Raw genomic sequence first — 56724 nt, 5'->3', positions numbered from 1 at the left:
GCTCGGCGGCGTCGGCACCCCCGAGCAGGTCGACGCCTGCCTGGCGGCTGGTGCGGTCGGGGTGGCGGTGATGGGTGCGGTGATGCGCTCGGGCGACCCGGCCGGGCTGGTCCGCGACCTCTGCGCCGCCGCCGCGCGGGCCGACGCCGTCGAGGTGCGGAGTGACACTGTCGAGGCGCGGGCCGGCGTCGTCGAGGTGCGGAGCGGCGTCGTCGAGGCGCGGGCCGGCGGCTGTGCACTGCCGGCCAGCTCGGGGTGGGCGCGGTGACGCCGCCGGTGGTGCTGACCGTGGCCGGCTCGGACTCCGGGGCGGGCGCCGGCATCCAGGCCGACCTGAAGGTCTTCGCCGCGCTCGGGGCCTACGGCACCTCGGTGCTGACCGCGGTCACGGCGCAGAACACCCATCAGGTACGGGCGGTCTTCCCGGTCTCCGCCGAGATGGTGACCGCACAGTTGCACGCGGTGGTCGAGGACATGCCTCCGCTGGCGGTGAAGACGGGGATGCTCGGCGACCCGGAGGTCGCCGCTGCGGTGGCCGGGGCGGCCCGGGACGGCCTGCTGCCCAACCTGGTGGTCGACCCGGTGCTCGTCTCGACCAGCGGAGCCCGGCTCGGCGTGGTCGGGGCGATCGAGCGGCTGCTGCCGTACGCCCTGGTGGCGACGCCGAACCGGGCGGAGGCGGCGGCGATCCTCGGCCGTGCGGTCTCCGGGCCGGACGAGATGGCGGAGGCGGCCCGGCAGCTCGCCGCGGGCGGCCCCCGGTACGTGGTGGTGACCGGCGGTGACGTCGACGACTCGGGGCTGGCGGCCGGCGGTGCCGAGGCGTTCGGCGGCGCGGTCGACGCGTTCTGCACCGGTACCGAGGTGCGGCTGTTGCGCCGGCCGTGGGTGCCGACCCGGAACACCCACGGCACCGGCTGTTCGTTCTCCGCCGCGATCGCCGCCCGGCTGGCGCTCGGTGACCAGGTGCCGGACGCGGTGGCCTTTGCCAAGGAGTACGTCACCCGCGCGCTGCTCGGCGCCCGCACCTGGTCGTTGGGGAGCGGTCACGGGCCGCTGGACCACTTCGGCTGGTCCGGTGCGGCGGCGGCCGGCGGCGGGTCCGGTCCATCCAGCGGGTCCGGTCCATCCAGCACGAGGAGGTAGTCATGAAGGCTCGTCGCAAGGTGTACGTGACAGGGGCGCGTCCGGACGTCCGGGTGCCGTTCGCGGAGGTCGAGCTGACCGGCGACGAACCGCCGGTCCGGCTCTACGACACGTCCGGTCCCGGGTCGGACCCGGCCGAGGGGCTGCCGCCGCTGCGCGGGGCGTGGATCGCGGAACGGGGCGACGTGGCCCCGGTACGCGGCGCCGGGACTCCACTCGCCGGTCGGGACGGTGCCCGACCCACCCAACTGGGCTACGCCCGGGCCGGGATCGTCACCCCGGAGATGGAGTTCGTGGCGGTCCGCGAGGGCATGCCGGCCGAGGTGGTCCGGGAGGAGATCGCCACCGGCCGGGCGGTGCTGCCGCTCAACGTGAACCACCCGGAGTGCGAGCCGGCGATCATCGGCAAGCGCTTCCTGGTGAAGGTCAACGCCAACATCGGCACCTCGGCGGTGACCTCCTCGATCGCCGAGGAGGTGGAGAAGCTCACCTGGGCGACCCGGTGGGGCGCGGACACCGTGATGGACCTCTCCACCGGCAAGCGGATCCACGAGACCCGGGAAGCGATCATCCGCAACTCCCCGGTGCCGATCGGCACCGTCCCGATCTACCAGGCGCTGGAGAAGGTCGGCGGCGACCCGGTGAAGCTCTCCTGGGAGATCTTCCGGGAGACCGTGATCGAGCAGGCCGAGCAGGGCGTCGACTACATGACGGTGCACGCCGGGGTACGCCTCGGCTACGTGCCGCTGGCGGTCAACCGGGTCACCGGAATCGTCTCCCGGGGCGGCTCGATCATGGCGGCCTGGTGCCTGGCGCACCACGAGGAGAACTTCCTCTACACCAACTTCGCCGAACTCTGCGAGATCCTCGCCCGGTACGACGTCACGTTCTCGCTCGGCGACGGCCTGCGGCCCGGCTCGATCGCGGACGCGAACGACGAGGCGCAGTTCGCCGAGCTGCGTACCCTCGGGGAACTGACCTCGGTGGCCTGGGAGCACGACGTACAGGTGATGATCGAGGGGCCGGGGCACGTGCCGATGCACAAGATCAAGGAGAACGTGGACCTCCAGCAGGAGCTGTGCCACGAGGCGCCGTTCTACACCCTCGGTCCACTGACCACGGACATCGCCCCGGCGTACGACCACATCACCTCGGCGATCGGTGCCGCGATGATCGGCATGTTCGGCACCGCCATGCTCTGCTACGTCACCCCCAAGGAACACCTGGGACTGCCGGACCGGGACGACGTCAAGGCGGGGGTCATCGCGTACAAGATCGCGGCGCACGCCGCAGACCTGGCCAAGGGGCACCCCGGGGCGCAGGCCTGGGACGACGCGCTGTCGAAGGCGCGGTTCGAGTTCCGCTGGGAGGACCAGTTCAACCTGTCGCTGGACCCGGAGACGGCACGGGCGTACCACGACGCCACCCTGCCGGCGACGCCCGCCAAGACGGCGCACTTCTGCTCCATGTGCGGTCCGAAGTTCTGCTCCATGAAGATCACCCAGGAACTGAAGGAGTACGCGGCGCAGGGCATGCAGGAGAAGTCGACCGAGTTCCTGGCCTCGGGCGGCAAGGTGTACCTGCCCCTGGCCTGACGGCCGCTGCCCGCCCGGTGCCCCTTCCGGCCCTCCGTCTGCCCGCGCCACCGGTAGCCCGGACCCCCGAAGGCGCACCACCTGGGCGTTGAAGAAGCTCGACCTGGACGCCGGAGGCGCTCGACCTGGACGCCGGAGACGACCGGGGCGGGGATACGCCTCGGTAGTCCAGGTCGAGCCGGGGTCGCGCCCGTCCGGAGGCGACAGCGGTCAGTCGGCGTGGTGGCGGCCGGTCGAGCGCAGTGATCGCCGTACGCTGCGGTCCAGCCCGAGGTCGTCGGCGGTCGGGTCTGGCTCGCTGAGTCCGCTCACCCAGTCGACGTACTCCTCGTCGCGGGCCGGCACCGGTTCCTCACTACGGTTGCGGCCCTTCGCCTCCCGCCGCTTCGACTCGCTCTTGTCCTGCTTCGACTCGCTCTTGTCCTGCGTCGACCCGCTCTTGCCGGTCTCCACGATGTCGGTCTGCTCGGGGTCGGCGTTGCCCCGGTTGCGCCGGAACAGGCCGCGACGGATTCGCCCGGTCGGCCGCTCGGCGTCTCCGGTCGCGGGCTCGGGCTCAGGCTCGGGGGTGACCTCGGCGGTGGTCTCCGGGACGGGGTCGGCCGGACGCGCGCCGCGTTCCGATGCCGGCCGAACCGGGGAATCACCGGAGACCACCGGAACGGGCGGGATCCGCTCGGTCCGGTCCGGGTCCGCTCCGCTCGGCTCCGTCCGGCTCCGGCCCGGTTCGGGCAGCCCGGCAGCCGCCCCGCCGGATCCGACAGAGTCCCGGCCCGGTGTCGCCCTGATCCCGCCCGGCTCCGCCGGAGTCCTGCCGGGTGTCGCTGTGGGCTCGCTCGGGTACGACCGGTTGTCCCCGGCCCGCCCGGTGCTCTCCACCGGGGGACCGGCGATGAAACCGCTGAGGTGGGAACTCCCGACACCGGAACTGCCGGGGCTGCTGGCATTGAGGCCGGTGGTACTGCGGCCGGTGGTGCCAGCAGCGCCGTCGTCGGCCGGTCGGTGGGCGGGATCGGTGGAGGGTTCACGGCGGTCGAGGCGGGGGCGGCTGACCGACGCGAAGGCGTCCCAGTCGTCGTCGCTACGGTTCGGCGTCACTGGTGATGGCGGGGGCGTTGCCGCTGATGGCGCCGGAGCCGTTGATGGCGTCGAGACCGTCGGTGGGATCGAGACCGTTGGTGGCGGTGCTGCCGGCGACTCCGGTGCTGCCGGTGTGGTCGCCGCCGGGGTCGCCGATGCCCCAGGTGCTGTCGCCGGCGGTGTCGTGGTCGGCCAGAAGTCTTCGGTACGCAGTCGACCGGCACCCGCCCAACCGGCTGAGAACCCGGCGTCCCCCGAATCGGTGGCCGGCCCGCCGCTGCCCGGGCTGACTGGTTCTGTGGCGCTTTGCTGACCGCTTTCGGGCACGGTCGGGGCCGATGCACCGAACCGCTCGGTGGGCGCGGAATCCTCCCCCGGGACGCGTGGAGTCGGGATGCCGCTGCCGATGTCGAACGACCCGATGTCGAACGACCAGTTTCCCGAACTCGGCGCCGGCTCCCGGGACGGCTCGGCCGATTCACCGGCCGTCCGCCCGCCCAGCGCCGAAGAACGCGGCCAGGTGCCGGCCGGTGCCGTGCCGGTAAGCCGGTCACCGCTGGCGCCGGTGCCGCCCGTCCGGGGTTCGCCGCTCGGGATCTCCAGTCGCCAGGTCCGGTCGGCCGAGGTACCGCCGGCAGTGGCGCCGCCGGGTGCCGCTGTGCCGGTGGTGGCGCCGCCGGCCGTCGGGTTCGCCGCCGGGATGATCACAGTCGGCGCGTCGCTGGCACCGCTGCTGGCCGGCGTCGTGCCGCTGCCGGCCGGCGTCGTGCCGGCGGTGCCGGTGTCGCCTGGCATCGTTCCGGCGGTACCGCCGGGCGTTGTTGCGGTGGCGGACGGGTCGGCTTCGGCGGACGAGCCGGCTTCGGCGGTTTCCTCGGGGGCGGTCGTGGTCAGCGGCCAGCGGGCCCAGGCCGCCAGTACCGAACCCAGCGCGCCCGCACCGACGGAGATCAGCGCTCCCCAGTACGGGGCCGCCTGGTAGGCATCGGCCGAGTCGCCTCTGCCGGCGACGACGTACGCCAGGGCGAGCATCAACGGGCCCGCCACCCCACAACTGGCGACAACGGGCACCGACAGTTCGCGCCACCGGGCCAGGGCACCGGTGAGCGCGCCCGCGACCAGGGCCAGCGCCGGCATGGTGACGACTGCCAGCCGTTGGCTGGTGCCAGCGCTCAACCAGCTCGGGTCGACACCGCCGAGCCGTACGGCGGGCAGCGGATCGGTGGGGCCGAGCGAGGGGAGCACGGACAGTACCGCCAGGAACCAGACCGTGCCGGTCACCGCCGCGATGTTCCAGACCAGCGGACGCTGGCTGAGCGCGGCCAGGGCGGCGAGGAACCCGACCCCGGCACCGAGCGCCGCGGCCACGCCGGCCAGGGTCACCGGGTCGGCCGAGGCGACCTGGGCCGCCCGGGCGGGCTGCATGGAGAGTGGTGCGACCGCGAGCGCGCCGAGGGCGGCCAGCGCGGAGATCGCCGCTCGATTGCCGAGCGTGGTGGGCAGGGTGTACCTGCGGGCGAGCCGGTCCGCCAGCGTCGCGCTGAGTACGGCCGCCACCATGGCGAACCAGCCGACCCAGACAAGCTGGGCGGGCCACTGGTTCGCCGTGGCCGCGTCGAAGCCGCGGTCGAAGCGGACGAGGCCGAGCCCGTACGCGATCCCCAGCTGGCCGGCGCCGCTGACTATCCCGACGAGGAGTGCGGCGAGCAGCACTCTGCCCCAGGTCCGGTAGGCCATGCCGGGCACGTTACGCACCCCCACCCGGGCCCGCCACCCTGGGCTGGACGCGGGTGAGACAGTAGTACGCGACAGGCTACGGAGCGTGGTTGAGCGTCGGGTCAGTGCTGTTGGTCGGCCTGGCCGCTGCGGCTCAGTGCCAGCCCGGCCTCGCCCTCGGGGTGGTCGAGCAGGAGTTCGTGCAGCTCCGCGCTGGCCCGGGCGACGTCCTCGAAGTGCGCGTTGCGGCCCAGCGAGCGGGGACGCGGGATGTCGATGCCGAGCACCTTGCGGATCCGCCCGGGCCGCGGACTGAGTACGACGACCCGGTCGGCGAGCAGCACCGCCTCGTCGATCGAGTGGGTGACGAAGAGGATCGTCGCCGAGTGCTCCATGTGGATCCGCTGGAGTTCGACCGACAACTCCTCCCGGGTCAGCGCGTCCAGGGCGGAGAACGGCTCGTCCATCAGCAGCACCTTCGGCTGCTGGATCAGGGCACGGCACAGCGACACCCGCTGTTGCATGCCGCCGGAGAGCTCGTGCGGAAGCCGCTTCTCGAACTCGCTGAGCCCGACCATCGAGAGCAGGCCGCGGGCCCGCTCGCGGTGTGCGGCCTTGCTCCAGCCGAAGATCTCGGTGGGCAGCAGCACGTTGTCGAGCACCGACCGCCAGGGCAGCAGCGCCGGCCGCTGGAAGACCATGGCGATGTCCCGCCGTGGCCGGGTGACGACCTCGTCCGCCACCCGGATCTCGCCCTCGGTCACCGGCAGCAGGCCGGCCACCAGGCGCAGCAGGGTGGACTTGCCGCAGCCGGAGCGGCCCACCACCGCGAGGAACTCGCCCTCGGCGACGTCGAGGTCGATGCCCCGCAGCGCCTCAACGGAACCGGACCGGCCGCCGAAGGTCCGGGATACTCCGGAGAGTCGGATCATGGCTGGGCCACCCCATTCGACAGGTCGACAGTGTCGACAGGCTATCCCGGACGCCTTCCGGCGGCGAGACCTGTTCCCGCCGCCGGACCGCGTTGTCGAGCGCCGGCTCAGCCGGCCAGTCGCCACCGGCCGCCCCGGGCCACCAGCAGGCTCAACGCCTGGGGCATCAGCCCCGAGTGGTTCTCCGGCGTCATCCGGATCGGGCCGGAGAGGCCGTCGGTCTCCGCGGTCTCCAGCAGGCTGCGGATGCGCCTGCGGTCCGGCTCCTCGCCGCCGCCGGCCCGGACCGCCGCGTCCACGATCAGTTGCACCGCGTCGGCGGCGAACGAGGAGTATCCGTAGTAGCCGCCGAACCGGGCGGTGTAGTCCCGGAACCACTGCTTGCTCGCCGCCTTGGCCGGGGTGGTCGCGATCACGTCGTCGATCACCATGGTCTGGGTGAAGACCATCGTGGTGTTCTCCGCCGCGCTGCCGCTGTTGCCGATGAAGAGGTCGCCGGCGGCCACCGCGTCGAAGAAGACGTGGCCCTTGTAGCCCTCGCCCTTCAGGCTCGCGATCGCCAGGTTGGCCTGGTCGGCCGGGGTCCACACGATGATCGCCTCCGGCTCTTCCGACACGAGCGCCTCCACCGCCTGGCTGACGTCGGTGTCGGTCGCCTTCACCGACCGCTTCGCCAGGATCGGGATGTCGGTCGAGTCCTCCTCGACGCCGACGAGTTCGCTCGCCAGCGTCGCCGCGCCCTCCGTGCCGTACCTGTCGGCGGTGTGCAGCAGCGCCACAGTCTTGACCTTACGGGTACGGAGTTCGGCGGCGATGGCGGCGACGTTGTCGCGGGCGTTCGGGCCGAGTTTGAACATGTATTCCCGGTCCGGCCCCGGGGCGGCCACGTCACTGGCCGGAGCGAGCGCGATCGTCGGAACCTGCTTGCTCTTCACCGTCTTCGCCGCACCGATGGCGCAGTCGTTGCAACTGCCCATGATGATGCCGCTGATTGCCGGATTAGCGGTGAAATCGCCGATATTGGTCGCCGAGATGCTGGCGTCGAACTTGTTGTCCCGGACCTCCAGGCGGACCCGGCGACCGCCCAGCGCACCGGACTCGTTCAGTTGCTCGACCTTGAGTTCCAGGGCCCGCTGGTAGGCCTTACCCACCTGTGGGGCCGCGCCGGACAGCTCCAGGTCGGCGCCGATGACGATCTCCCCGGTCTCCTCCTCCGGCGCGCCGAACTGGCAGCCGGTCAGCGAAGTTGCCAGGATGGCCGACGCGAGCAGCGCGGGTATCGCGGAGCGGATGGGCCTCAACTCAGTCCTCCAGGTATCCGGCGCGGGCGGGGGGCTTGCCCGGCCGCCGATCTAGTCGTCCACAATGGATGGGCAACGATCTGCCGTACGGTTCACGCGAAGCCTTCAAACCCGCAAAACCTTGCCAATGCCGGCCGCCTGGGTCAAGCGCTCGATACCAGGCCGGTTTCGGGATGACGGGTCTCACATAGTGATAAGAGGGGGTACGGGTGCGGGATAACTTTCCAGATACAAGCGACCACTCTAGAGATATATGTGCTGATCAGAGACCCGACGATGCGTCGATCTCTCGGCTTCGAGGGTAGTCGACGTCCCATGATGGACCTTTGCTGCCCTCCCGTCGCTTCCCAAAGCGGCCTTCTTCTGATGAAATCGCGGCCGTGCCGCGTGCGGCTCGATCCGCTGCAGCAGGCATCGGTCGACGGGTCACGTAATGAAACGACGGAGGCGATGTCGTGAGCACCGGACCTACGACCCTGCCCGCAAAAGGTTTGCGGGGGGGCGCTGCACCGCGCCGCTGGCTTCCCCGGCTACGGGACACCCGGATCCGGTCCAAGCTGGCGTTGCTGCTCGTCGTCCCCGTCGCCGCGGTCCTCGCGCTCGCCACGATCCGGCTGGTCGACATCGGTCAGGGTGCCTACCAGGCCGGTGTGCTCCGGTCGCTGACCGAGCTCTCCGCCGACATCTCGGCACTCACCCAGGACGTGCACAAGGAGCGGATCGCCGCCGCCAGGCTGCTCGCCAAGTCGCGGGAGACGACGACCGAGACGTACGACGCGTACGTGCAGCGCACCGATGCCCGGATCGCCGCGTACAACGACCGGCGGGCGCAGGTGAGTGGCGTCCCGGCCTCGGTGGAGGACCGACTGCAGGTCATCGACGACCGCCTGGCCACGCTCAACGGCACCCGGCAGGAGGTGCTGGAGCGCCCGCAGATGCCGCCCGGCGAGGCCACCCTGCGGTACGAGGTGATCATCGACGAACTCGTGGCGTACGGCGAGGCACTCGGTCAGATCTCCGGTGAGGGCGCGGTCGGCGACAGCCTGCGTACCCTCGCCTCGCTTGCCCAGGCCAAGGAGGCGGTGGCCAAGGAGGAGGCTGTGGTCTACAGCGCCCTGGCCAGCGGCAACGGGGTGCTGGACCAGGAGCAGTTCTCCGCCTACATCGCCACCCAGACCAGTAGGCAGGAGGCGCTGCTGGCCTTCCGCGCCTCTGCCAATTCCCGGCAGGAGGCGGTGGTCGAGGGTGCCGTCACCGGCGACGCGGTGATCCTCGCCGACAAGGTGGCCCGGGACCTGACCCGGTCGGTCGGGCGGCAGGCGCCGGTCTCCGCGAGCTCGGCGGCGATCGCGATCGGCTCGATCAACGACCTGGTGCGCTGGGCGGAGACCCTGCTCGAGGCCGATCTGCTGGACCAGGCCGAGTCGGCCCGGTCCGAGGTCGTCCAACAGGCGATCATCGAGTCGGTGATCGTGCTGATCACGCTGATCGTCGCGCTCGCCCTCGCCGTGGTGCTGGCCCGGTCGCTCAACCAGTCGCTGCGCCGGCTCCGTGAGGGCGCGCTCTCGGTGGCCAACCACGACCTGCCGGAGGCGGTCCGCCGGCTGCGGGACGTCGGCACCATCGGCGACGGCGGCGTCGACGAGATCGTCCGGCAGGTCCGGGACCCGATCAGACTCAACAACAAGGACGAGGTGGGCCAGGTCGCCCTGGCGTTCAACGTCGTACACAAGGAGGCGGTCCGGATCGCGGCCGAGCAGGCCGCCCTGCGGACCAGCGTCTCCGCGATGTTCCTCAGCCTGGCCCGGCGAAGCCAGACCCTGGTCGACCGGATGATCGGCGAACTCGATGCGATCGAGCGGGGTGAGGAGGACCCGAAGCGGCTGGCCCAGCTCTTCGAGCTGGACCACCTGGCCACCCGGATGCGTCGCAACGACGAGAACCTGCTCGTGCTGGCCGGCGCCGACTCGACGGCGCCCCGCCGGGAGGACGCGCTCCTGATCGACGCGCTGCGCGCTGCGCAGTCCGAGGTGGAGCTCTACAACCGGATCGAGTTCGGCACCGTCGACCCGGACATCTCGGTCGCCGCGCACGCGGTCAACGACGTGGTCCGGCTGGTCGCCGAGCTGCTCGACAACGCGACCCGTTTCTCGCCGCCGCACACCACCGTGGTCGCCGACGCCCGCCGGATCCGCGACTACGTGTTGATCCAGGTCGAGGACCGGGGTCTCGGGCTCAGTGAAGAGCAGATGGACGCCCTGAACCGCCGGCTGGCCGCGCCGCCGGCCGTCGACGTGGCGGCCTTCCGGCTGATGGGTCTCGCGGTCGTCGGTCGGCTGGCGCACCGGCACGACATCCGGGTCGACCTGCGCCGCAACGTGGAGGGCGGCACGGTCGCCCAGGTCACCCTGCCGGCCAGCACGGTGGTGCTGCCCAACCCGCGTGGCCGCGACCAGGTGCTCGGCCGGCAGCGGCAGCCGCTCGCGGTCGAGCAGGCACCGGCCGCGAGCCGGCCGTCGACCGGTGCGGCCTGGCAGGAGACGCTCTCTCCGGTCGGCGCGTCGCGTACCGGCGGCACCCTGACCGAGCAGTGGCGCAGCGCGGGCAACCAGTGGCAGACCGCCGGCGACCCGGCCGGGGCGATGCCGGCCAGCACCGGTGCCCCGGTCAACAGCCACCTGACGGCGAGCCAGTTGCCGGCCACACCCGCGCCGACGTACCAGCAGGCCGTGACGCCGACGTACCAGAGTCCGGCGTCGACGGCTCCGCCCGCCCACCCGGGCCTGGCCGGTTCGACCGGGGTCACCTCGCCGACCGTGCAGTACCCGACGGTCGCGTCGTCGCTGCCGCGGCGCGGCGCGGCGGGTTCCGGCCCGGCGGCGACGCACGCCATGACGCCCGCGGTGGCGGCACCCTCCGGCCTGCCGTCCGGCCCGGTCGCGGGTACCCCGGTCAGCGCCGCGTCCGCGGTCGCGCCCCGGGTGGAGGACACCGGCGAAGCGCCGATCTTCCGCGAGATGGAGGCGGTCTGGTTCCGTTCCCACGGATCGGACTCGACCGCGATCTTCACCGTGCCGCCGGGTGGCTACCAGTCGCCGCCGGCACCGAGCGCGCCGCCGTCGCCGAGCGGGGCAACCCCGGGCCGCGCCCCGCTGGCCGCCCGCACCCCCGGGCGTTCCGCGCCGCCGCCGGCGCCCTACACGCCGCCGACGCCGCCACCCGCCGCCTCGGCACCGCCGGCCGCCGCGCCCGCTGCCGCACCGGCGCCGGCCGCGCCGAACGGGACCGAGGGGTCCTGGCGGACGGCGGCCGACGAGGGTTGGGCCCGGGCCAGCCGGGCGGCGGAGCCGGCCAACGGGGGGACGACCCGGTCCGGCCTGCCCAAGCGGGTGCCCCAGGCGCAACTGGTGCCCGGTGGCGTCGAGCCGAAGAGCGCGCGTGAGCGGACCAGGCGTACCCCGGACGAGGTACGCGGCCTCTTGTCGGCCTACCACCGTGGCGTACAGCGCGGTCGGACGGCCGGTTCCGAGCAGAACGGCATGATCTCAACCAAGGAGACGAGCGGATGAACAGGCCAGCAGCGATGCAGGACATGGGTTGGCTGCTCAGTAACTTCGCCGACAGCGTCGCCGGCATCGCGCACGTCGTCGCGGTCTCGGCGGACGGCCTGCTTCTCGCCTCCTCCCGGGACCTGCCGCCGGACCGGGCCGACCAGCTCGCGGCGATCACCTCCGGCGTGGTCAGTTTGACCGACGGCGCCTCCCGGATGTTCAGCGCTGGCGGCGTGCTTCAGACTGTGATCGAAATGGACAGTGGGTACCTGTTCCTGATGTCCATCAGCGACGGTTCCTCGATGGCCGTACTGGCCGCGCGGAGCTGTGACGTGGGTCAGGTCGGCTACGAAATGGCGCTGCTGGTGGAACGGGTCGGTGCGGCGCTTGTGCCATTGCCGCGCGAGGCCGTCTCGCGTCCCTAACCGGGCAGACCAAGGATGGCAACGGTGCGGCCGCGACTCGACTCTGAGGAGGTGACCACGGTATGGAGGGACGACGCGATGATCCGCGTGGCGCGCTCGTCCGACCGTACGCGGTCACCCGCGGTCGTACCGAGGCTCGTCTGGAGATCGCACTTGAGGCGGTACTCGTGGCGAGCCCGGCCGCGGTCGTGGAGTCCCGGTTCGCCGGCCATGACAAGCACCGCATCGCCACGATCTGCGAGGGCCGGGCGCAGTCACTGGCGGAGATCGCCGCGTACACCCGGCTGCCGTTGGGTGTCGCCCGGGTGCTGGTCGCCGACATGGTGGCGGACAGCCTGCTGACGCTGCACAGTGCCGCTCCACCGTCTGAGGCGTACGAGGAGCGGATGGAACTGCTTGAGAGGGTGCTAAGTGGACTTCGCAGGCTATGACTCGGCCAAGCCGCGTCGCGGCGGCGGTGGCGGTGGCGGTGGTGCTGGGATCACCTCCGCGAAGATCGTTATTGCCGGCGGGTTCGGGGTCGGCAAGACGACGCTCGTGGGTGCGGTCTCGGAGATCACCCCGCTGACCACCGAGGCGGTGATGACCGCGGCCGGTGTCGGCATCGACGATCCGTCCAAGGTGCCGGGCAAGGAGACCACCACGGTCGCCATGGACTTCGGCCGGATCACGATGGCCCAGGACCTGATCCTCTATCTGTTCGGCACGCCCGGACAGACCCGGTTCTGGTTCATGTGGGACGAGATCATCCGTGGTGCGGTCGGCGCGGCGGTGCTGGTCGACACCCGGCGGATCGCCGACGCGTTCGCGCCGCTGGACTACTTCGAGAACCGCCACCTGCCGTACGTCGTGGCGTTGAACTGCTTCGACGGCGCACCGCAGTACGAGGCGGAGGAGGTACGCGAGGCGCTCGCGATCGCTCCGCACGTGCCACTGGTGATGTGCGACGCCCGACACCGCGAGTCGGTCAAGCACGTGCTGGTGAACGTGGTGCAGCACGCGATGGAGACGTTGCGTGCGGAGCACGGCCGGGGCCAACCCACCCCGGTCGGCTGACCCTCGCACTTGAACCTTTTTCAACCTGAACCGCGCGGCGCTCACGCACCGCGTACGACCTTGCGGTCCGACGAACCGCAAGGGGAGGTTGAAAGAGGTTCATTGAGCAGGCTTGCCGGGCCCGGGGAGGCTCCGCGGTTCAATCCTGCACAGCGAGAGGGACAGATATGCCACAGCACGATGGCCCCGATGGCGGCTGCGTAGTCGTCATCGGGGGTACTTCCGGCCTCGGCCGGGACGTGGCCGAGCACTACGCGAAGCGGGGGCTGGAGGTCGTCGTCACCGGGCGCGACGCGGCCCGGACCGCAACGGTCGCCGCCGAGATCGGTGGCCGGACGACGGGTGTCGCCGTCGACCTCGCCGATCCCGGGTCCATCGCCGCCGCGCTCGCCGGGATCGGCGAGGTCAGGCACCTGGTCCTCTCCGCCTTCGTCCGGGACGTCAACAAGGTCTCCGACTACCAGATCGACCGCGCGGTCAGCCTGGTCACGGTCAAGCTGGTCGGCTACACCGAGGTGGCGCACACCCTGGCGTCCAGGCTTTCGCCGAGCGGTTCCGTGCTGCTCTTCGGCGGCGGCTCCAAGGACCGGCCGTTTCCCGGTTCGGCGACGGTCTCCACGGTGAACGCCGGGGTGGTCGGCCTGGTGAACGTGCTCGCCGCCGAGCTGCGGCCGGTCCGGGTCAACGCCCTGCACCCCGGCATCGTCGGCGACAGCCCGTTCTGGGCCAAGCAGCCGGCCGAGGTGCACGAGACCTACCGGGCGCGTACCCCGACGGGCCGGCTGACGACCATGGCGGACGTCACCGACGCCGCCGTGTTCCTCCTGGAGAACCCGGCCGTCAACGCGGTCAACCTGGACCTCAACGGCGGTGCCGGGCTGGCCTGACCCGGCGGGCGGATCACCGCCGGCCACGGCCGGGGCGGTGATCCGCCCGGTCGGTCGGGCGGGGAGTGGGGCGGCTCAGGCGGAGATCTTCCGGGCCCACGGCACCGCGAGCCGTTCCGCTACCACCACGGCGTAGAAGAGGCCGATGCCGAGTACCCCGGTCAGGGTGATCGCGGCGAACGCCAGCGGGGTGTCGAACGACTGCTGGGTGCTGTAGATGATCGCACCGAGACCCTCGTTCAGGGTCTGCAACTCGGCCACCACGGCGCCGATCAGGGCGAGCGTGATGCCGAGCTTCAGCCCCACGAAGACCTGGGGTAGCGCCCACGGCAGCCGTACCTTGAGATATGTCTTCAGCCGGGACGCCGACAGCGACCTGGTCAGCTCGTAGAGGTCGGCCGGGGTCGAGGTCAGGCCGGACATGGTGGCCACCATGATCGGGAAGAACGCGATCAGGACGACCAGGGAGACCTTGGTCCGCGAGTCGTACCCGATCCAGAGGATCAGCAGCGGGACGAGGGAGACCTTCGGCACCGCGTTGAACGCGACGATCATCGGCAGGGTGGCCTGCTCGACCAGGCGTGAGCTGGTCAGCAGCAGCGCCGCGACCATCCCGCCGGCCGCCGCGATGCCGAAGCCGGCGAGCGTGCCCCACAGCGTGGCCCAGGCCGCCTCGAACAGGTAGGCGGGCTCCCGGTCGAAGGCGTCGACGACCTCCGGCGGTGACGGCAGGAAGAGGGTCTCGATGTGGAAGACGACGGTCACCAGCCACCAGAGGCCGATCGCGACGATGGTGCCGACGATCGGCAGCGCGGTCCGGGTACCGGGGGACAGGTCGCGGCTAACGGTCATCGGATCCGCCGGGACGGTATCCGCGGCCGGTGGCCGGGCGCGTCGGCCGGCGCGGCAGGTCGTGCGGGTCGCGGGCAGCACTGCCCGGAGGGGTCCAGACGGGCAACGTGTTCTCTCCTCTGCGTCCAGAAGGGGACGGCGAGTGGCTGCCCACTCACCGTCCCCGAGGTGTCACGCCGTTCGGTCAGGCCTTGGGCGCGATGGAGAAGTCGATGACCTTGTCCGGGGTGAGGCCGGCGGGGATCAGCTCGGCGCCCTGGAGGATGGCGATGGCCCGGGCGGCCCGCTGCTCGTCGAGCGCGCCGATCGTGTTGCCCGGCGCCGAGGTGACGTACGGCGTCATCAGCTTGATCTCCGCCGCGGCGCCCTGCTCGTTCACGTTCGGGTTGTTGGCCTTCATGATCTTGGCGGCCTCTCCGGGGTTCTCCACCGTGTACTTGAGGCCCTTCATCGCCGCGTCCTTGAACCGCTTGACGATGTCTGGGTTCTCCTGGGCGTACTTGGCGGTGGTGGTGAGGCCGGTGCCGAGCAGGTCCCGCAGGTAGTCGGTGAGCGGCATGACGGTCATCGTCTGCTTGGTCACCGTCTCCACCGTGTTGCGGGTGATGACGAAGGTGCTGAGCACGTCGACCTTCTTGCCCACCAGCAGGCCGACCAGGGTCTGCGGGGTGGTCTCGACGAACTGGAGCTTGGCGGAGTCGAAGCCGGCCAGCTTGCCGTACGCCGGAAGCAGGGTCTTGGTGATCGAGCCCTGGGCGACGCCGACCCGCTTGCCCTCCAGGTCCTTTGGCTTGGTCACGCCGGAGCCGGGCGGCGCGAAGATCGCGACCAGGGTGCTCTGGTGCACCGCGGCGATCACGCGCATCTCGGTGACCTGCGCCTTGCCGGTCTGGATCATCAGCTGGGTCACGTCGCTGTAGGTGAACTGCGCCTTGCCGGAGAGCAGGCCCTGGTTGTTGGTGGCCGGGGCGCCCTGCTGGATGGTGACGTCGAGCCCGGCCTCGGAGAAGAAGCCCTTGTCCTTCGCCACCCATGCGAATGCGTCGTGACCACCGGTGCCGAACCCGGTGAGGTACGTCACCTTGTCCGGAGCCTTGCCGCCGGCGCCGCCTCCGTCGGAGTCGTCCGAGCCCGAGCAGCCGGCGGTGACCAGCATGGCCGTGGCCAGGGCCGCGGCGGCCAGCACGCGTATACGCCTCGTCATTCCTACCTGTCCTTTGAGGAGAATCCATTGAGGATGTGGAACGGTCGCCCGGTTCAGGATCGGCCGCGTCCCGCTGATGGCGCTGCGGGTGCAGGTGAATCCGGCGGTTCTCGGTGGCCGGTCCCCGCCGTGACCGTAAAGCCTTGCCCGATGTATCCGGCAGTCCTCCTGACGCGTTCGCGAGCAGGGTGTGACGCGACCTGAAATGTTCTCTGCCAGGGCGACGAGGCGCCTCCACCTGTCCCCTGTGCACAGTCCCGGAGGGCAGTTTACGGGCGCTTCCGGGACGTTGCGGCCTTACCCTGCCAACCGCCTGTCCGCCAGTCAAGGGATCAAGCCGAGCCGATACCCAAGCGTGAGGCGGCGACCGTCCGGTCGATGAACTGGTGAACCGTCCCTTGCGCTCCGTCGTGGCTCCGTGTGCGGAGCGGCGCCCCCGCCGCCCGATCCAGCCCCGGAGAGGGCCGGATCGAAGAGCATCAGATCGAGAAAAGATCGGCGGGATCAGGTCGAGGAGCGGTCAGTCGACCGGCAGTCGGTAGCCGCGTTTGACCACCGTCTGCACCACCCCCGGGGTGCGCAGTCCAGCCCGCAACCGGGCCACCGCCATCTCCACGGCGTGCTCGTCGGCGCCCCTCGGCAGGGTGCGCAGCAGGGCGGCCCGGGACATCACCCGGCCGGGGGTACTCGCCAGGGCCCGGAGTACCGCCATCGGTGCCGGGGCCAGCGGCCGCAGCTCACCGTCCAGGATGGCCGCGTGTCCGCGCAGGGTCAGCAGGTGACCGGCGACCTTGACGCTGATCGCCCGCTGCGGCAGCTCGTCGACGATGGTCCGGACCAGGGCGCCGAGCCGGGCCCGGCTCGGCGCCACCACCGGTACGCCGTGCCGGCGCAGCGGAGCGGCGGTGACCGGCCCGACACAGGCGGCCAGTACGTCGGAGCGCATCGCGTCCAGTACCGCCTCGGTGCTCGGCCCGGCGGCCCGGAGCAGGGCACCGACCGCCGGTGCGGAGGTGAAGGTGACCGCGTCCACCAGCCGGCCGGCGATCAGGTCGACCAGCCGGTGCAGCGGGGCCGGGTCGGTCGGCGCCGCCCAGCGGTAGACCGGCACCTCGATCACGCTCGCCCCGGCCGCCTCCAGCGCGGCCGTGCACTCCGGCTGCCGTTCGCCGTGTAGCTGCATCGCGATCAACTGGCCGCGTACGCCACGCTGCCGGAGGTGGTCGATCACCTCGTCGCAGCTCTCCGAGGCGGGCGACCACTCGTCGTGCAGCCCGGCGGCCCGGATCGCGCCCCGGGCCTTCGGCCCCCGGCTGACGATGTAGGCCCGGGAGAGCACCGCACGCAGCGGCTCGGCCAGCCCCCAGCCCTCCGCCGCCTCCAGCCAGCCGCGCATCCCGATCCCGGTGTTCGCCATCAGCACGTCGGGCGGATTGTCCAGGCAGGCCCGGGTCGCCGCGCGCAACTCGGTGTCGTCGGCCAGCGGCACGATCCGCAGCGCCGGGGCGAGCACCACCCGGGCGCCGCGCCGCTCCAGCATGGCGGTGAGTTCGTCGCGCCGCCGGTCGGCGGTGACCCCGACCGTGAAGCCGGACAGCTCGCCGGACATCAGGCGTCCCCGGCCGGCCGGTGCCGGGGGGCCACCTCGACCAGCCCGTCCCGGCACCGCACCCGGTAGGTCGGCACCGCCACCCCGGGCACGTCCAGGCAGTCGCCGGTACGCAGGTCGTAGACCTGCTTGTGCAGCGGGGAGGCGACGGTCGGGATCTCGCCGCGACTGCCGACGATGCCCCGGGCCATCACGTACGCGCCGGCGATCGGGTCCCGCTGGCCGATCGCGAAGAGCCGGCCGTCGAAGGTGCGGAAGACCGCCACCTGCTCGCCGTCGACCAGCGCGGCCACCCCGCGCTCCGGCTCCAGTCGGGGGTACGGGCAGACGGCCGTCCAGCGCGCGTCGTCCTCGCCCGGCCCGGCGCCCTCGGTCAACCCGTCGTTGATCGCCGATCCGTCGTTGATCGTGGTGTCCAGAGTCAACTCGGTACCCCCATGGTCGTCGGGAGGCCGAGCGACACCGGTCGGCGGTCTCCCAGGGCCGGAACGGGCTGTCCCCGTTCCACCTCGAACGTGATCGACGGGTCCGGTACGTCGGGCGCGTTGACGAAGGAGGTGAACCGGCGCAGCCGGTCCGGGTCCGCCAGCGTGTCGCGCCACTCGTCGGAGTACGAACCGACGTGCCGGGCCATCGCGGCGTCCAGTTCGGCGCAGAGCCCGAGCGAGTCGTCGACGATGACCGCCCGCAGGTGCTCCAGGCCGCCCTCCATCGCCTCGATCCAGGCGGCGGTCCGCTGTAGCCGGTCGGCGGTGCGGATGTAGAACATCAGGAACCGGTCGACGTACCGGACCAGCTCCTCGGTCGAGAGGTCCTGGCCGAAGAGTTCGGCGTGCCGGGGGCGGAAGCCGCCGTTGCCGCCGAGATAGAGGTTCCAGCCGCTGTCGGTGGCGATGATGCCGAAGTCCTTGCTGCGGGCCTCGGCGCACTCCCGGGCGCAGCCGGAGACCGCTGACTTGATCTTGTGTGGCGCGCGCAGGCCCCGGTAGCGCAGTTCCAGGGCGATCGCCAGCCCGACCGAGTCCTGCACCCCGTACCGGCACCAGGTGGAGCCGACGCAGGACTTGACCGTACGCAGCGCCTTGCCGTACGCGTGCCCGGACTCGAACCCGGCGTCCACCAGCCGGCGCCAGATCTGCGGCAACTGCTCGACCCGGGCACCGAAGAGGTCGATCCGCTGCCCACCGGTGATCTTGGTGTAGAGCTGGAAGTCCCGGGCCACCTCGCCGATCACGATCAGCTTCTCCGGGGTGATCTCGCCACCCGGGATCCGCGGCACCACGGAGTACGTCCCGTCCCGCTGGATGTTCGCCAGGAAGTGGTCGTTGGTGTCCTGCAACGACGCCTGCTCGCCGTCGAGCACGTAGCCGCTGCCGAGCGAGGCGAGGATCGAGGCGACCGCCGGCTTGCAGATGTCGCAGCCCCGCCCCCGGCCGTGCTCGGCGACCAGCCGGGAGAAGGTGCGGATCTGGCGTACCCGGATGATCTCGAACAGCTCCTGCCGGCTGTGCTCGAAGTGCTCGCAGAGTGCCTTGCTCAGGCTCACCCCGGAGACCGCCAGCAACTGCTTCAGCATCGGTACGCAGGACCCGCAGCTCGTCCCGGCCCGGGTGCACGCCTTCAGCCCCGGCACGTCCGTGCAGCCCTCGGCGATCGCGCCGACGAGCTGGTCCTTGGTCACCGCGTTGCAGGAGCAGACCTGGGCCGAGCCGGGCAGCGCGGCGATCCCGGCCCCCGTCCCGGTGCCGTCGCCGGCCGGGGCGAGCAGGGCCAGCGGCGGGCCGGGCAGCGCGCCGCCGACGCTGGCCCGCAACGTCGGGTACGCGGTCACGTCACCGACCAGCACCCCGCCGAGCAGGGTCTTGGCGTCGTCGGAGAGGACCAGCTTGGCGTAGACCCGGGTGGCCGGGTCGGTGAAGGTCACGTCCAGGCAGCCGGGCGTCCTGCCGTGCGCGTCGCCGAAGGCGGCCACGTCCACCCCGAGCAGTTTCAGCTTGGTGGAGAGGTCCGCGCCCGGGAAGGTCGCCGTACCGCCGACCAGCCGGTCGGCCACCACCTCTGCCATCGCGTAGCCGGGAGCGACCAGGCCGTAGCAGGTGCCGTCGACGGCGGCGCACTCGCCGATCGCCCAGATCCGCTCGTCGGTACTGCGGCAGGTCTCGTCGACCCGGATCCCGCCGCGCTCGCCCAGTTCCAGGCCGGCGGCCCGGGCCAGCTCGTCCCGGGGCCGGATGCCGGCGGCCACCACCACCAGATCGGTGGGGAGCCAACTGCCGTCCGAGAGGGTCAGCCCGGCCAGCTCGCCGTCCGGGCGGGACCGGATCGCGGTGGTGGCGACTCCGAGGTGCGGCACGACGCCCAGCTCCTCGACGTACCGGCGCAGCATCGCGCCACCGGCCTCGTCGACCTGCACCGGCATCAGCCGGGGGGCGAACTCCACCACCGAGGTGGTCAGGCCCAGCAGCCGCAGCGCGTTCGCCGCCTCCAGGCCGAGCAGCCCGCCGCCGATCACCGCACCGGTACGCCGGCCCTTGGCGAAGTCGCGGATCGCGGTCAGGTCGTCCAGGGTGCGGTAGACGAAGACCCCGGAGCGCAGCGCCGGGGTGGGCCCGAGTGCGTCCGGGCCCTTTGCCACGTACGCGCCGTCGATCGGCGGCACGAACGGGTACGACCCGGTCGCCAGCACCAGCGCGTCGTACCGGTATTCGCCGCCGCCGGTGACCACCCGCCGACCGGTCCGGTCGATCTCCACCACCGGCTCGCCCAGCCGCAGGTCGACCCCGTCGTCGGGGCGGTGCAGGCTCAGCTCGTCCGCGTCCACCCCGTCGAAGAACGCCGAGAGCCGCACCCGGTCGTACGCCGGCCGGCCCTCCTCGGCCAGCACCGTGACCTGCCAGCGGCCGTCGGTGTCCCGGGAGCGCAGCGCCTCGACGAAGCGCTGCCCCACCATGCCGTTGCCGACCACGACGAGTCGCTGCCGCTCCGGCTTGTCGTTCGTCATGCCGCCACCTCTGCTTCCACCGGATCGGGAGTGTCGATTGAGGAGAGCCAGCCGAGGATCCCCTCGACGGCGTCCCGGCAACTGCCGCAGCCGGTGGTGGCCCGGGTCGCGGCGACGACGTCCTCCAACGACCTCGCCCCGGCCCGCCAGCAGCGCACCAGCGTGCCCTTGCGCACGGTGTTGCACTGGCAGACCGTGGCCGCGTCCGGCATCAGCGCCGGGGACTCGACCGGCGCCGCGCTCGCGACGTCGCGGCTGCGGCCGAGCAGCAGGGTGCGGCGGTCGATCGGCACCGGCGTACCCCGGTCGAAGAGCTGGATCACCGTGCCGACCGCCGGGTTGTCGCCGAGCATGATCGCCCCGGTGAGCCGTTCGCCGACGATCCGCAGCCGGGCGTAGGTGCCGCGGACCGGGTCGGAGAAGCTGAGCTCCTCGACGTCCGGGGCGGGGCCGGCGGCCGCGTCACCCATCGCGGCGAGGTCGATGCCGGCGGCCTTGAGCCGGGTGACCGCCGGCTGCGGCCGGTAGCGCGCCCGGGGATCCTGCCCGGCGAGCACCTGGGCCAGCACCCGGGCCTGCTCCCAGGCCGGGGCGACCAGGCCGGTGACCACGCCCGCGTGCTGGGCGCAGTCGCCGATCGCCGAGATGTGCGGGTCGCTGGTGCGCAGCCGGTCGTCGACCACCACCCCCCGGTCCACGGTGAGCCCGGCCGCACGGGCCAGCTCCACGTCGGGGCGTACCCCGCAGGAGAGCACCAGCAGGTCGGCGTCGAGAACCCGTCCGTCGGAGAGGGTCAGGGTGAGGCCGTCGGGCCGGACGGCGACGGCGCTGGCGGCCACGTCCAGGTGGGTGGTGACGCCGAGCCCGGCCAGGGTACGGGCCAGCACGGCGCCGGCCGCCGGATCGAGCTGCCGCTCCATCAGGTGCCCGACCGGGTGCACCACGTGCACGTCGAGCCCCCGGGCGGCCAGGCCCCGGGCCGCCTCCAGGCCGAGCAGCCCACCGCCGAGGACCAGGGCCCGGCGGGCTCCGGCGGCGGCGGACAGGATGCGCCGGCAGTCGTCGAGGGTGCGGAACACGGCCACCCGGTCCGGCAGCCTCTCCCGGTCCAGCCCGGCCAGCGGCGGCACCAGGGCGCGCCCGCCGGTGGCGAGCACCAGGTGGTCGTACCCGATCAGGTCGCCCTGGCCGGTCGTCACCGTGCGGCTTGCCGGGTCGATGGCGGTGGCCTCGACCCCGGGCCGTACGTCGATGCCGTGCCCGGCCGCCTCGGCAAGCTCCACACCGGACTCGTCGACCTTCCCGGCCAGCAGGCTGGACAACATGATCCGGTTGTACGCCCGGTGCAGCTCGGCGCCGAGTACCGTGATCTTGGCGTCGCCGAGCCGGGCCGACAGCTCGGCCGCCAACCGGGCACCGGCCATGCCGTGCCCGACGATCACGATCCGGTTCCGTGATCCGTCCACTGTCTCCTCTGTCATGGGGCCACCTCGGGACGCTCGCTGACTGGACCTTCGCCGACCTCGCCCCGCGGCCCGTCGTGGCCGTCGGTGGAGCTCGGGGCGGACACATCGGGCAGCTCAGGTGGGGAAAGTTCCACCGTTGCCTTCTCCACCCGGACCGCGCAGACCTTGAACTCGGGCATCCGGGAGATCGGATCGAGGGCGTCGCTGGTCACCGAGTTGATCCGGGCCGCGCCCGCCCAGTGGAACGGCGCGAAGACGGTGTCCGGCCGGATGGTCGGAGTCAGCCGGGCCGGCGCGCGCATCTCGCCCCGGCGGCTGGTCACCCGCACCTCGTCGCCGTCGTCCACCCCGAGGCGGGCCGCCAGGTCGGGATGCAGCTCCAGGAAGGCGTTCGGGGCGGCCCGGCGCAGCGCCTCGACCCGCCGGGTCTGCGCACCGGACTGGTACTGCGTCAACACCCGGCCGGTGGTGAGGTAGACCGGATAGTCCGGGCAGACCTCCTCGGCGGGCGGGCGGTGCTCCACCGGCAGGAACCGGGCCCGCCCGTCCGGGGTCGGGAACCGGTCGACGAACATCCGCGACGTGCCCGGCCCGTCCTCGTCCGGACAGGGCCAGAAGACGCCGTCCTCGGCATCGATCCGCTCCCAGGTGATCCCCGCGTAGTCGGCGGCTCCGCCGGCCGAGGCGCGGCGCAGCTCCGCGAAGACCTGCTCGGGTGCCGCCGGAAAGCGGGACCGGCCCCGATCGGTCGCCCCGTCGACGTGGTCGAGCCGGTCGGCGAGGTCGGACAGCAGCGCCAGATCGGTGCGTACGCCCGGCGGTGGCGGGCGGAGCGCGCGGCGGCGCAGTACCCGACCCTCCAGATTCGTCATGGTGCCGTCCTCCTCGGCCCACTGCGCGGTCGGCAGCACCACGTCGGCGATCTCGGCCGTCTCGGAGCGGACGAAGTCGGCCACCACCAGCAGGTCGAGGTCGCGCAGCCGGCTGGTGACCCGGGCCGCCCGGGGCGCCGAGACGACCGGGTTGGAGCCGAACACCAGCAACCCCTTCGGACCGCCGTCGGTGCCGAGCGCGCTGAGCAGCTCGTACGCCGACACGCCCGGCCCGGGCAGCAGGTCCGGCCGCACATCCCAGACCCCGGCGACGTGTGCTCGGGCGGCGGGGTCGTCGATGCGGCGGTAGCCGGGGAGCTGGTCGGCCTTCTGCCCGTGCTCGCGGCCACCCTGGCCGTTGCCCTGCCCAGTGAGGCAGCCGTACCCGGAGCCGGGCCGGCCGGGCAGGCCGAGCGCGAGGGCGAGGTTGATGAAGGCGGTCACCGTGTCCACGCCCTTGGCGTGTTGCTCGGCGCCGCGCGCGGTGAGGATGATCGCCCGCTCGGCGGTGCCGAGCGCCCGGGCCGCGGCCTCCAGGTCGGCCACCGGCACCCCGGAGAGCCGCTCGGCCCGGGCCGGCCAGTAGCCGGCGGTGACCCGGCGCACCTGGTCGAACCCGGTGGTCCGGGCGGCCACGTAGTCCTTGTCGACCAGTCCCTCGGCCAGGGCGATGTGCAGCAGCGCGTTCGCGACCGCGAGGTCGGTGCCCGGGGTCGGCTGCAGGTGCAGGGTGGCCTGCCGGGCGGTCGCGGTGGCTCGGGGGTCGACCACGATCAGGGTGCCGCCGCGCTGTCGCTGCTCGATCAGGTAGCGGACCAGCGGCGGCATCGTCTCGGCGACGTTCGCGCCGACCAGCAGCAGGGTGTCGGCGGTGCCGAGGTCGGCCAGCGGGAACGGCAGCCCCCGGTCGAGGCCGAAGGCACGCATCCCGGCGGCGGCGGCCGAGGACATGCAGAACCGGCCGTTGTAGTCGATGTTCCGGGTGCCGAGCGCGACCCGGGCGAACTTGCCCAGGGCGTACGCTTTCTCGTTGGTCAGTCCGCCGCCGCCGAAGACGGCCACCGCGTCCCGGCCGTGGCTGGACTGGATCCGGCGGATTCCGTCCGCCACCCGGTCCAGCGCCTCCGGCCAGCTCGCCGGGCGCAACTGCCCGCCGGGGCGGTCCCGCAGCAGCGGGGTGGTCAGCCGGTCGGGGTGGTCGAGCAACTCGGCCGCGGTCCAGCCCTTCTGGCAGAGCCCGCCGCGGTTGGTGGGGAACTGCCGGGGCAGCACCTCCACCCGCTCGCCGGTGCGGCGCAGGGTCATCCCGCACTGCAGGGCGCAGTATGGGCAGTGCGTGACCACGTCCTGGGACACATCCTCCGAATGCGTCGCAGTGCGTGCACCGTCTGTCATGTCCGAAGCGTGCCGGCGCCCGGTTTCACCGCCGGGTCCCTCTTGTTTCGGGCCTGTCAAGAGCCGCTCACACGGACCCCACTCAGCGGGTCGGCTCGGCTTGCCGGCGGCCGGAGGTTACCTACAATCCTCCGGACCGGGGCCCGGAACCTCCCGGCGGGCCGGCGGCCCGGACGGGAGCGGGCCGGGTTCGTGACGGTGCTGCTCCGCGCAGTGGATCTATGATGTGGAAGGTCGTTCCACATTTTAGGAGGCACTCCGATGGCCGTGGTGTCGCTCTTCGACGCGGTGGCCGGGTCGTACGACGAGTCCCGACGCCGGCTCGTGCCGTGCTTCGACGACTTCTACGGCACCGCGGTCGAGGTGGCCGCCCCGCCGCTGCGCCGGGCGCTGGCGTCCGGGCGGGTACCGGCCGTACTCGACCTCGGCGCCGGCACCGGGCTGCTCTCGATCCTGCTCAGTGCCGCCGTACCGGGGGTGCGGACCACGCTGCTCGACGGTGCCCCGGCGATGCTCGCGGTGGCCGGGGGGCACCTGACCCGGCGGGGCGTACCGCACGAGACGGTGGTCGCCAACCTGACCGCGCCGCTGCCCGGCGGCCCGTACGACGCGGTGGTCTCCGCGCTGGCCATCCACCACCTGCCGGACGCCGACAAGCGGGACCTCTACCGCCGGGTCCGGCAGGTACTGGTCCCCGGCGGGGTGTTCGTGAACGCCGAACAGGTGGCCGGCGGCACCCCCGACCTGGACTCCCGGTACGACGAGGTGTGGCTGGCCCAGGTCACCGCGCTCGGCGCCACCGAGGCGGAGATCGCCGCGGCCCGGGAGCGGATGATGCACGACCGCCCGGCGCCGCTGCCGGACCAGTGCCGCTGGCTGGCCGAGGCCGGTTTCGTCGGTGTCGACTGTTTCTACAAGTCGTGGCGGTTCGCCGTCTTCGGCGGCCGGCGGGAGCTGGACTGACGACCGGTGCCAACGAGCCGGAATGACGGCTGGTCATACCGTCGGTAGGCTGGGCGGCATGACCGCCAAGGTGACCCTCTCGTTTTCGGACGAGACGATCGAAGAGGCGCGGCGCTTCGCGAAACGGGACGGCATGTCGCTTTCCGCCTGGATCGACCAGGCCGCCCGGGAGAAGGCGCTCCGCGAGGTCTTCGCCGCGCACGCCGCGGCCGTCGGCCGGGCCCGCCTGGACATCGAGGCCGCCGCCATCGCCGACGCCCAGGAGGCCGCACTGGTCGACGCGGCTCTCGGCAGGCGTCCGAGTGAACCTTCGTCAACCTCCCCTCGCGGTCCGGCGGACCGCGAGGTCGGACGCGGCGCCTGAGCGCCGCGCGATTCAGGGTGAAGAAGGTTCAGTGCTGCGTAGAGGCGAGATCTGGCGGATCGACGGGGCGCGGTCCCGGCTCGGCCTGGTGATCAGCTCCGACGTATACAACTCCACCGACGTGCCGATCGTGATCGTCGCCGAGGTGGTGGACTCCGAACTGCTCCGGGATTCCCCGCTCGCCGTCACCATGGGCGAATTCGTGGTGATGCCCGACCGGCTCTCGTCGCCGATGAAGAAGTGGTTCACCGAGTGCGTCGGGGTCGCCGACGCCGACACCATGTTCCGGGTCAGCCGGGCGCTGCGTATCCTCCAGGGCATCTGAGCGGGGCGACGGATCTCACCATCCGCCGGGGCCCGCCGTGCGCCGACCGTTGCCGGTCCGACTTCGAGTGCGAACCGCCGGGAAACCCCGCGCTCCTACTTTCGGGCGGCATGACTAGTACTGCCGCCGCTACCGGCCCGACGGCCGATCCCGGGACCGACAGCACGGCCTCCGCCCCGGCGGCGGCCGGCCTCGGCACCCTTCCGCCGCCGGAGACCGCCGCCGCACCGGTGACCGCCCGTCGGCACCAGCTCGACGACTGGCGGCCCGAGGACCCCGAATTCTGGCGTACGACCGGAGCGCCGATCGCCCGCCGCAACCTGATCGTCTCGATCGCCTCCGAGCACATCGGCTTCTCGGTGTGGAGCCTCTGGTCCGTCCTGGTGCTCTTCCTCGGCCCGGAGTACGGGATCGACCCGGCGGGGAAGTTCCTGCTGACCGCCGTACCGGCGGCGCTGGGCGCGACGCTGCGGCTGCCGTACACCCTGGCGGTGGCCCGGTTCGGCGGGCGGAACTGGACGATCGTCAGCGCGCTGCTGCTGCTGGTGCCGGCGGTGCCGATGGCGATCCTGATCGAGCCGGGGGTGTCCTACGGCACGCTGATGCTGCTGGCCTGTCTGGCCGGGGTCGGCGGCGGGAACTTCGCCTCCTCGATGGCGAACATCAACCTCTTCTATCCGCAGCGGCTCAAGGGCTGGGCGCTGGGCCTGAACGCCGGCGGCGGCAACATCGGGGTGGCCGCCGTCCAGCTCGTCGGGCTGGCGGTGCTGGCCACGGCCGGTGCCGCGTACCCGCGCCTGGTGCCGGCGATCTACCTCCCGCTGATCGTGCTCGCCGCGCTGGCCTCGGCCCGGTACATGGACAACATCACCGGGGTCCGCAACGAGCGGGGGGCGATCCGGGAGGCGGCCCGGGACCCGCACGCCTGGGTGATGTCCGTGCTCTACATCGGCACCTTCGGCTCGTTCATCGGCTTCGGCTTCGCCTTCGGGCAGGTGCTGCTGGTGCAGTTCGGCGACCGGTTCGGCACCCCGCTCGACGCGGCGTACCTGACCTTCCTCGGGCCGCTGGTCGGCTCGCTGATCCGGCCGGTCGGCGGCCACCTGGCCGACCGGTACGGCGGGTCCCGGGTGACCCTCGCGACCTTCGCCGCCATGGCGGGCGGCGCCGGACTGGTCTACTACGCCTCCCGGGAGCGCTCGCTGACCCTCTACCTGATCGGGTTCATCGGGCTCTTCGTGCTCTCCGGGGTGGGCAACGGATCGACGTACAAGATGATCCCGGCGATCTTCCGGGCCAAGGCGGCCCGGGCGGTGGCGGCCGGCGAGCTGGATCCGGACGCCGCGCAGCGCCGGGCGTGGCGGCTCTCCGGTGCCCTGATCGGGATCGCCGGGGCGGTCGGCGCGTTCGGGGGCGTACTGGTCAACATCGCCTTCCGGCAGTCGTTCCTGGCGTACCAGTCGGCCGACGCCGCCTACCTGGCCTTCATCGCCTGGTACGCCCTCTGCCTCGTGGTGACCTGGGTGGTCTACCTCCGCCCGTCGCCGGGCCGCCTCGCCGGGGTGTGAGACCCCCGGCCGGGCTGCGGCGGGGCCTCCGGGCTATCGTTCCGGTGGAGGCGGAGGTCCTGCCGTCGCCCAGCCCGCCGGGGGGTGTCCCGTTTTGACCCCGGCACCGGCGACCAGGTATCGTTGCCTGCTGTTGTGTGACACCCAAGTTTTCACGTGACATCCGCGGGCGTGCCTCTCCCGGGTACGCTTGGTCGTTTGTGCGTGCCTGGCGACCGGTGCGCGACCCCAGACCGACGACGAGACAAGGTAGACCTGTGCGTACGTACAGCCCGAAGCCGGGTGAAATCGAGCGTCAGTGGCACGTCATCGACGCGTCAGACGTCGTGCTGGGCCGTCTGGCCACCCACGTTGCCACGCTGCTGCGCGGCAAGCACAAGCCGACTTTCGCGCCGCACGTCGACACCGGTGACTTCGTCGTCGTGGTGAACGCGGGCAAGGTGGCGCTGACCGGCAACAAGCGGCACACCAAGGTCGCCTACCGTCACTCCGGCTACCCCGGCGGTCTGAAGCAGGTCGGCTACGACGAGCTGCTGACCAAGCGTCCCGACCGGGCCATCGAGCTGGCCGTCAAGGGCATGCTCCCGCACAACAAGCTCGGCCGTAAGCTGATCAAGAAGCTGAAGGTCTACGCCGGTGCCGAGCACCCGCACGCCGCGCAGCAGCCGGTGCCGTTCGAGATCAAGCAGATCGCGCAGTGAGCGCGGGCGAAGGAAACAGCATGACCGACACCATCGCGACCGCCGAAGCCCCGGTGCCCGCCCCGGTGGCCCGGGCTCCTCGTGGCGACCGGCCGATCCAGACCGTGGGCCGCCGCAAGGAGGCGATCGTCCGGGTCCGGATCGTCCCCGGCAGCGGCAAGATCACCTGCAACGGTCGTGACCTGGAGGCGTACTTCCCGAGCAAGGTGCACCAGCAGCTGATCAAGGAGCCGCTGGTCACCGCCGAGAAGGCCGAGGCGTTCGACATCATCGCCAACCTGCGGGGCGGCGGCACCACCGGCCAGGCCGGCGGGCTGCGGCTGGCCATCGCGCGGGCGCTGATCGCCAACGACCCCGACGACCGCCCGGCGCTGAAGAAGGCCGGCTTCCTCACCCGGGACGCCCGGGAGAAGGAAAGCAAGAAGTACGGCCTCAAGAAGGCCCGCAAGGCGCCCCAGTACTCCAAGCGCTGATCAGCGGCAACACCTTGTCCGTCTGACGTACGGCCGGAAACCGCCCCCTTCCGCGGTGGCGGTGTCCGGCCGTTTCGTTGTTCTCTACTGGTGCGCTTCCCGGAGGTTTCGCGCATGGGGCGGCTGTTCGGCACTGACGGCGTACGCGGACGCGCGAACGCCGACCTCACTCCCGAGTTGTCACTCGCGGTCGCGGTGGCGGCCGCGCACACCCTCGCCGAGCAGGACCGGAGCCATCCGCCGCTCGCCGTGGTGGGCCGGGACACCCGGGCCAGTGGCGAGATGCTGGAGGCGGCGGTGGTGGCCGGGCTGACCAGCGCCGGAGCCAACGTGGTCCGGGTCGGTGTGCTGCCGACGCCGGGGGTGGCGTTCCTGGTCGGCGAGGCGAAGGCCGACTTCGGGGTGATGCTCTCGGCCTCGCACAACCCGATGCCGGACAACGGGATCAAGCTCTTCGCGGCCGGTGGGCACAAGCTCCCCGACGACGTCGAGCTGAAGATCGAGGCCGCCGTCGAGGCGAACGGCTCGGCCGGCTGGCAGCGGCCGACCGGTGCCGGCGTGGGCCGGGTGCACGACCTGCTCGACGGGGCCGAACACTACGTCCAGCACCTGGTCGGCACGATCCCGCACCGGCTCGACGGGCTGAAGGTCGTCGTCGACTGCGCCAACGGCGCCGCCTCGGAGGTCGCCCCGGTGGCGTACCGGGAGGCCGGTGCCGAGGTGATCGCCATCCACGCCGAGCCGGACGGGCTCAACATCAACGACGACTGCGGTTCGCAGCACCTCGACAACCTGCGGGCCGCCGTGTTGGAGCACGGCGCCGACCTCGGCATCGCGCACGACGGCGACGCCGACCGGTGCGTGGCGATCGCCGCCGACGGCAGCGAGGTGGACGGCGACCAGATCATGGCGATCCTGGCACTGGCCATGCGGGAGGCCGGCACGCTGACCCAGGACACCCTGGTCGCGACCGTGATGAGCAACCTCGGGCTGCGGCTCGCCATGTCCGCCGCCGGCATCCGGCTGGTCGAGACCAAGGTCGGCGACCGGTACGTGCTGGAGGAGTTGCGCGCCTCCGGGCTGGCGCTGGGCGGCGAGCAGAGCGGGCACCTGGTGCTGCCGGCGTACGCGACCACCGGCGACGGCGTCCTCACCGGGCTGCACCTGATGTCCCGGGTGGCGGCCACCGGCCGTACCCTCGCCGAGCTGGCCTCGGTGGTGACCAAGCTGCCACAGGTGTTGATCAACGTGCCGGTCGCGGACCGGACCGTCGGAGCCGGCGCTCCCGCCGTACTCGGCGCGGTGCAGCGGGCCGAGGCCGAGCTGGGCGAGACCGGTCGGGTGCTGCTCCGCCCCTCCGGCACCGAGCCGCTGGTCCGGGTGATGGTCGAGGCGCCCACCCTGGAGCTGGCCCAGGAGGTCGCGGAGCGGATCGCCGCCGAGGTGCGTACCGCCAGCCCGGTGCCGGCGTAGGCCGGCGGGCGGCGGAGCGGAGCTGGCTGGCCCGGGCCAGGGTGAAGCCCACGCTCCGACGGTACGCGGCCGGGGCCCGGCGACCGAGCCGGGTGATCTCCTGCCCGCCGACGACGACCGATCCGGAGTCGGCCGGTTCGATCGCCCCGACCAGGTGCAGCAGGGTCGACTTGCCGAGGCGGACCTGGCCTTCCTCGACGACGCCGAGGCGGCGCTGCTCGACGGTGCCCAGATCCGCATCCCAGCCGCGCGACTGGCCAGCGCCGGTGCCGTACCCGACGGCCGCGGCGCGGGGCTGGCGGAGGGCGCCTGAATGTCGGCGGGGATGCGGTCAGGCTGGTGCGCCGCCGAGCGCGCGTAGCCGGGTCACCGCCTCGGCCAGCACCTCCGGGCGTTTGCAGAAGGCGAACCGGACCAGTCGCCGGCCCGCCTCGACGTCGTCGTAGAAGACCTGCGTCGGCACGGCGACCACCCCGCAGCGCTCCGGCAGCGAGCGGCAGAACTCCACCCCGTCCCGCCCGCCCAGCGCGGTGATGTCGGCGGTGACGAAGTAGGTCCCCTCCGGGACCAGTACCTCGAAGCCGGCCTCGACCAGCCCGGCGCCGAGCTGGTCCCGCCGGGCCTGGAGATCGGCCCGGTAACCGTGGTAGTAGCCGTCCGGCAGGGCCAGGGCCACCGCGACCGCCGGTTGTAGTGGCGCGCCATTGACAAAGGTGAGGAACTGCTTGACCCGCATCGTCGCCGCGACCAGCGGGGCCGGGCCGCTGGCCCAGCCGACCTTCCAGCCGGTGCAGGAGAACGTCTTGCCCGCCGAGGAGACCCGCAGGGTGCGTTCCCACATGCCCGGCAGGGTGGCCAGCGGGATGTGCGGGCCGCCGGCATCGGTGAAGACCAGGTGCTCGTACACCTCGTCGGTGACGGCGAGGGTGTCGAACTCCTGGCACAGCCGCGCGATCAGCGCCAGCTCGTCGGCGTCGAAGACCTTGCCGGTCGGGTTGTGCGGCGAGTTGAGTAGCACCAGCCGGGTCCGTGGCCCGAAGGCGGCCCGCAGCTCCGCCGGGTCGAAGGCGTACCGGCCGCCGTCGACCGGGCGGAGGGTGACCGGCCGCCGGACCGCGCCGGCCAGCGCGATCGAGGCGGCGTACGAGTCGTAGTACGGCTCGAAGCAGACCACCTCGTCGCCGGCCTCGCAGAGTCCGAGGATCGCCGCCGCGATCGCCTCGGTCGCCCCGGCGGTGACCAGCACCTGCCCGTCCGGGTCGTAGTCCAGCCCCCAGAACCGGCGCTGATGTGCGGCGACCGCGGCGCGCAGTGCCGGGATGCCTGGACCGGGCGGGTACTGGTTCTGCCCGCCGCGCAGCGCCTCCGCCGCCGCGGCCAGCATCTCGGGCGGCCCGTCCGTGTCCGGAAAGCCCTGACCCAGGTTGACCGCGCCGGTGCGCACCGCCAGCGCCGACATCTCCGCGAAGATGGTGGTGCCGAACGGGCGCATCCGGCGGACCAGGGGATCGGAGTCCGTTGTCGTCGTCACCCCGTCACCCTAGAGGCGTGGTGCGCGGTCGTGTCAGCTCCCGAAGTCCGAGCAGGTGACGGTCGCGTAGTTGCCGCTGGAGCTCTTGGCGGCGGTGGACTGGCCGTCAACCGTGATCTTGCAGGAGATGTCCCCGGAACCGCCGCCGGTGCGGATCGCCACCACCGTCTTCAGCTCGTCCTCGGGAATCTTGACCTCCTTTTTCCACGGCAGGTCGACCGAGGGCGAGTGCACCTGCTTGCCGGCACCGTCGATGTAGGAGAGTGCGACCCGGCCGTCCCCGGTCACCTCGTAGACCACCGTCTGACCGCCGCTGCCCGGGTCGCCGCCGTCCGTACCGTCGGAGCTGGACGGGGTCGGGGTGGCGTCGAGGCCGGTCTCCACCGTCTTCCGCACCTGGTCCATGAACGACAGCGGGCCGAGGCAGATCCCGACGCAGGCGATCAGCACGACCACCACCACGGCCACGATCACGATGATCATGGTCTTGTTGCTCTTCTTCGGCGGTGCGGGCGGGAACGGCCCACCCGGGTAGCCGGGCTGCGCTGGTTGTCCGGGCTGTCCGTATCCGGGGTAGCCGCCGGCGCCGGCCGCCGCGTACTGGTCGCCGGGCCCGGGCGGGCCGGACTGCGGCGGGTAGACGCCGTAACCGGCGTCCTGCTGGTTCGGCGCCCCGCTGGTGGGGTATGGCGTGGCTGGTGGGCCGGACTGCGGCGGGTACGCCGGGCCGGCACCGTAGGGCGGGGCCGGCGGCTGGCCCGGGCCGGGCTGCTGTGCCGGGGCGTACGGGTTCGGCTGCTGGGGCTGGCCGTACGGGTTCGGCTGCTGCGGCTGGCCGTACGGGTTGGGCTGCTGGGGCTGGCCGTACGGGTTGGGCTGCTGCGGCTGGCCGTACCCGGCCGCCTGCGGTGGCTGGCCCCAGGTCGGCTGCCCGTACGGGGCGGGCTGCTGCTGCGGCTGGCCGTACGCGCCCGGTTGGGCCGGCGGCTGCCCGTACGTCGTCGGCTGCACCGGCTGTCCGTAGCCGGACGGCTGCCCGGGCTGAGGCTGCTGCGGCGGGGCGTACCTCGTCGTCGGGGCGTCGTCCTCCTCGGCCGGGTTCTCCGGCTGGGGCTGCTGCGGCGGGCCGAACTTCGTCGTCGGCGGCTCGTACTCGGCTGAGGGATCGTACGGGTTGTGCGGGGGCGGCGAGTCGGTCATCGGGTCTGGCTCCAGATATGGCGGACAGCAGGGGCGCGGCGACGGGGAGGGGCGGGCGCCGGAGGAGATGGCAGCGAATGCGCCAGTCACGGTACCCCGTCACCGCTGGCCGCGATGTACCGGTGAAGCCTGGGCAGGCCAGCCGAGCGGCCGTTCGTCCGGTTGTGGCGGCGGGTCAGGATACCGAGCAGGATCAGTGATCGAACAAGCACCTTTCGAGCAGGCCAGATGAGCGAACTTAGGTTAGGCTGCGGGCCATGTGCGGAATCGTGGGTTACACCGGCGCCAGGCCGGCGCTGGGCATCGTGCTGGACGGGTTGCGGCGGCTGGAGTACCGCGGCTACGACTCGGCCGGCGTGGCGGTCGTCTGCGAAGGCGAGCTGCTGACCGAGAAGAAGGCCGGCAAGCTGGCCAACCTGGAGAAGGTGCTGGCCGAGCGGTCGGCGACCGACGACGGCGCCGCGGCACTCGGCATCGGCGCCGGGACCACCGGCATCGGGCACACCCGGTGGGCCACCCACGGCGGGCCCACCGACCGCAACGCCCACCCGCACCGGGCCACCGACGGCCGGGTGGCCGTGATCCACAACGGCATCATCGAGAACTTCGCCAAGCTCCGCGCCGAGCTGGAGGCCGACGGCGTCGAGTTCACCAGCGACACCGACACCGAGTGCGCCGCGCACCTGCTCGCCGGCGAGCTGCACCGGCTGCGCGCCGCCGGTGAGCCCGACGGGCCGGCCCTGCTGGCCGCCGCGATGCGCCAGGTCTGCCAGCGGCTGGAGGGCGCCTTCACGCTGCTCGCGGTGGACGCCGCGATCCCCGGCGCGGTGGTCGGGGCCCGGCGCAACTCGCCGCTGGTGGTCGGGCGCGGGGTCGGGGAGAACTACCTGGCCAGCGACGTATCCGCGTTCATCGAACACACCCGGGACGCGGTCGAGCTGGGCCAGGACCAGGTCGTCCTCATCACCGGGGACGCCATCGAGATCACCGACTTCACCGGTGCACCCGCCACCGGCAAGGACTTCCACATCGACTGGGACGCCTCGGCCGCCGAGAAGGGCGGCTACGACTACTTCATGCTGAAGGAGATCGCCGAGCAGCCGCAGGCGATCGCCGACACCCTGCTCGGCCGGCTCAAGGAGACCGGCGAGATCGTGCTCGACGAGGTCCGCCTCTCCGACCAGGACCTGCGGGACGCCGACAAGATCTTCATCGTCGCCTGCGGCACCTCGTACCACGCCGGGATGGTGGCGAAGTACGCCATCGAGCACTGGACCCGGATCCCCTGCGAGGTCGAGCTGGCCAGCGAGTTCCGCTACCGCGACCCGGTGCTCGACCGGTCCACCCTGGTGGTGGCGATCTCCCAGTCCGGCGAGACCATGGACACCCTGATGGCACTCCGACACGCCAAGGAGCAGAAGGCCCGGGTGCTGGCGATCTGCAACACCAACGGCTCCACCATCCCGCGCGAGTCCGACGCGGTGCTCTACACCCACGGCGGTCCCGAGGTCGCGGTCGCCTCGACCAAGGCGTTCCTCACCCAGGTGGTGGCCTGCTATCTGATCGGCCTGCACCTGGCCCAGGTCCGTGGCATCAAGTACGCCGACGAGGTCGCCGCGGTGGTGGACCAGCTCCAGGAGATGCCGGACAAGCTGCGGGAGCTGCTCGCCGGCATCGAGCCGGTCCGGGAACTCGCCCGGGACCTCAAGGCGGCCCCCACGGTGCTCTTCATCGGCCGGCACGTCGGCTTCCCGGTCGCCCTGGAGGGCGCGCTCAAGCTCAAGGAACTCGCCTACATGCACGCCGAGGGGTTCGCGGCGGGCGAGTTGAAGCACGGGCCCATCTCGCTGATCGACCAGGGCACCCCGGTGGTCTGCATCGTGCCCTCCCCGGCCGGGCGGGGCATGCTGCACGACAAGATCGTCTCCAACATCCAGGAGATCCGCGCCCGGGGTGCCCGCACCATCGTGATCGCCGAGCAGGGCGACGAGGCGGTGACGCCGTACGCCGACCACCTGATCTACGTACCGCGCACCCCGACCCTGCTGGCCCCGCTGGTGACCACGGTGCCGTTGCAGGTGCTCGCCTGCGAGATCGCCGCCGCCCGGGGGCACGACGTCGACCAGCCGCGCAACCTGGCCAAGTCGGTCACCGTGGAGTGAGCCGGTCACCGTGGCATGCGCTGTGGCGCCCGCCGGTAGGGTGAGGCGGTGATCGTCGCAGTCGGCATCGACGTCGTACTGGTGGATCGGTTCGCCCGGGCGCTGGCCCGCACCCCGTTGCTGGCCGATCGGCTCTTCACCGAGGCGGAACGCGCCACCGGGTCGGGCGGTCCGCGCTCGGCCGAGTCGCTGGCCGCCCGGTTCGCGGCGAAGGAGGCGGTGGCCAAGGCGCTGGGCGCGCCGGTCGGGCTGCGCTGGCACGACTGCGAGGTGGTCGCCGACCCGGACGGGCGGCCGTGGCTGACCGTCTCCGGCACGGTCGCCGCCGCCGCCACCGAACGCGGGGTGCAGCGCTGGCACCTGTCGCTGTCGCACGACGGCGGGATCGCCTCGGCGATGGTGGTGGCGGAGCGATGAGGGCCGCGTGGCGGGTGGCGGACGTACGCGCCGCCGAGCACTCCCTGATGGCCACCCTGCCGGCCGGCACCCTGATGCGGCGTGCCGCCGGTGGGCTGGCCGGGCACTGCGCCCGGCTGCTCGCCGAGCGGGGTGGCGGGGTGTACGGCGCCCGGGTGCTGCTGCTGGTCGGCTCCGGCGACAACGGCGGCGACACCCTCTACGCGGGTGCCCGGCTCGCCGGCCGGGGCGCGGCGGTGAGTGCCGTGCTGCTGGCGCCCGAGCGGGTGCACCAGGGCGGCCTGGCCGCGCTGCGGGCGGCCGGCGGGCGGGTGGTCGACGGGCTGCCGGACCGGGCCGACCTGGTGCTGGACGGGATCGTCGGGATCGGCGGCTCGGGCGGGCTGCGCGAGCCGGCGGCCCGGCTGGTCGCCGAGCTGCCCGGCCTGACCGGCCGGTCCGGGGACCGGCCGCCGGTGGTGGCGGTGGACGTGCCGAGTGGGGTCGAGGTGGACACCGGCGAGGTGCCGCGCTCGGTCGGCCGGCCCAGCACGGTGACCGCCGACCTCACGGTCACCTTCGGCTGCCTGAAGCCGGCCCTGGTGGTCGGCCCGGCCGCACCCCGGGCCGGGCGGGTCGAGCTGGTCGACATCGGGCTCGGCCCGTGGCTGCGGGCCACTCCGGCGGTACGGGTCACCGAGTGGTCGGACGTGCGCGACTGGTGGCCCCGGCTCGGTCCCGAGGAGGAGAAATACAGCCGGGGCGTGGTCGGCCTGGCCACCGGTTCGGCGACGTACCCGGGCGCGGCGGTGCTCTCGGTCGGTGGCGCGGTCGCCGGACCGACCGGCATGATCCGGTACGCCGGTGGCGCCCGTGCCGAGGTGCTGCGCCGCTATCCCTCGGTGGTCGCCGCCGAGCGGGTCAACGACGCCGGCCGGGTGCAGGCCTGGGTCTGCGGTTCCGGGCTCGGCACCGACGAGCGGGCCGCGACTGAGCTGCGCTGCGTACTCGCCGCGCCGGTGCCGGTGGTGCTCGACGCGGACGCGCTCACCCTGCTGGTGGACGGCTCGATGGCCGAGCGGCTGCGGGAGCGGGACGCGCCGATCGTGGTCACCCCGCACGACCGCGAGTACGCCCGGCTCTGCGGCGAGCCGCCCATGGACCGGGTCGCCGCCGCGCTGCAACTCGCCACCTGGATGAACGCGGTGGTGCTGCTCAAGGGTGACCGGACGGTGATCGCCACCCCGGACGGGCGGGCCTTCGCCAACCCGACCGGCACCCCGGCACTCGCCACCGGCGGCACCGGCGACGTGCTGGCCGGGTTGCTCGGTTCGCTGCTCGCCGCCGGTCTGCCGGCGGAGCGGGCGGCGGCCGCCGCGGCGTACCTGCACGGGCTGGCCGGGCAGGAGGCGGCCCGGCGCGGGCCGGTGACCGCCGACGACGTGGCGGCCGCGCTGCGCCCGGTGATCGCCAGGCTGCCCCGGTGACCGGCCAAGTGTCCTGGTCGCGCCACCCGGGGCCATTTCGATCTACCGTTCAGTAGGCTGAGCGCATGTGGCAGGCCGAGGTACGCGTCGACCTTGACGCGATCCGCGACAACGTGTCCCGACTGCGGGCCGGGACGAGTGCCGAGCTGATGGCCGTGGTCAAGGGCGACGCGTACGGCCACGGCATGCTGCCGGTCGCCGGGGCGGCGCTCGACGCCGGGGCGGACTGGCTGGGCGTCTGCACCCTGGACGAGGCGTTGACGCTGCGCCGGGGCGGGATCACCGCACCGGTGCTGGCCTGGTTGCTGGCGCCCGGGCTGCCGCTGCACGAGGGGGTGACCGCCGGGATCGACCTGGCCGCCGCCAGCCTCGGCCAGCTCGCCGAGCTGGTCGCCGCCGCCGAGCGGGCCGATCGGCCGGTCCGGGCCCACCTCAAGATCGACACTGGCCTGTCCCGGGGCGGCGCGACCCTGGACGACTGGCCCGAGCTGCTCGACGCGGCGGCGAAGGCCCAGGCCGACGGGTTGATCGAGGTGGTCGGGCTGTGGAGCCACCTGGTCCACGCCGACGCGCCCACGCACGCCACCACCGACCGGCAGCTCGCGGTCTTCGGCGAGGGGCTGGCCCTGGCCGAGCGGGCCGGGCTGCGCCCCCGCTACCGGCACCTGGCCAACTCGGCGGCCACGCTGACCCGGCCCGACACCCACTTCGACCTGGTCCGTCCCGGCATCGCGATGTACGGGCTGTCGCCGGTGCCCGGCGAGCAGTTCGGGCTGCGGCCGGCGATGACCGCCCGGGCCCGGGTGACGCTGACCAAGCGGGTACCGGCCGGCACCGGGGTCTCCTACGGGCACTCCTACCACACGGAGCGGGAGACGACGCTGGCCGTCGTGCCACTGGGCTACGCCGACGGGGTACCCCGGCACGCCTCCAACGTCGGCCCGGTCCAGCTCGCCGGTGCCCGGCGCCGGATCGCCGGCCGGGTCTGCATGGACCAGATCATGCTGGACTGCGGCGACGACCCGGTCGCCCCGGGCGACGTGGCGACCCTCTTCGGCAGCGGCGCGGACGGTGCACCCACCGCCGACGACTGGGCCGAGGCGATCGGCACCATCAACTACGAGATCGTCACTCGATTCGGCGGGGTCCGGGTGCCCCGGGTGTACGACGGGCAGCAGCGGTGAGCCCCGCCAAGCGGTTCGCCCCGCCCCGGGTACCGGTGCAGCGGCAGCCGTCCCGGCGTACCCCGAGCCGGACCGGGCTGTTCCGGGTCGCCGGCATCATCGGCGCGGCGGCCGGGGTCGCGGCGGCCGGTATCGCCGCCGGGGTGGCCGCCGAGCGGGCGGTGGTACGCCGTTCCAAGGCCGCACCCGGCGACCGGTACGCGACGGAGCCGTTCGGGGCGCTGCCCTACGACGAGTCCTGCACCGTCTCCACCACCGACGGCACCGACATCCACGTGGAACTGGTCGGGCCGCCGTCCGGCCCGGAGCGGCCGACCCTGGTCTTCGTGCACGGCTTCTGCCTGGACATGGGGACCTTCCACTTCCAGCGCAAGATCCTTACCGAGCTGGGCGACGACCGGATGGTCTTCTACGACCAGCCGGGGCACGGCCGATCCGGTCGGCTGGAGTCCGGTGAATACCAGCTCCAGGCGCTCGGCGAGACGCTCCGCTCGGTGATCGACCGGACGGCGCCGACCGGTCCGCTGGTGCTGATCGGGCACTCGATGGGCGGCATGACCATCATGGCGTTCGCGGAGCGCTATCCGGAGCTGTTCGCCGAGCGGGTGGTCGGCACCGTGCTGATGGCCACCTCGGGCGGGCTGGTGGCGGAGACGAAGTTCGGCCTGCCGACGATCGTCGCCCGGGCCGGCGCACCGCTGCTGCCGGTGGTCGACAACGCCACCCGGCTGACCGGCAGCGTGATCGACCGGGCCCGCCGCGCCTCGGCCAACCTGGCCTGGTTGCTCACCCGCCGGTACGGCTTCGGCACCCCCACCCCCAGCCCGGCGCTGGTCTCCTACGTGGAGAAGATGAACTCGCGCACCTCCACCGAGACGGTGGCCCGCTATCTGCGCACCATCTACACCCATGCCCGCTATCCGGTGCTGGCCGCACTGCGGGACACTCCGACCCTGGTCATCGTGGGCGAGCGCGACATGATCACGCCGGTCACCCACTCCGAGGAGATCGTCCGCTGGCTGCCGGACGCCGAATACGTCAAGGTGCCCGACAGCGGGCACGTGGTGATGCTGGAACACGCCGACGAGGTCAATACGGCACTGCTGGACTTCCTCGACCGGCTGCCCGGCCGAGGAAGGGACTGAGCTGTCCGGATGAGCGACGCGTTGCGCGGCACCGAACTGGTCCGCGAGCTGCCGACGGTGGCGGACACCCACGAGTTCGGGCGGCGGCTCGGCGAACTGCTCCGCTCCGGGGACCTGCTGGTGCTCACCGGTCCGCTGGGCGCCGGCAAGACCGCCCTGGTGCAGGGGATCGCCGCCGGGCTGGGCGTACTCGGCGACATCACCTCGCCGACCTTCGTGATCGCCCGGGTGCACCGGCCCGATCCGGCCCGGGGCGGCCGGGCCACGCTGGTGCACGCCGACGCGTACCGGCTGGGCGACGCGGTCGACCCCCGGGCCGAGATCGACGACCTCGATCTGGACGCTTCGGTGGACGAGGCGGTCACCGTGGTCGAGTGGGGCGAGGGCATGGTCGAGCACCTGGTCGACACGCACCTGCGGGTGGTCATCGACCGGCGGGACGACGACACCCGGCGCATCGAGCTGGTGCCGTTCGGCGGTGACTGGGCCGACCGGCTCGCCGAGCTGCGCTGAAGAGGTGCGCCGCGCCGCGCTGAGAAGGGGCGCCGTACCGGAATTTCCCGGTGTCGTACCGGACTTCTAGAGTGCGGGAAACGACCGTGGCGCTCGAGAGGTTACCGATGACCCTGGATCTTCCGGCCCTGCTGCCTCCGGCCTGGCGGGCGGCGCTGGACCCGCATCTCGACCCGGCCCAGACCGCCGCGTTGGCCGAGTTCGTCGCCGGGGAATACGCGACCCAGACCGTCTTCCCGCCGATGGAGGACCTCTTCGCGGCCTACCGGCTCTGCGCGCCGGAGGACTGCCGGGTGCTGATCCTCGGCCAGGACCCTTACCACAAGGCGGGGCAGGCGCACGGGCTCAGCTTCAGCGTCCGCGACGGCGTCTCGGTGCCACCGTCGCTGCGTAACGTCTTCAAGGAGCTGGCCGACGACCTCGGGGTGCCAATGTCGCGCAGCGGCAATCTGACCCGCTGGGCTAACCAGGGCGTGCTACTGCTCAACGCGGTGCTGACCGTCCGGCAGGCGACCCCGGGCTCGCACGGCAACAAGGGCTGGGAGGCATTCACCGACGCCACCATCAAGGCCCTCGACGCCCGTCCGGAGCGGATCGTCTTCCTGCTCTGGGGCGGATACGCACGCAAGAAGGCCGCGCTGGTCACCAATCCGGCGCACGTGGTGCTGGAGGCCGGCCACCCGAGTCCGATGAACCCTCGCGGTTTCCTCGGCAGCCGCCCCTTCAGCGCCTGCAACAAGGCGCTCGCCGACGCCGGCCGGCCCACCGTCGACTGGGACCTGTCAGCCCGCTGAGCAGGCGTGTCGGGCCCGCCACCGCCGCATCAGGTCGGCGGTGGCGGGCTCGGTCACCTCGACCAGGGCGAGCGGCACCACCCGGTAGCTCCGGTCGTCGTGCCGGACCTCGATCGCCTCCGGCAGTTCGTCAGCCATGCTGGCCCGCAGCACCCCACCGACCACCTGCCATCGGTGCTCGCCGGGTTCGCGCGGGTCGGTGGGCAGGTAGCCGAATTCCTCCCACCGTGGGTTCCAGCGCTGGGCGTAGTAGCGCTCGAGCCAGCCCGCGAACCGCTCGGCGTCCCGCCAGGCCACCGCGATCTCCAGGTCGTCCACCGGCGCCTCAAGATGACTCGGTGGTATCACGCTCGCCGCCGATGTCGGTCCGGCGGGCGGAGGTGAGCGGCGCGACCGGCACCCATGCCGCCCCGGGTCGTGCCCGGCGTCGACGACCGCCCGGTTAGGGTGCCTATGTGCTCGTACTCGTGCTGGACTCCTCGACCCCGGCGGTGACCGCCGCGCTGGCGGAGGTCACCGCCGACACGGTCGCGCTGCGCGGTGAGCGCAGCGTCGTCGACGCCCGGGCCCACGGTGAACTGCTCGCGCCGCAGGTCTCCGAGGTGCTCGCCGAGGCCGGTGCCCGCCCGGCCGACCTGACCGCCGTGGTGGCCGGGGTCGGGCCCGGGCCGTTCACCGGGCTGCGGGTCGGCCTGGTCACCGCGGCGAGCATGGGACAGGTGCTGGGCATCCCCACCTACGGCGTGCCCTCCCTCGACGCCATCGGGCACGCCGCGACCCAGCCGCGATCGGGGGCGGCTCCCGAGGTGGGACCGGTGCTGGCAGCCACCGACGCCCGGCGCCGGGAGATCTACTGGGCCGTCTACGACCTGGCCGGCGAGCGGCTGGCCGGGCCCGAGGTCGACACCCCGGCCGCCGTCGCCGAGCGGGCCCGGGAACTGGGCGTCCAGGTCGCGGTCGGCGAGGGGGCCCGCCGGTACGCCGACATCCTCGGACTGCCGCCGCGAGCCGGGCTGGACTACCCCCCGCCGTACGCCCTGGCGGAGCTGGCGGCCGAGCGGGTCCGGGCCGGCGCCCCCGGTGACCCGCTCACGCCGCTCTACCTGCGCCGGCCGGACGCCGTGGCGGCGGCCGGACGCAAGCCGGTCTTACCGTGAGGGCAGTGGTCGATGAGGGCAGGGCTCGGATGACCAGGCTGGGCCCGTTCCGCTGGTGGCACATCTCCGAAGCGCTGCCGATCGAGGCGGACCTGTTCGGTGCCGAGCAGTGGTCGGCGGCGATGTTCTGGAACGAGCTGGCGAACGGCCACCACTATCTGGCGGCGCTGGACGACACCGACGCACTCGTCGGCTATGCCGGCCTCGCCGTCGCGCCGCCGGACGAGGCCTGGGTGCAGAACGTGGCGGTACGCCGGGACGCCCAGCGCACCGGCATCGGCCGGATGCTGCTGACCGAGCTGCTGGCCGAGGCGACCCGGCGGGGCGTACGCCGGGTACTGCTGGAGGTGGCGGTGGACAACGCACCGGCGCAGCGCCTCTACGCGACGTACGGCTTCGAGCCGGTCGGCGTGCGGCGCGGCTACTACCAACCGAGCAACACCGATGCGCTGGTGATGCAGGTCGAACTGGAGCGGGCGAACGATGGCTGACGAACCCCTGATCCTCGGGATCGAGACGTCCTGTGACGAGACCGGCGTCGGCGTCGTACGCGGGCACACCCTGCTCGCCGACGCGCTGGCGTCCAGTGTGGACGAGCACGCCCGGTTCGGCGGGGTGGTGCCCGAGGTGGCCAGCCGGGCGCACCTGGAGGCGATCGTGCCGACCATGCGCCGCGCGCTGGATGACGCCGGGGTGACCCTGGCCGACATCGACGCGATCGCCGTCACCGCCGGTCCCGGGCTGGCCGGCGCGCTGCTGGTCGGGGTGGCCGCCGCCAAGGGCTACGCGCTGGCCGCCGAAAAGCCGGTGTACGGGGTGAACCACCTGGCCGCGCACGTCGCGGTGGACACCCTGGAACACGGCCCGCTGCCCGAGCCGGCGATCGCGCTGCTGGTCTCCGGCGGACACTCCTCGCTGCTGCTGGTGGACGACCTGGCCACCGGGGTCACCCCGCTCGGCGCCACCATCGACGACGCCGCCGGAGAGGCGTTCGACAAGGTGGCCCGGCTGCTCGGGCTGCCTTTCCCGGGCGGCCCGCCGATCGACCGAGAGGCGCGGTCCGGCGCTCCGGACGCGATCGCCTTCCCGCGTGGGCTGACCGCGCCGAAGGACCTCGCCGCGCACCGGTTCGACTTCTCGTTCTCCGGGCTCAAGACCGCGGTCGCCCGCTGGGTGGAGGCGAAGCAGCGGGCCGGTGAGCCGGTACCCGTGCCGGACGTGGCCGCCTCGTTCCAGGAGGCGGTCTGCGACGTGCTGACCGGCAAGGCGATCGCGGCCTGCCGGGACCGGGGCATCGAGACGCTGGTGCTCGGCGGTGGGGTCGCGGCGAACTCCCGGCTGCGGGCGCTGGCCGAGGAGCGAGCGGCGAAACACGGCATCCACGTCCGGGTACCCCGGCCGAAACTCTGCACCGACAACGGCGCGATGGTCGCGGCGCTCGGGTCGCACCTGGTGGCCGCCGGGGTGGCCCCGAGCCGGCTGGACCTGCCCGCCGATTCCGCGATGCCGCTCACGATCGTCAGCGTGTAGTGTTCCGGCGGCGTCGAGGGCGGTGAGGAGCGTGATGACCGACGTGATCGTACGGATGTGGGAGGTACGCGCGGAGCGTGCCGGCTTCGCCGACCTGCTCACCTGGGTCTGCGACAGCGCCCTGCCCGAGCTGGAGCACAACCCGCTGCACATCTCCAGCGAGGTCTTCTCCTCCACCGACAACCGGCTGGTGGTCATCTCGAAGTGGCGGGCCAATCCGGTCTCGCTGCCCGACCCACCGGCCCGGATGCTCGCCCGTACCCCACACGTCTGGGACTTCACCCAGGTCGACCGCTGAGCGTCTGAGCATCGCGGCAGCGACGGCCGCTGACCTTCTGTCGCAATCTTGACCACCCACAGTGGTGCTGGGTTCTGCCATCATGGCCAGGTGCAGAGCGGGATGCATCGATATCGGCTGTCCGTGGGATTTCACGGTAGCCGAGCCATCCGCGTCGTCTTCATGGTGTTTCTCGGAGGCATGGCAGCTGGCGCAGCGATATGTGCCGGTACGTTACTGGGGTTGGTGGGGATAGCAATTCTGGCCCCTGGTGATCCGAGTGGCCCTGAGCGATGGGGCTTCCTGCCGATCGTGCTGGCCGTACTGGCCTCCGGGGCGGTCGTGGCATATACCGCGGTGCGGATCACAAGGGTGGTACGTACCGACGCCTGGCTGGAGGGCAGCAGGCTTACGGTACGAGTCGTTCGGGAGCGGACGGTCGAGCTTTCCTACGCCACATCCGTGGCAGTTCGGGTGACCAACAGGCCGCTCATCGGCCCGGTGCGTCGTGCCGGTGTGGTCGGACCAGCCCCAATGATGGCAGTGCTCGTCGTCACCGGCGAGGGTAGGACCGTTCACCTCCGTCTGGCCAACCCGGATGCCATCCAGCTACCACCAGATCAACTATTCGCGCTTGCCAACGCGCTCTCCGTGGCGCGTTGTCCGGGCGCTGTGGAGACCGTCACCTGGCTCCGTGGGGCGGCGGCGAATGCCAGCGCGGGCTGAACCCGCCACGGACAGCAGTCGATGTGTGGGGAGATATGGACAGCGAGCGTAGGTTTGATGGTTTGCGCCAGCAGGCCGAGTCAATCGGCTGGCGGCTCGACATCAACGGCGTCACGGGTACCGGTGCTGATGGAAGCGGCATTGTCCGGGCCCGAATGGATGACGCGGGGCGTCTGTCCCATATCGAGATCGCTCGGAACTGGTGGCACGACCTGGGCCCGGACCGGTTGCGGGCGGCAATCCTGGAAGCGACGACTCAGGCAGCGAATGATCGACTGGCGACGTGGTCGGCGCGTGTGGCCGAGCGGGCAGAGATCCGGCCGTCGCCCGAGCGGCCGCTCTCCGATGGTCGACAGGCCGGTGTCCCACCGCAGCCCTATGAGACCGAGCGGAAGACGGAGGAAGGGGATCGGGCCGGAGAGCTGATCCGGCTGCTCGAACTGCTGCGGGCTGCGATGTCTGAGCTGGACGACCATCGTCAGCGCGTAACGGAGGTTGCTCGGCAATCGGTCACCGGGCATAGCGAGAGCGATCGGATCACCGTACGGCTGACGGGTGGTCAGTTGACGGATCTGGAGATCAGCCGGCGGTGGTTGCACCAGCAGCAGCCGACCGGTCGGACCATCGCCGACGAGGTCGAGATGGCCTGCTCCGAGGCCTATCGGCAGATGGACCTGCAGGTCGACTCGACTTTTTCGGCATCGCCCGCCGTGGCCGAGGTGCGGAAACTTGCCGCCAATCCGGCTGTGCTACTGCGCAGGCTGGGTCTCGGCGGATAACCGACGGAAAGTGTGAGGTGGATGGAGCAGGAACCGGACGAGGCGCAGATCACGCTGGCGCGCGAGGTTCTCGAACGAGACGCCGTGAGGTGGCAGGAAGGGGCAGCGGTTATGGCAGCGGCGGCCGGAGAGGCAGAGTCCCTCGACCTGACCGGTTTCCATTTCGGGCGTCTACCGAACGGGGCGGGCATCGGAGTTCGGTACGCCGAGTTGCAGGGATTCATGACGAGGATTCTGCGTGAAGGGGCTGCGGCGATGGCGGACATGGAATCGGCGCTCCGATTCATAGCGGAGAATTACGGTCGGGCCGACGAGGGGGCTGCGATGCGGGTCGAGCGCACCTGGGAGTCGAGGTGACCGCGATCGGGGCAGAGTGGTGGGAGCGGGACGCGGAGCGACTGCTCGAGGAGGTAAATCAATACATGGAACGGGTCCAGCAGCTTACGGTCGAACTGGCCGACGGGTTGACTGAAGTGCTGAGCCGCCTGCCGCTTGGGATCGGAGCCGGTGCGATCGAGCGCACCTGGAATGAATTTCTGGAACTCAAGGATCGTATTTTTGACGAGATGCAGATGTACCTGGCCGAGCCAGGCTTCCCATGGGCTCTCTTTCGTATTAGTGAATACTGGAACGCGAAAGTCGGTGCGCCGGTGAGCGAACTGAGCCAGACGATATCGGCCTACGGCATGAAGGCCCACGGCGAATGGTCGGGTTCGGCGGCATCGGCATATGCGGCATCGGCGGACGCGCAAGCACGGGCGATCGCTACGATCAAGCCCGTGACGGAGAAGATCCAAACCGTGTTGACGGAACTGGGGCACGGGATCTTCGCCTTCTGGCTTGCCCTGGCGGCCGCATTTGTGACGTTCATCGTCGGGCTGATAGCCGCTATTGGACTGCTCGACAGCCTGGTGGGTGCGCCGGCCGCCCCGGTTGACGCTGTCGGCACCGCTGCCGTCGTGCTCGGGCTACTTGTCGCGGCCGTGATGGCGCTGCGGGAGTACAGCGAGCGGACCGACAAGTCGATGGTCACGATCCAGCAGGCACTCAGCGACAACACCGGGATGGTCAAGCGTGGCGACTCCTGGGGATGGCCTCCGATCGACTACTCGGGCAACTGGTCGCTGGACTGAAGCTGCCGACGTCGGCGCATCTGATGTCGTCCGCCAGCGTGGTCTCGGCTGGCGGGTCCCGCATAGAGTGTCGGCGTGGGAGTCGACGGGGTGCGGGTCGGCGTCGACTTCGGTACGTCGAGCACTGCCGCCGTGCTGGCCAGTCCCGGAGCGCAGCCGCGCCCGCTGTTGTTCGACGGCTCGCCACTGCTTCCGTCGGCCGTCTTCGCGGAGGCGGACGGCGGCCTGCTGACCGGCCGGGATGCGCTGCACTCGGCGCGTACCCAGCCGGGGCGGTTCGAGCCGGCGCCGAAGCGCTGCGTGGACCACGGCACGGTGCTGCTCGGCGACCGGGCCGTACCGGTGGTCGAACTCGTCGCCGCCGTGCTGCGTCGGGTCGCGGCCGAGGCGGACCAGGTCGCGGGAGAGCCGGTCCGCCGGGCGGTACTGACCCATCCGGTCTCCTGGGGACCCGTACGCCGGCAGACCCTGCTCGCCGCCGCGTCGATGGTCTTCGCCGAGCCGGCCCTGGTCACCGAGCCGGTGGCGGCGGCCAGCTACTTCCTCACCGTTGCCGGCCGCCGGCTCCCGGCCGGTTCCACCGCCATGGTGTACGACCTGGGCGCCGGCACCTTCGACGCCACCGTGGTCCGGCACGCGGCCGGCGGGTTCGAGGTACTGGCGACCGACGGGCTGGGCGACGTCGGCGGGCTGGACATCGACGCGGCCCTGGTGACCGCCCTCGGCGAGGTCTACCGGACCCGGGACGAGTCGGCATGGTCGCGGCTGCTCCAGCCGACCGGTGCCGGCGACCGGCGCGCCTCCCGCGCTTTCTGGGACGACGTACGGGTCGGCAAGGAGCTGCTCTCCCGGGCCCCGACCGCGCTGTTGCACGTACCGATCGTCGACGACGAGGCGCTGCTCGGCCGGGAGCAGCTCGAACGGCTCGCCGAGCCGATCCTGGCGCGTACGGTGTCGGTCGCGGCCCGGGTGCTCGCCACGGCCGGGGTGGCGCCGGCCGAGCTGGCCGGGTTGTTCCTGGTCGGCGGGGCGAGCCGGATGCCGCTGGTCGGCACGCTGCTGCACCGGCGGCTCGGCATACCGCCGGTACTGGTGGACCAGCCGGAACTGGTGGTCGCCAGCGGCAGCGTGCACGCCCCTCTCCCAGCCCGGATCGAACCTTCGACTCGCGCCGCGCCCGGGTCGCCACCGCCGCCACCGTCGCCTCTCGTGCCGACCGTGCGGCAGAAGCCCACGCCAGAGTCCGTGCCACAGCCTGCTCCAGAGCCGAAGCCGGAGCCGGCGGGCGAGCCCGAGCTGGCAGGGCGGCTCGGCCCTGCCAGCGAGCCCGAGCCGGCAGCGGAGGAGCGGGAGGCGCCCGCCGTCGGAGCGGCACCGGACCACGTCGCGGGGTCGGCTCCACCGACACCCGTCGACGCCTCCGCGCCGGAGCCCGTCGTCGCGGTACCGCTGGTCGACGACGCGCCGCCGACCGTTGGCCCCGCCCCGGAGGCGTCTCCTGGGCCGGAGCCACGGCCGGCGTCGGGAGTCCGTCGGCGGCCCGCCCTGCTGGCCGCCGCCGTGGTCGTGCTCGTGCTGCTCGGTTACGCGGTCTGGAGCGTCGTGCCGTGGGACGGCGGCGATCCGTCGGCCGACCCGACCCCGAGTGCCGGCCCGACCGGTTCGGCGGTACCGGAGGAATCGTCCGGGCCGGCAGCGCCAGAGCCACAGGTGCTGCGGGTGCCGGCCGACTTCAAGGCCAACAGTGTGGTGCTCAGCCCGGACGGTACCCGGCTCGCCGCCGTCGGTACCTACGCGATCAGGACCTACACTGTTCCGGAGCTGCGGCCGGTCGGCAAGCAGGTGACGGCCGGCAAGGAGACCTACCAGGTACCCGGGGGCTCGGGTCCGGTCCACCGGGAGGACTTCGAGTGGGCGGCGTTCAACTCGGACGGCCGGCTGCTGGCCACGTACGACTCTGGAATGTTCGGCTACGTCCAGGTCTGGGACGTGGCCAGCGGTAAGCGGCTACGCCGGCTCAGCGATTCGTGGTGGGCCTCCTGCCTCGCCTTCAGCCCCCGCGACGAGCAGTTCCTCGCCTGTGCCGGACACGACGAGTCGGTGCGGTTCTGGAGCGTCTCGGGCTGGAGCCGGCGCGGCCGGGTCGACAGCGACGACCCGGCCACCATCCAGCACGTGGCGTTCAGCCCCGACGGCCGGCTGCTGGCCACCGACGGCGGCAAGGGCCGGACCCTGCTCTGGGACGCGCGCTCCTACCGGCGGCTGGCCGTGCTGACGGCCAGTACCTTCCCGAGCGGCATGGTGCCGGCGGCCGACCCGGGCATACCGGTGGCGTTCAGCCCGGACGGGAAGACCCTGGCGACCGGCGGAATCGACGGCACCGTACGGCTGTGGAACGTCGCCACCCGCAAGCAGACCGCCGTGCTCGGCACGCACGGCAGCGGCGTACTCGACGTGGCCTTTGCCAGGGATGGCACCCTGGCCAGCACGGACGCCGGCGGCGTACGGCTGTGGGACGTGGCCGCCCGCCGCCAGGTCGGCGCGGTGCCGTCGAACCGGAATCTGACGAACCGGAGTGTGCAGCTCTCCTTCACCCCGGACAGTCGTACCCTCTCCGTCTGCGTCGGCGACACCATCTGGCGCTGGGACGTCGCAACCGTCCGAGCCCACGCCAACTCCGGATAGCCGAAGCTCGCCAAGATTCTCGGCGAATTCTGGTTCGAGGCGAACCAAAACTTGCCAAGATCCCGACTTGGTATCGGGGTGGACGAGTCGAGTCCACTGGTGAGGAGGGCGTGCGACTTGGCGAGGGTGGAGACAAGGCCCGTACCGCCTTTAACTGCTGAGCGGATGCAGAGTGTGCGGAAGAGAATCCGCTTGTCCCGGTCGTTGATCGTCGTCCAGGATGGACTCCGTGTCCCTCTATGCGGTCCACGTCCTCGGGATGAGCGTGAGCGCCGTCGTCCTGCTGCTGGTGGCGGTCACCCGGTTCGGTACGACCTCGGTCGTCGACCGGGTTCTCTGTGGCCTCGGCGCTCTCGCGGGCTCCGCGGCGATTCGAGGTACACCCGGCCGGCGAAGTTCTCCAGGTATGCGACCTCGGGAAAGCCGGCCGGCATCTTGAACACGTAGAAGGCGCCGTTGAATCGAGCGGCCAGGTTGATCCGCTCGGGCAGCACACGGATCTCGATGTGCGGCCGGTGGGCCACCGTCTCCAGGTGAGCGAGCTGGGCGGCAAGACCGTTGCTCCCGGCGACCGGCATCAGGCACGGTCGCGGGGTCGGGCCTCGGGAGGGCCGATCGAATCTGGGGTAAGAACTATCACGGGAGGTGGTCGCCCAGCTACCCCTGGTCGGAGGGATCTGCGGAAAACCTGTGGCGATCGTGGCGATTGGTTCCATACCGTCACCGCGATGCGCCCGCTACCCGTCCCCGACCCCGGCGTGCCGGACCAGCGCTCGGCGACCAGATTCCTGCTCTGGCTCGCCGCGCGGATCTGGCCCACCCTCGCCTGGGGCATGGTGCTGGCCGTTATCTCCTTCGTCGGCCAGGCGCTGATGCCGGCCGCGCTGGGCAGGGCGATCGACGCTGGCCTGGTCGCCCGGGACACCGACGCGCTGCTGCGCTGGGGCCTGGTGCTGCTCTCGCTCGGCATCGTTCAGGCGATCGTCGGGATCGTCCGGCACCGGTTCGCCAGCTTCAACTGGCTGGCCGGGGCGTACCGGACGGTGCAGCTCACCGTCGACCACGCCAACCGGCTCGGCGCGACCCTGCCCAAGCGGCTCGCCACCGGTGAGGTGGTCAGCATCGGCACCGCCGACATCAACCACATCGGCGGGGCGCTCGACATCCTCTCCCGGGGCACCGGTTCGTTCTTCGCGGTGCTCACCATTACCGCGATCCTGCTCGCCACCTCGGTGCCGCTCGGCCTGGTGGTGGTGCTCGGCGTACCGCTGCTGATGGCGGTCGTCGCGGTGCTGATCCGGCCACTGCACCGGCGTCAGGAGGCGTACCGGGACCAGCAGGCGACCCTGACCACCCGGGCCAGCGACATCGTCGCCGGGCTGCGGGTGCTGCGCGGCGTGGGCGGGGAGTCGGTCTTCTCGGCGCGCTACCGGGCGGAGTCGCAGGCGCTGCGGCACGGCGGCGTACGGGTGGCCCGGGTGGAGGCGCTGCTGGAGGCCACCCAGGTCCTGATGCCCGGCATCTTCCTGGTGCTGGTGACCTGGCTCGGCGCCCGGTTCGCCCTTCGTGGCGAGATCAGCGTCGGGCAGCTCGTCTCCTTCTACGGCTACACGGTCTTCCTGATCGGTCCACTGCGGATGCTGACCGAGCTGATCGACCGGATCACCCGGGGGCACGTCTCGGCCCGCCGGGTGGTGTCGATGCTCGACCTGCGACCGGACGTCACCGATCCCGAGCACCCCGTCGAGCTGCCCGACGGCCCGGGTGAGCTGGTCGACGTCGAGTCCGGCGTGACGGTGCGGCCCGGCCGGCTGACCGCGCTCGCCGCCGCCGCGCCGGAGGACGCGGTCGCCATCGCCGACCGGCTCGGCCGGTACGTCGACAGCGAGGCGACGCTGCGCGGCGTACCCCTGCGGAAGCTGGCGCTGGCCACGGTCCGGCGCCGGATCCTGGTGTCCGACAACGAGGCGCGGCTCTTCTCCGGCCCGCTCCGCGCGGAGCTGGACCCGCACGACCGGGCCGACGACGCGACCATCGCGGCGGCGCTGGACGCGGCCAGCGCCACCGACATCGTGGCGGCGCTGCCGGACGGGCTCGCCGGCCGGGTCGCCGAGCGGGGCCGGGAGTTCTCCGGCGGCCAGCAACAGCGGTTGCGGCTGGTCCGGGCTTTGGTCGCCGACCCGGAGATCCTGATCCTGGTCGAGCCGACCAGCGCGGTGGACGCGCATACCGAGGCGCGGATCGCCGACCGGCTCGGCCCGGCCCGGCGGGGCCGGACCACCCTGGTCTGCACCACCAGCCCGCTGGTACTGGACCGGGCCGACCACGTGGTCTTCGTCTCCGACGGCAAGGCGGTGGCCGAGGGCGGGCACCGCGAGCTGCTGGACAGCGAGCCGCGCTACGCCGCCGTCGTGACCCGGGCCGAGGAGGAGGACTGAGATGAGCGAGCGCGACGCGCTGCCGGTCGCCGACGCGGCGCAGGTGCGCCGGTACGCGCGCAGCCTGCTCCGCCGGCACCCCCGGGCACTGGCCGGCGCGCTCGCGCTGCACGGGTTGGCCGCGATCACCGGGCTGGCCGCGCCACGGCTGCTCGGTGACCTGGTCGAGGCGATCGCCGAGGGCACCAGCACGGTGACGGTGGACCGGGTCGCGCTGGCGATCGCCGGGTTCGTGGTGGCGCAGGCGGTGCTGATCCGGTTCGCCCACTTCGCCTCGGCCCGGCTCGGTGAACGGGTCCTCGCCGAGCTGCGGGAGGAGTTCGTCGACCGGATCCTGGCCATCCCACTGTCTACCGTGGAGCGGGCCGGCACCGGTGACCTGCTGACCCGGAGCAGCCGGGACGTCGCCGCGCTGTCCCGGTCGGTCCGGTTCGCCGTGCCGGAGACGCTGATCGCGGTCCTGACGGCGGTCGCCGTGATCGGCGCGGTGCTGCTGACCGACCCGCTGCTGATGCTGCCCGCCCTGGTCGCGGTGCCGATCCTGGCGCTGGCCACCCGCTGGTACCTGCGCCGGGCCACCCCCGGCTATCTCGCGGAGAACGCCGCCTATTCCGACATCACCGACGGGATCAGCGAGACGGTGGAGGGGTCGCGGACCACCGAGGCGCTCCGGCAGCAGGCGCGGCGCCGGGCCCGCACCGACGCCGACATCGGCCGGTCGTACGCGGCCGAGCGCTACACCCTCTTCCTGCGTACCGTCTTCTTTCCACTGGCCGAGACCGGCTACGTGCTGCCGGTCGTCGCGACCCTGGTCCTCGGCGGCTGGTTCTACATCGAGGGCTGGGTGGCGCTCGGTGAGGTCACCGCCGCCACCCTCTACGTCCAGCAGTTGATGGACCCGATCGACCGGCTGCTCTCCTGGCTGGACGAGGTGCAGGTCGGCGGCGCGTCGCTGGCCCGGCTGCTCGGGGTGGCCCGGCGCCCCGACGGCGCCCCGGCCGACGAGCCGGCGGCCCGCCCGGCCGACCAGCGGTTGGTCGCCCGGGACGTGCGCTACGCCTATCAGCCGGGGCGGGACGTGCTGCACGGCGTGACCCTGAGCGTGGCCCCGGGCGAGCGGCTGGCGATGGTGGGTCCGTCCGGGGCCGGCAAGTCGACGCTGGGCCGGCTGCTCGCCGGGATCCACCGGCCGGGGCACGGCTCCGTCACCGTCGGCGGCGTCCCGCTCGCCGACCTGCCGCTGGCCGACCTCCGTACCGAGGTCGCGCTGGTCACCCAGGAACACCACGTCTTCCTCGGTACGCTGCGCGACAACCTCACCATGGTCCGGCCGGACGCGACCGACGACCGGGTACGCGCGGCGCTCGCCGCCGTCGACGCGCTGGACTGGGCGGAGCAGCTTCCCGCCGGGCTGGACACCGAGGTCGGTGCGGGCGGGCATCCGCTTTCCGCCGCCCAGGCCCAGCAGCTCGCGCTCGCCCGGCTGGTCCTCGCCGACCCGCACACCCTGGTACTCGACGAGGCCACCTCACTGCTCGACCCCCGGGCGGCCCGGCACCTGGAGCGCTCGCTGGCCGCGGTGCTGCGCGGCCGTACGGTGATCGCGATCGCACACCGGCTGCACTCCGCACACGACGCCGACCGGGTCGCCGTGGTGGAGGACGGCCGGATCACCGAGCTGGGCCCGCACGCCGAGCTGGTCGCCGCCGGCGGCTCGTACGCCGCGCTCTGGCGCTCCTGGCACGGCGACCGGCCCTGACCCGCACCGGCCGAACCGCGCCGCCCGAACCGCGCGCTGCCCTGACCCGCGCTGCCCTGACCCGCACCGGCCGACCGGCGCCGCCCTGACCCGGGCCGCCCTGACCCGTCGCTCGGCGTGAACGTGGGCGGGATGCTTGCAAAGAAGACTTTGCAAGGATAGCTTTGCCAACATGTCTAGGGACGAAGTGCGGCTGAACCCGACGTCACTGCGCGGTCTCGCCCACCCGCTGCGGGTCCGGATACTCAACACACTGCGCGAACATGGGCCGGCCACGGCAACCCTGCTCGCCGAGCGGCTCGGTCAGTCCACCGGCGCCACCAGCTACCACCTGCGACAACTCGCCCAGTACGGCTTCGTGGTCGAGGAGCCCGGGCGCGGCGCCGGCCGCGAGCGGTGGTGGCGGGCCGCGCACCGGAACACCCGGCTCGACAGCGAGGTCGGTCGGGACGCGCTCCCCGACGTCGAGACGTACCTGCGATCCGTCGCTGCGCTCTACGCCGAGCGGGTCGACCGGTGGTTGAACGAGCTGCCCAGCCTGTCGGAGGAGTGGGGGCGGGCCTCCACCCTGAGCAACTGGCAGCTCCGGCTGACCCCGACCGAGGCGCAGGAGTTCTCCGACGCGCTGACCGAGCTGATCGGGCGGTACCGGCGGGACGAGCCCGGCGTGACGGCACCGGACGACGCCGAGCCGTTCGTGGTGCAGGCCCAGTTGATGCCGTTCGTCCGGCGCGGCGGCGATCGGCCGGAGGAGGGCGATCGGCCGGGGGAGGCGGGCTGATGGCCCGGGACCGCCGACCACTGGTCGGGCTGCTGGTCGCCGAGGGGGTCTCCCTGGTCGGCAGCCGGATGAGCATGGTGGCGCTGCCCTGGTTCACCCTCGTGGTCACCGGCAGCGCCGTCCGGACCGGCGTGGTCGCGTTCGCCGAAATGCTTCCGTACGTGCTGGCCTGCGCCCTCGGCGGGCCGCTGATCGACCGGGTCGGTGCCCGCCGGACCAGCATCGTCGCCGATCTGGGCAGCGCGGCGGCGGTGGCCACCGTCCCGCTGCTGCACCTGGCCGGTCTGCTCCGGTTCGGTACGCTGATCGGCCTGGTCGCGGTGGCCGGGCTGCTGCGTGGGCTGGGCGACACCGCCAAGCGGGTGGTCTTCCCGGAGACCGTGGCGGCGGCGGGCACTCCGATGACCCGGGCGACCAGCCTGCACGACGGGCTCAGCCGGCTCGCCACGCTGCTCGGCGCGCCGCTGGCCGGGCTGCTCATCGCCGTGCTCGACGCCCCGCTGGTGCTGCTCCTCGACGCGGGGACCTTCCTGGTCGGGGCGGTCCTGGTGGCCCTCGCCGTGCCACATCACCTGTCCGCAGTGGAATCCATGCCGCGGGACGGTGCCGCGCCGGGCCGGGAGCCCTATCTGGTCGCGCTCCGGGCAGGTCTGCGCTATCTGCGCCACGACCGGCTCGTGCACGGCATCGTGCTGATGCTGCTGGTGACCAACCTGGCCGATGCGGCGTACACCGCGGTGCTCACCCCGGTCTGGGCCACCGAGGTGGTCCGGTCGTCGACGGCGCTCGGCCTGCTCACCGCGACCTTCGCCCTGGGCGCGGTGCTGGGCAACGCGGTCTTCACCGTCGTGGCGGACCGGGTGCCGCGGTTCGCCGTCTTCACGGTCGGGTTCCTGCTCGCCGGGGCACCCCGGTTCGTCGCGCTCGCCCTGCTGGACCGGCTCTGGGTGATCTATCTGGTCTCGTTCGTCGCCGGAGTCTCCGTCGCGGCGATCAACCCGATCCTGGGCGCGGTCAGCTTCGAACGGATTCCCGAGGCGCTCCGGGCCCGGGTGCTCGGGCTGGCGCAGGCGGCGGCCTGGGCCGGCATCCCGCTCGGTGGGCTGCTCGGCGGGCTCGCCGTACAGGAGTTGCGGCTGCCGGTCGCCTGCCTGGCGTTCGCGGGCGCGTACCTGCTGGTGACGCTGATGCCGTTCGTGATGCCGGTCTGGCGCGAACTCGACCGGCCACCGACACCGCCCGCCGAGACACCGGCGGGGCCGGCGACAGCGCCGGCCGGGGCGGAGGTTACCGGTGCACCGCGCCGATGATCCGGCCGATCCGCTCCGGCGAGGTCTCCGAGCGCTGGTACTCGGGGCGGCTCAACACCCCACCCATCCGGGGTACCGGGTTGCGGTGGATCGCCGGCCCGTCCGAGCTGACCCGCGCGGTGAAGTGGTATTCGTCCGCGCCGGTGGCGGCGACGATCCGGGCGATGTTCCGCTCGTTGATCCCGCCGCCGGCCATCACCGCGATCCGACCGGCGGCCTTGCCGACCAGGTCGGCGATGAGCGGAGCACCGGCCAGCGCGGTCTCCTCCTGACCAGAGGTGAGCACCCGGGGGATGCCCAGCTCGATCAGTTGCTCCAGCGCCTCGAACGGGTCCCGGACCATGTCGAACGCCCGGTGGAAGGTGACGCTCGCGCCGTCGGCCGCCGCGAGCAGCCGGCGCATGGTGGGTACGTCGACGTCGCCCTCCGGGGTCAGCGCACCGATCACGACCCCGTGCGCGCCCACCGTCACCGCGGCCTGCACGTCGCGGACCATCGCATCGACCTCGTACGGGGAGTAGATGAAGTCCCCGCCCCGGGGGCGTACCAGCACGTGCACCCGGATCCGCTCCGCGTGCCGCAGGGCCAGCTCGATGGTGCCGATGCTGGGGGTCAACCCGCCCTCGAACAACCCCGCGCAGAGTTCCACCCGGTCGGCGCCGGCCCGCTCCGCCGCCAGCGTCCCCTCGACGCTGTCGACACAGATCTCGAACGTGCTCATGCCAGCCTTCTCCAATGACCGAACCAAGTTGACAAACCCGAACCAACCGGGGCTATCCAAGGGTGCACCATCGATCATCGCAACCGCATGTGGGAAAGAACGCGTTCGGTGGGCCGGCATACGGTACGGAACGCGACGCCGTGCCGGTTAACCGGACAAAGCACCGGCCTTGGCCGAGGGGTGATGCCGATCGGGCCGGTGCCGATCAGCGGGTGACCGCCATGAAGATCACCAGCAGGAGCAGGGTGGCGGCGGCGACGGCGAAGACGATCAGCAGTTCCCGCCGGGCACCGGTGCTGCCGCCGCCGGCCGGCTCGGTGACGGCCGGCGCCGCCGGCAGGTCCCGGATGACGGTGGCCAGCTCCCCGAGGGTACGCGCGGTGTAGACCGCGCCGACCCGCTCGGAGAACTCGTCCAGGCTCAACCGGCCCTGTTCGGTGTGCCGTTGCAGGTCGGCGACCACCCGTTGCCGATCGGAGTCGGAGGCCCGCAGTTGCCCGTCCACGTCGGACAGCGTACGCCCGGTGCCCGGTCAGCCCGCGTCGAGCGGGTCGGCGAGCAGGTGCTCGAAGGCCAGCTCGGCGGCGCCGACCAGCGCGGCGTCCTCGCCCAGCTGCGGGGTACGCAGGCGTACCTGCTCGCGCGGGGTGGGCAGGGCCAGCGAGTTGAGCCGGCTGCGCACCCGGGCCGCTGCCGCGAGGTAGACGTCCCGGAGGGTGCCGCCGAAGATGACCACCCCGGGGTTGAAGATGTTGACCAGGTTCGCCACGCCGAACCCGAGCCAGTCGCCGATCTGCCGGACCGCCGCCTGCGCGTTCGCGTCACCCCGGGCGGCCGCGTCGACCACCCGCAGGGCGGCCTCCCGGCCCACGGCGTCGTCCCGGCCGGCCGCCAGCAGCAGGGCGTACTCGCCGATCTCGGTCTCCCAGCAGCCGTACGAGCCGCAGCCGCACGGGCTTCCGCCGGGGTTCACCACCATGTGGCCGACCTCCCCGGCGTAGCCGCCCTGCCCGGTCAGCCGCCGGCCGCCGACGATGATCCCGGCGTCGATGCCGACGTCC

At 72.4% G+C, this 56724-nt stretch carries 52 protein-coding genes and 1 pseudogene (2 of these 53 running past the window's edge); 36 read left to right on the top strand and 17 right to left on the bottom strand.

Annotated features, from left to right (window positions below; all coding sequences use genetic code 11):
* The 3 genes in view from AAH979_RS12715 to thiC are tightly spaced (at most 2 nt apart) and all read left to right on the top strand, a layout consistent with a single transcriptional unit that may run on beyond the window.
* A protein-coding gene (locus AAH979_RS12715) for a thiamine phosphate synthase (protein ID WP_346258288.1) crosses the window boundary here: on the top strand, positions 1–268 show its end. The gene continues 446 nt to the left of window position 1, outside the view; the window shows 268 of its 714 coding nt (coding positions 447–714); its start codon lies off the left edge, out of view; it ends in the stop codon at positions 266–268.
* The gene (gene thiD / locus AAH979_RS12710) at positions 265–1146 is read left to right on the top strand and encodes a bifunctional hydroxymethylpyrimidine kinase/phosphomethylpyrimidine kinase (protein ID WP_346258287.1); all 882 of its coding nucleotides are present in this window, start codon (positions 265–267) and stop codon (positions 1144–1146) included. The genes AAH979_RS12715 and thiD overlap by 4 nt, the downstream gene beginning before the upstream one ends.
* Positions 1147–1148: 2 nt before the next feature.
* Positions 1149–2741 carry a phosphomethylpyrimidine synthase ThiC gene (gene thiC, locus AAH979_RS12705; protein ID WP_346258286.1) on the top strand — a complete coding sequence of 531 codons (1593 nt, stop codon included), beginning with the start codon at positions 1149–1151 and terminating at the stop codon, positions 2739–2741.
* 210 nt (positions 2742–2951) lie between these two features.
* Here the strand turns inward: thiC and AAH979_RS12700 are convergent, their stop codons facing one another.
* From AAH979_RS12700 to AAH979_RS12690, 3 genes are all read right to left on the bottom strand, one after another.
* Positions 2952–5558, bottom strand: a complete 2607-nt coding sequence (locus AAH979_RS12700; RefSeq protein ID WP_346258285.1) for a hypothetical protein — start codon at positions 5556–5558, stop codon at positions 2952–2954.
* A 101-nt stretch (positions 5559–5659) separates the two neighbouring features.
* Complete coding sequence (locus AAH979_RS12695) at positions 5660–6469, bottom strand: ABC transporter ATP-binding protein (RefSeq protein WP_346258284.1); 810 nt, start codon at positions 6467–6469, stop codon at positions 5660–5662.
* Between the two features lie 107 nt (positions 6470–6576).
* Positions 6577–7770: an ABC transporter substrate-binding protein gene (locus tag AAH979_RS12690; RefSeq protein ID WP_346258283.1), complete on the bottom strand. Its 1194-nt coding sequence runs from the start codon at positions 7768–7770 to the stop codon at positions 6577–6579.
* 455 nt (positions 7771–8225) lie between these two features.
* Between AAH979_RS12690 and AAH979_RS12685 the strand changes: the two genes are divergently transcribed.
* The 5 genes from AAH979_RS12685 to AAH979_RS12665 all read left to right on the top strand — a co-directional run bounded on the left by AAH979_RS12685 (position 8226) and on the right by AAH979_RS12665 (position 13689).
* Positions 8226–11339: a nitrate- and nitrite sensing domain-containing protein gene (locus AAH979_RS12685; protein WP_346258282.1), complete on the top strand. Its 3114-nt coding sequence runs from the start codon at positions 8226–8228 to the stop codon at positions 11337–11339.
* The gene (locus tag AAH979_RS12680; protein WP_101368105.1) at positions 11336–11746 is read left to right on the top strand and encodes a roadblock/LC7 domain-containing protein; all 411 of its coding nucleotides are present in this window, start codon (positions 11336–11338) and stop codon (positions 11744–11746) included. Before AAH979_RS12685 ends, AAH979_RS12680 begins: the two co-directional genes overlap by 4 nt.
* Before the next feature lie 62 nt (positions 11747–11808).
* Complete coding sequence (locus tag AAH979_RS12675; RefSeq protein ID WP_203868082.1) at positions 11809–12177, top strand: DUF742 domain-containing protein; 369 nt, start codon at positions 11809–11811, stop codon at positions 12175–12177.
* Positions 12178–12226: 49 nt separating this feature from the next.
* On the top strand, positions 12227–12802 hold the full coding sequence (locus tag AAH979_RS12670; protein WP_318396096.1) for an ATP/GTP-binding protein: 576 nt from the start codon (positions 12227–12229) through the stop codon (positions 12800–12802).
* Between the two features lie 167 nt (positions 12803–12969).
* Entirely contained in the window at positions 12970–13689 is a 720-nt protein-coding gene (locus AAH979_RS12665) for an SDR family oxidoreductase (RefSeq protein ID WP_346258281.1), read from the top strand.
* Between the two features lie 75 nt (positions 13690–13764).
* Here the strand turns inward: AAH979_RS12665 and AAH979_RS12660 are convergent, their stop codons facing one another.
* The 7 genes and pseudogenes from AAH979_RS12660 to AAH979_RS12630 form a co-directional block, all read right to left on the bottom strand.
* Complete coding sequence (locus tag AAH979_RS12660; protein WP_346258280.1) at positions 13765–14541, bottom strand: ABC transporter permease; 777 nt, start codon at positions 14539–14541, stop codon at positions 13765–13767.
* A gap of 184 nt (positions 14542–14725) precedes the next feature.
* Complete coding sequence (locus tag AAH979_RS12655; protein WP_346258279.1) at positions 14726–15745, bottom strand: ABC transporter substrate-binding protein; 1020 nt, start codon at positions 15743–15745, stop codon at positions 14726–14728.
* A 520-nt stretch (positions 15746–16265) separates the two neighbouring features.
* On the bottom strand, positions 16266–17354 hold the full coding sequence (locus AAH979_RS12650) for a uroporphyrinogen-III synthase (RefSeq protein WP_346258278.1): 1089 nt from the start codon (positions 17352–17354) through the stop codon (positions 16266–16268).
* On the bottom strand, positions 17354–17731 hold the full coding sequence (gene nirD / locus AAH979_RS12645) for a nitrite reductase small subunit NirD (RefSeq protein ID WP_346258359.1): 378 nt from the start codon (positions 17729–17731) through the stop codon (positions 17354–17356). Before nirD ends, AAH979_RS12650 begins: the two co-directional genes overlap by 1 nt.
* Before the next feature lie 44 nt (positions 17732–17775).
* Positions 17776–20355 (bottom strand): nitrite reductase large subunit NirB, encoded by a 2580-nt coding sequence (gene nirB / locus AAH979_RS12640; RefSeq protein ID WP_346258277.1) that lies wholly within the window; start codon positions 20353–20355, stop codon positions 17776–17778.
* Positions 20352–21836, bottom strand: coding sequence for an FAD-dependent oxidoreductase (locus AAH979_RS12635; RefSeq protein WP_346258276.1), 1485 nt, complete (start codon positions 21834–21836; stop codon positions 20352–20354). Before AAH979_RS12635 ends, nirB begins: the two co-directional genes overlap by 4 nt.
* Positions 21837–21961: 125 nt before the next feature.
* Positions 21962–24088, bottom strand: a pseudogene (locus AAH979_RS12630) (molybdopterin oxidoreductase family protein); the annotation flags it as partial.
* 261 nt (positions 24089–24349) lie between these two features.
* Between AAH979_RS12630 and AAH979_RS12625 the strand changes: the two are divergent.
* The 8 genes from AAH979_RS12625 to AAH979_RS12590 all read left to right on the top strand — a co-directional run bounded on the left by AAH979_RS12625 (position 24350) and on the right by AAH979_RS12590 (position 30268).
* Positions 24350–25051 carry a class I SAM-dependent methyltransferase gene (locus AAH979_RS12625; protein ID WP_346258275.1) on the top strand — a complete coding sequence of 234 codons (702 nt, stop codon included), beginning with the start codon at positions 24350–24352 and terminating at the stop codon, positions 25049–25051.
* 58 nt (positions 25052–25109) lie between these two features.
* On the top strand, positions 25110–25415 hold the full coding sequence (locus AAH979_RS12620; RefSeq protein ID WP_346258274.1) for a DUF6364 family protein: 306 nt from the start codon (positions 25110–25112) through the stop codon (positions 25413–25415).
* A 31-nt stretch (positions 25416–25446) separates the two neighbouring features.
* Entirely contained in the window at positions 25447–25740 is a 294-nt protein-coding gene (locus tag AAH979_RS12615) for a type II toxin-antitoxin system PemK/MazF family toxin (protein ID WP_346258273.1), read from the top strand.
* A 110-nt stretch (positions 25741–25850) separates the two neighbouring features.
* Positions 25851–27308 carry a nitrate/nitrite transporter gene (locus tag AAH979_RS12610; RefSeq protein ID WP_346258272.1) on the top strand — a complete coding sequence of 486 codons (1458 nt, stop codon included), beginning with the start codon at positions 25851–25853 and terminating at the stop codon, positions 27306–27308.
* Positions 27309–27565: 257 nt separating this feature from the next.
* Positions 27566–28009, top strand: coding sequence for a 50S ribosomal protein L13 (rplM, locus tag AAH979_RS12605; RefSeq protein ID WP_107260811.1), 444 nt, complete (start codon positions 27566–27568; stop codon positions 28007–28009).
* Positions 28010–28029: 20 nt separating this feature from the next.
* Positions 28030–28482, top strand: a complete 453-nt coding sequence (gene rpsI / locus AAH979_RS12600) for a 30S ribosomal protein S9 (RefSeq protein ID WP_346258271.1) — start codon at positions 28030–28032, stop codon at positions 28480–28482.
* A gap of 114 nt (positions 28483–28596) precedes the next feature.
* The gene (glmM, locus tag AAH979_RS12595; protein ID WP_346258270.1) at positions 28597–29955 is read left to right on the top strand and encodes a phosphoglucosamine mutase; all 1359 of its coding nucleotides are present in this window, start codon (positions 28597–28599) and stop codon (positions 29953–29955) included.
* A 154-nt stretch (positions 29956–30109) separates the two neighbouring features.
* Positions 30110–30268, top strand: a complete 159-nt coding sequence (locus AAH979_RS12590; RefSeq protein WP_346258269.1) for a hypothetical protein — start codon at positions 30110–30112, stop codon at positions 30266–30268.
* An 18-nt stretch (positions 30269–30286) separates the two neighbouring features.
* On the opposite strand, the gene AAH979_RS12585 is transcribed toward AAH979_RS12590, so the two are convergent.
* The gene (locus AAH979_RS12585) at positions 30287–31486 is read right to left on the bottom strand and encodes a pyridoxal phosphate-dependent aminotransferase (protein ID WP_346258268.1); all 1200 of its coding nucleotides are present in this window, start codon (positions 31484–31486) and stop codon (positions 30287–30289) included.
* A 33-nt stretch (positions 31487–31519) separates the two neighbouring features.
* The gene (locus tag AAH979_RS12580) at positions 31520–32686 is read right to left on the bottom strand and encodes an MmpS family transport accessory protein (RefSeq protein ID WP_346258267.1); all 1167 of its coding nucleotides are present in this window, start codon (positions 32684–32686) and stop codon (positions 31520–31522) included.
* 257 nt (positions 32687–32943) lie between these two features.
* Between AAH979_RS12580 and glmS the strand changes: the two genes are divergently transcribed.
* The 7 genes from glmS to AAH979_RS12545 all read left to right on the top strand — a co-directional run bounded on the left by glmS (position 32944) and on the right by AAH979_RS12545 (position 40367).
* On the top strand, positions 32944–34848 hold the full coding sequence (gene glmS, locus AAH979_RS12575; protein ID WP_346258266.1) for a glutamine--fructose-6-phosphate transaminase (isomerizing): 1905 nt from the start codon (positions 32944–32946) through the stop codon (positions 34846–34848).
* A 48-nt stretch (positions 34849–34896) separates the two neighbouring features.
* Positions 34897–35265, top strand: coding sequence for a holo-ACP synthase (locus AAH979_RS12570; RefSeq protein ID WP_346258265.1), 369 nt, complete (start codon positions 34897–34899; stop codon positions 35263–35265).
* Positions 35262–36731, top strand: coding sequence for an NAD(P)H-hydrate dehydratase (locus AAH979_RS12565; RefSeq protein WP_346258264.1), 1470 nt, complete (start codon positions 35262–35264; stop codon positions 36729–36731). The genes AAH979_RS12570 and AAH979_RS12565 overlap by 4 nt, the downstream gene beginning before the upstream one ends.
* Before the next feature lie 65 nt (positions 36732–36796).
* Entirely contained in the window at positions 36797–37915 is a 1119-nt protein-coding gene (alr, locus tag AAH979_RS12560; protein WP_346258263.1) for an alanine racemase, read from the top strand.
* A gap of 35 nt (positions 37916–37950) precedes the next feature.
* Positions 37951–39060 carry an alpha/beta hydrolase gene (locus AAH979_RS12555; RefSeq protein ID WP_346258358.1) on the top strand — a complete coding sequence of 370 codons (1110 nt, stop codon included), beginning with the start codon at positions 37951–37953 and terminating at the stop codon, positions 39058–39060.
* Positions 39061–39069: 9 nt separating this feature from the next.
* Positions 39070–39573: a tRNA (adenosine(37)-N6)-threonylcarbamoyltransferase complex ATPase subunit type 1 TsaE gene (gene tsaE / locus AAH979_RS12550; RefSeq protein ID WP_346258262.1), complete on the top strand. Its 504-nt coding sequence runs from the start codon at positions 39070–39072 to the stop codon at positions 39571–39573.
* Positions 39574–39680: 107 nt separating this feature from the next.
* Positions 39681–40367, top strand: a complete 687-nt coding sequence (locus AAH979_RS12545; RefSeq protein WP_346258261.1) for a uracil-DNA glycosylase — start codon at positions 39681–39683, stop codon at positions 40365–40367.
* Here AAH979_RS12545 and AAH979_RS12540 read toward each other — a convergent pair.
* A complete protein-coding gene (locus tag AAH979_RS12540) occupies positions 40356–40685 on the bottom strand; it encodes a hypothetical protein (protein WP_346258260.1) in 330 nt (109 codons plus the stop codon). The two genes, AAH979_RS12545 and AAH979_RS12540, sit on opposite strands and share 12 nt — an antisense overlap.
* A 137-nt stretch (positions 40686–40822) precedes the next feature.
* Between AAH979_RS12540 and tsaB the strand changes: the two genes are divergently transcribed.
* From tsaB to AAH979_RS12495, 9 genes are all read left to right on the top strand, one after another.
* Entirely contained in the window at positions 40823–41524 is a 702-nt protein-coding gene (gene tsaB, locus AAH979_RS12535) for a tRNA (adenosine(37)-N6)-threonylcarbamoyltransferase complex dimerization subunit type 1 TsaB (protein WP_346258259.1), read from the top strand.
* Between the two features lie 29 nt (positions 41525–41553).
* Positions 41554–42015 carry a ribosomal protein S18-alanine N-acetyltransferase gene (gene rimI, locus AAH979_RS12530; protein ID WP_346258258.1) on the top strand — a complete coding sequence of 154 codons (462 nt, stop codon included), beginning with the start codon at positions 41554–41556 and terminating at the stop codon, positions 42013–42015.
* A complete protein-coding gene (gene tsaD, locus AAH979_RS12525; protein ID WP_346258257.1) occupies positions 42008–43054 on the top strand; it encodes a tRNA (adenosine(37)-N6)-threonylcarbamoyltransferase complex transferase subunit TsaD in 1047 nt (348 codons plus the stop codon). Before rimI ends, tsaD begins: the two co-directional genes overlap by 8 nt.
* A gap of 43 nt (positions 43055–43097) precedes the next feature.
* Positions 43098–43352: a hypothetical protein gene (locus AAH979_RS12520; RefSeq protein WP_346258357.1), complete on the top strand. Its 255-nt coding sequence runs from the start codon at positions 43098–43100 to the stop codon at positions 43350–43352.
* A 90-nt stretch (positions 43353–43442) separates the two neighbouring features.
* Positions 43443–44057 carry a hypothetical protein gene (locus AAH979_RS12515; RefSeq protein ID WP_346258256.1) on the top strand — a complete coding sequence of 205 codons (615 nt, stop codon included), beginning with the start codon at positions 43443–43445 and terminating at the stop codon, positions 44055–44057.
* 35 nt (positions 44058–44092) lie between these two features.
* Positions 44093–44836, top strand: coding sequence for a hypothetical protein (locus AAH979_RS12510; RefSeq protein WP_346258255.1), 744 nt, complete (start codon positions 44093–44095; stop codon positions 44834–44836).
* Between the two features lie 21 nt (positions 44837–44857).
* Positions 44858–45193 carry a hypothetical protein gene (locus AAH979_RS12505; RefSeq protein ID WP_346258254.1) on the top strand — a complete coding sequence of 112 codons (336 nt, stop codon included), beginning with the start codon at positions 44858–44860 and terminating at the stop codon, positions 45191–45193.
* A complete protein-coding gene (locus AAH979_RS12500) occupies positions 45190–45969 on the top strand; it encodes a hypothetical protein (protein ID WP_346258253.1) in 780 nt (259 codons plus the stop codon). The genes AAH979_RS12505 and AAH979_RS12500 overlap by 4 nt, the downstream gene beginning before the upstream one ends.
* Before the next feature lie 75 nt (positions 45970–46044).
* A complete protein-coding gene (locus AAH979_RS12495; protein WP_346258252.1) occupies positions 46045–48654 on the top strand; it encodes an Hsp70 family protein in 2610 nt (869 codons plus the stop codon).
* A 296-nt stretch (positions 48655–48950) separates the two neighbouring features.
* Here the strand turns inward: AAH979_RS12495 and AAH979_RS12490 are convergent, their stop codons facing one another.
* Complete coding sequence (locus AAH979_RS12490) at positions 48951–49232, bottom strand: Scr1 family TA system antitoxin-like transcriptional regulator (protein WP_346258251.1); 282 nt, start codon at positions 49230–49232, stop codon at positions 48951–48953.
* 150 nt (positions 49233–49382) lie between these two features.
* Between AAH979_RS12490 and AAH979_RS12485 the strand changes: the two genes are divergently transcribed.
* The 4 genes from AAH979_RS12485 (at position 49383) to AAH979_RS12470 (ending at position 54942) form a co-directional block, all read left to right on the top strand.
* Complete coding sequence (locus AAH979_RS12485; RefSeq protein WP_346258250.1) at positions 49383–51092, top strand: ABC transporter ATP-binding protein; 1710 nt, start codon at positions 49383–49385, stop codon at positions 51090–51092.
* 1 nt (position 51093) lies between these two features.
* Entirely contained in the window at positions 51094–52851 is a 1758-nt protein-coding gene (locus tag AAH979_RS12480; RefSeq protein ID WP_346258249.1) for an ABC transporter ATP-binding protein, read from the top strand.
* A 172-nt stretch (positions 52852–53023) separates the two neighbouring features.
* Positions 53024–53632, top strand: a complete 609-nt coding sequence (locus AAH979_RS12475) for a winged helix-turn-helix domain-containing protein (RefSeq protein WP_346258248.1) — start codon at positions 53024–53026, stop codon at positions 53630–53632.
* A complete protein-coding gene (locus AAH979_RS12470) occupies positions 53632–54942 on the top strand; it encodes an MFS transporter (RefSeq protein WP_346258247.1) in 1311 nt (436 codons plus the stop codon). The genes AAH979_RS12475 and AAH979_RS12470 overlap by 1 nt, the downstream gene beginning before the upstream one ends.
* Here the strand turns inward: AAH979_RS12470 and AAH979_RS12465 are convergent.
* The 3 genes from AAH979_RS12465 to AAH979_RS12455 all read right to left on the bottom strand — a co-directional run.
* Positions 54920–55663, bottom strand: coding sequence for a copper homeostasis protein CutC (locus tag AAH979_RS12465; protein WP_346258246.1), 744 nt, complete (start codon positions 55661–55663; stop codon positions 54920–54922). The two genes, AAH979_RS12470 and AAH979_RS12465, sit on opposite strands and share 23 nt — an antisense overlap.
* 205 nt (positions 55664–55868) lie before the next feature.
* Complete coding sequence (locus tag AAH979_RS12460; protein ID WP_346258245.1) at positions 55869–56168, bottom strand: DUF1707 domain-containing protein; 300 nt, start codon at positions 56166–56168, stop codon at positions 55869–55871.
* Between the two features lie 27 nt (positions 56169–56195).
* Positions 56196–56724: the end of an ROK family transcriptional regulator gene (locus AAH979_RS12455; RefSeq protein WP_346258244.1), read on the bottom strand. The gene runs 671 nt beyond the window's last position; 529 of the gene's 1200 nt are visible here — the last part of the coding sequence; its start codon lies beyond the right edge, outside the window — the gene reads right to left on this strand; the stop codon is at positions 56196–56198.

Source organism: Plantactinospora sp. ZYX-F-223 (genome assembly GCF_039649625.1).
Taxonomy (GTDB): domain Bacteria; phylum Actinomycetota; class Actinomycetes; order Mycobacteriales; family Micromonosporaceae; genus Plantactinospora.
This window is presented reverse-complemented; position numbering and strand designations above follow the sequence as displayed.

What these genes read in the sequence shown, in the direction of transcription:
- AAH979_RS12465 (WP_346258246.1), bottom strand. Translation starts at nt 55,663, where the DNA reads ATGAGCACGTTCGAGATCTGTGTCGACAGCGTCGAGGGGACGCTGGCG.
- alr (WP_346258263.1), top strand. Translation starts at nt 36,797, where the DNA reads ATGTGGCAGGCCGAGGTACGCGTCGACCTTGACGCGATCCGCGACAAC.
- AAH979_RS12625 (WP_346258275.1), top strand. Translation starts at nt 24,350, where the DNA reads ATGGCCGTGGTGTCGCTCTTCGACGCGGTGGCCGGGTCGTACGACGAG.
- AAH979_RS12485 (WP_346258250.1), top strand. Translation starts at nt 49,383, where the DNA reads ATGCGCCCGCTACCCGTCCCCGACCCCGGCGTGCCGGACCAGCGCTCG.
- glmM (WP_346258270.1), top strand. Translation starts at nt 28,597, where the DNA reads ATGGGGCGGCTGTTCGGCACTGACGGCGTACGCGGACGCGCGAACGCC.
- nirB (WP_346258277.1), bottom strand. Translation starts at nt 20,355, where the DNA reads ATGACGAACGACAAGCCGGAGCGGCAGCGACTCGTCGTGGTCGGCAAC.
- AAH979_RS12610 (WP_346258272.1), top strand. Translation starts at nt 25,851, where the DNA reads ATGACTAGTACTGCCGCCGCTACCGGCCCGACGGCCGATCCCGGGACC.
- AAH979_RS12695 (WP_346258284.1), bottom strand. Translation starts at nt 6,469, where the DNA reads ATGATCCGACTCTCCGGAGTATCCCGGACCTTCGGCGGCCGGTCCGGT.
- AAH979_RS12490 (WP_346258251.1), bottom strand. Translation starts at nt 49,232, where the DNA reads ATGCCGGTCGCCGGGAGCAACGGTCTTGCCGCCCAGCTCGCTCACCTG.
- AAH979_RS12475 (WP_346258248.1), top strand. Translation starts at nt 53,024, where the DNA reads ATGTCTAGGGACGAAGTGCGGCTGAACCCGACGTCACTGCGCGGTCTC.
- thiC (WP_346258286.1), top strand. Translation starts at nt 1,149, where the DNA reads ATGAAGGCTCGTCGCAAGGTGTACGTGACAGGGGCGCGTCCGGACGTC.
- AAH979_RS12660 (WP_346258280.1), bottom strand. Translation starts at nt 14,541, where the DNA reads ATGACCGTTAGCCGCGACCTGTCCCCCGGTACCCGGACCGCGCTGCCG.
- AAH979_RS12545 (WP_346258261.1), top strand. Translation starts at nt 39,681, where the DNA reads ATGACCCTGGATCTTCCGGCCCTGCTGCCTCCGGCCTGGCGGGCGGCG.
- tsaD (WP_346258257.1), top strand. Translation starts at nt 42,008, where the DNA reads ATGGCTGACGAACCCCTGATCCTCGGGATCGAGACGTCCTGTGACGAG.
- AAH979_RS12635 (WP_346258276.1), bottom strand. Translation starts at nt 21,836, where the DNA reads ATGACAGAGGAGACAGTGGACGGATCACGGAACCGGATCGTGATCGTC.
- AAH979_RS12470 (WP_346258247.1), top strand. Translation starts at nt 53,632, where the DNA reads ATGGCCCGGGACCGCCGACCACTGGTCGGGCTGCTGGTCGCCGAGGGG.
- tsaE (WP_346258262.1), top strand. Translation starts at nt 39,070, where the DNA reads ATGAGCGACGCGTTGCGCGGCACCGAACTGGTCCGCGAGCTGCCGACG.
- AAH979_RS12650 (WP_346258278.1), bottom strand. Translation starts at nt 17,354, where the DNA reads ATGTCCGGCGAGCTGTCCGGCTTCACGGTCGGGGTCACCGCCGACCGG.
- AAH979_RS12620 (WP_346258274.1), top strand. Translation starts at nt 25,110, where the DNA reads ATGACCGCCAAGGTGACCCTCTCGTTTTCGGACGAGACGATCGAAGAG.
- AAH979_RS12505 (WP_346258254.1), top strand. Translation starts at nt 44,858, where the DNA reads ATGGAGCAGGAACCGGACGAGGCGCAGATCACGCTGGCGCGCGAGGTT.
- AAH979_RS12565 (WP_346258264.1), top strand. Translation starts at nt 35,262, where the DNA reads ATGAGGGCCGCGTGGCGGGTGGCGGACGTACGCGCCGCCGAGCACTCC.
- glmS (WP_346258266.1), top strand. Translation starts at nt 32,944, where the DNA reads ATGTGCGGAATCGTGGGTTACACCGGCGCCAGGCCGGCGCTGGGCATC.
- rimI (WP_346258258.1), top strand. Translation starts at nt 41,554, where the DNA reads ATGACCAGGCTGGGCCCGTTCCGCTGGTGGCACATCTCCGAAGCGCTG.
- AAH979_RS12665 (WP_346258281.1), top strand. Translation starts at nt 12,970, where the DNA reads ATGCCACAGCACGATGGCCCCGATGGCGGCTGCGTAGTCGTCATCGGG.
- AAH979_RS12675 (WP_203868082.1), top strand. Translation starts at nt 11,809, where the DNA reads ATGGAGGGACGACGCGATGATCCGCGTGGCGCGCTCGTCCGACCGTAC.
- AAH979_RS12580 (WP_346258267.1), bottom strand. Translation starts at nt 32,686, where the DNA reads ATGACCGACTCGCCGCCCCCGCACAACCCGTACGATCCCTCAGCCGAG.
- rpsI (WP_346258271.1), top strand. Translation starts at nt 28,030, where the DNA reads ATGACCGACACCATCGCGACCGCCGAAGCCCCGGTGCCCGCCCCGGTG.
- AAH979_RS12700 (WP_346258285.1), bottom strand. Translation starts at nt 5,558, where the DNA reads ATGGCCTACCGGACCTGGGGCAGAGTGCTGCTCGCCGCACTCCTCGTC.
- AAH979_RS12680 (WP_101368105.1), top strand. Translation starts at nt 11,336, where the DNA reads ATGAACAGGCCAGCAGCGATGCAGGACATGGGTTGGCTGCTCAGTAAC.
- AAH979_RS12655 (WP_346258279.1), bottom strand. Translation starts at nt 15,745, where the DNA reads ATGACGAGGCGTATACGCGTGCTGGCCGCCGCGGCCCTGGCCACGGCC.
- AAH979_RS12480 (WP_346258249.1), top strand. Translation starts at nt 51,094, where the DNA reads ATGAGCGAGCGCGACGCGCTGCCGGTCGCCGACGCGGCGCAGGTGCGC.
- AAH979_RS12510 (WP_346258255.1), top strand. Translation starts at nt 44,093, where the DNA reads ATGGACAGCGAGCGTAGGTTTGATGGTTTGCGCCAGCAGGCCGAGTCA.